The sequence below is a fragment of the Actinomadura sp. NPDC048955 genome, assembly GCF_040649435.1.
Taxonomy (GTDB): Bacteria; Actinomycetota; Actinomycetes; order Streptosporangiales; family Streptosporangiaceae; genus Spirillospora; species Spirillospora luteofluorescens.
The window spans coordinates 122,774-179,577 of the sequence record NZ_JBEZJI010000012.1; the positions used below are offsets into that span (position 1 = coordinate 122,774).

At 71.8% G+C, this 56,804-nt stretch carries 50 protein-coding genes and 1 tRNA gene (1 of these 51 cut by a window edge); 31 read left to right on the top strand and 20 right to left on the bottom strand.

Annotated elements, in window-relative coordinates; all coding sequences use genetic code 11:
• Positions 1-747: 747 nt before the first annotated feature.
• Positions 748-1,836, top strand: a complete 1,089-nt coding sequence (locus tag AB0C84_RS14990; protein ID WP_361065750.1) for a hypothetical protein — start codon at positions 748-750, stop codon at positions 1,834-1,836.
• 1,037 nt (positions 1,837-2,873) lie between these two features.
• On the opposite strand, the gene AB0C84_RS14995 is transcribed toward AB0C84_RS14990, so the two are convergent.
• The 3 genes from AB0C84_RS14995 to AB0C84_RS15005 all read right to left on the bottom strand — a co-directional run bounded on the left by AB0C84_RS14995 (position 2,874) and on the right by AB0C84_RS15005 (position 4,508).
• Positions 2,874-2,947: transfer RNA gene (locus AB0C84_RS14995), tRNA-Pro, on the bottom strand.
• A gap of 38 nt (positions 2,948-2,985) precedes the next feature.
• Positions 2,986-3,612, bottom strand: coding sequence for a methyltransferase domain-containing protein (locus AB0C84_RS15000; RefSeq protein WP_361065753.1), 627 nt, complete (start codon positions 3,610-3,612; stop codon positions 2,986-2,988).
• Positions 3,609-4,508 carry a metallophosphoesterase gene (locus tag AB0C84_RS15005; RefSeq protein ID WP_258941959.1) on the bottom strand — a complete coding sequence of 300 codons (900 nt, stop codon included), beginning with the start codon at positions 4,506-4,508 and terminating at the stop codon, positions 3,609-3,611. The genes AB0C84_RS15000 and AB0C84_RS15005 overlap by 4 nt, the downstream gene beginning before the upstream one ends.
• A gap of 94 nt (positions 4,509-4,602) precedes the next feature.
• Between AB0C84_RS15005 and AB0C84_RS15010 the strand changes: the two genes are divergently transcribed.
• Positions 4,603-5,055, top strand: coding sequence for a GatB/YqeY domain-containing protein (locus tag AB0C84_RS15010; protein WP_179845377.1), 453 nt, complete (start codon positions 4,603-4,605; stop codon positions 5,053-5,055).
• Between the two features lie 33 nt (positions 5,056-5,088).
• On the opposite strand, the gene AB0C84_RS15015 is transcribed toward AB0C84_RS15010, so the two are convergent.
• Positions 5,089-7,386, bottom strand: coding sequence for a transglycosylase domain-containing protein (locus tag AB0C84_RS15015; RefSeq protein ID WP_258941958.1), 2,298 nt, complete (start codon positions 7,384-7,386; stop codon positions 5,089-5,091).
• A 326-nt stretch (positions 7,387-7,712) separates the two neighbouring features.
• On the opposite strand from AB0C84_RS15015, the gene AB0C84_RS15020 reads away from it, so the two are divergent.
• Positions 7,713-8,024 carry a WhiB family transcriptional regulator gene (locus AB0C84_RS15020; protein ID WP_141579858.1) on the top strand — a complete coding sequence of 104 codons (312 nt, stop codon included), beginning with the start codon at positions 7,713-7,715 and terminating at the stop codon, positions 8,022-8,024.
• Positions 8,025-8,192: 168 nt separating this feature from the next.
• On the opposite strand, the gene AB0C84_RS15025 is transcribed toward AB0C84_RS15020, so the two are convergent.
• Entirely contained in the window at positions 8,193-9,350 is a 1,158-nt protein-coding gene (locus AB0C84_RS15025) for an ArsA family ATPase (RefSeq protein ID WP_258941957.1), read from the bottom strand.
• Between the two features lie 88 nt (positions 9,351-9,438).
• On the bottom strand, positions 9,439-10,434 hold the full coding sequence (locus AB0C84_RS15030) for an ArsA-related P-loop ATPase (RefSeq protein WP_361065759.1): 996 nt from the start codon (positions 10,432-10,434) through the stop codon (positions 9,439-9,441).
• A 237-nt stretch (positions 10,435-10,671) separates the two neighbouring features.
• Here AB0C84_RS15030 and AB0C84_RS15035 point away from each other — a divergent pair, with 237 nt between their 5' ends.
• Positions 10,672-11,709: a slipin family protein gene (locus tag AB0C84_RS15035; protein ID WP_361065762.1), complete on the top strand. Its 1,038-nt coding sequence runs from the start codon at positions 10,672-10,674 to the stop codon at positions 11,707-11,709.
• Between the two features lie 10 nt (positions 11,710-11,719).
• Here the strand turns inward: AB0C84_RS15035 and AB0C84_RS15040 are convergent, their stop codons facing one another.
• Positions 11,720-12,958 (bottom strand): MFS transporter, encoded by a 1,239-nt coding sequence (locus tag AB0C84_RS15040; RefSeq protein WP_361065765.1) that lies wholly within the window; start codon positions 12,956-12,958, stop codon positions 11,720-11,722.
• Positions 12,959-13,040: 82 nt separating this feature from the next.
• Here AB0C84_RS15040 and AB0C84_RS15045 point away from each other — a divergent pair, with 82 nt between their 5' ends.
• Positions 13,041-13,559 carry a MarR family transcriptional regulator gene (locus AB0C84_RS15045; RefSeq protein WP_361065768.1) on the top strand — a complete coding sequence of 173 codons (519 nt, stop codon included), beginning with the start codon at positions 13,041-13,043 and terminating at the stop codon, positions 13,557-13,559.
• A gap of 67 nt (positions 13,560-13,626) precedes the next feature.
• On the opposite strand, the gene AB0C84_RS15050 is transcribed toward AB0C84_RS15045, so the two are convergent.
• On the bottom strand, positions 13,627-14,826 hold the full coding sequence (locus tag AB0C84_RS15050; protein WP_361065771.1) for an FAD-dependent monooxygenase: 1,200 nt from the start codon (positions 14,824-14,826) through the stop codon (positions 13,627-13,629).
• Positions 14,827-15,019: 193 nt separating this feature from the next.
• Here AB0C84_RS15050 and AB0C84_RS15055 point away from each other — a divergent pair, with 193 nt between their 5' ends.
• The 4 genes from AB0C84_RS15055 to AB0C84_RS15070 are packed head-to-tail and all read left to right on the top strand — an operon-like array spanning position 15,020 to position 17,524.
• Entirely contained in the window at positions 15,020-15,175 is a 156-nt protein-coding gene (locus AB0C84_RS15055; protein ID WP_089310660.1) for a DUF4177 domain-containing protein, read from the top strand.
• A gap of 55 nt (positions 15,176-15,230) precedes the next feature.
• Complete coding sequence (locus tag AB0C84_RS15060) at positions 15,231-15,692, top strand: RidA family protein (RefSeq protein ID WP_258941950.1); 462 nt, start codon at positions 15,231-15,233, stop codon at positions 15,690-15,692.
• A gap of 48 nt (positions 15,693-15,740) precedes the next feature.
• Positions 15,741-16,595 carry an NUDIX hydrolase gene (locus AB0C84_RS15065; protein WP_361065894.1) on the top strand — a complete coding sequence of 285 codons (855 nt, stop codon included), beginning with the start codon at positions 15,741-15,743 and terminating at the stop codon, positions 16,593-16,595.
• Between the two features lie 5 nt (positions 16,596-16,600).
• On the top strand, positions 16,601-17,524 hold the full coding sequence (locus tag AB0C84_RS15070) for an MBL fold metallo-hydrolase (protein ID WP_361065776.1): 924 nt from the start codon (positions 16,601-16,603) through the stop codon (positions 17,522-17,524).
• 6 nt (positions 17,525-17,530) lie between these two features.
• Here AB0C84_RS15070 and AB0C84_RS15075 read toward each other — a convergent pair whose 3' ends face one another.
• Positions 17,531-18,217, bottom strand: coding sequence for a Crp/Fnr family transcriptional regulator (locus AB0C84_RS15075; protein WP_067483689.1), 687 nt, complete (start codon positions 18,215-18,217; stop codon positions 17,531-17,533).
• A 231-nt stretch (positions 18,218-18,448) separates the two neighbouring features.
• On the opposite strand from AB0C84_RS15075, the gene AB0C84_RS15080 reads away from it, so the two are divergent.
• Complete coding sequence (locus AB0C84_RS15080; protein WP_361065780.1) at positions 18,449-19,123, top strand: TetR/AcrR family transcriptional regulator; 675 nt, start codon at positions 18,449-18,451, stop codon at positions 19,121-19,123.
• Here AB0C84_RS15080 and AB0C84_RS15085 read toward each other — a convergent pair.
• Genes AB0C84_RS15085 through AB0C84_RS15095 form a run of 3 tightly spaced genes read right to left on the bottom strand, consistent with a single transcriptional unit; the run spans position 19,110 to position 21,933 of the window.
• Positions 19,110-20,474 carry an alpha/beta hydrolase family protein gene (locus AB0C84_RS15085; protein ID WP_361065783.1) on the bottom strand — a complete coding sequence of 455 codons (1,365 nt, stop codon included), beginning with the start codon at positions 20,472-20,474 and terminating at the stop codon, positions 19,110-19,112. The two genes, AB0C84_RS15080 and AB0C84_RS15085, sit on opposite strands and share 14 nt — an antisense overlap.
• A gap of 23 nt (positions 20,475-20,497) precedes the next feature.
• Positions 20,498-21,016, bottom strand: coding sequence for a carboxymuconolactone decarboxylase family protein (locus tag AB0C84_RS15090; protein ID WP_361065786.1), 519 nt, complete (start codon positions 21,014-21,016; stop codon positions 20,498-20,500).
• A gap of 35 nt (positions 21,017-21,051) precedes the next feature.
• Complete coding sequence (locus tag AB0C84_RS15095; protein WP_361065789.1) at positions 21,052-21,933, bottom strand: SDR family NAD(P)-dependent oxidoreductase; 882 nt, start codon at positions 21,931-21,933, stop codon at positions 21,052-21,054.
• Between the two features lie 148 nt (positions 21,934-22,081).
• Between AB0C84_RS15095 and AB0C84_RS15100 the strand changes: the two genes are divergently transcribed.
• Complete coding sequence (locus AB0C84_RS15100; RefSeq protein ID WP_361065792.1) at positions 22,082-23,524, top strand: sigma-70 family RNA polymerase sigma factor; 1,443 nt, start codon at positions 22,082-22,084, stop codon at positions 23,522-23,524.
• Between the two features lie 12 nt (positions 23,525-23,536).
• Here AB0C84_RS15100 and AB0C84_RS15105 read toward each other — a convergent pair whose 3' ends face one another.
• Positions 23,537-24,814, bottom strand: coding sequence for a helix-turn-helix domain-containing protein (locus AB0C84_RS15105; RefSeq protein ID WP_361065795.1), 1,278 nt, complete (start codon positions 24,812-24,814; stop codon positions 23,537-23,539).
• A gap of 119 nt (positions 24,815-24,933) precedes the next feature.
• On the opposite strand from AB0C84_RS15105, the gene nth reads away from it, so the two are divergent.
• From nth to AB0C84_RS15120, 3 genes are all read left to right on the top strand, one after another.
• The gene (gene nth, locus AB0C84_RS15110; protein WP_361065798.1) at positions 24,934-25,674 is read left to right on the top strand and encodes an endonuclease III; all 741 of its coding nucleotides are present in this window, start codon (positions 24,934-24,936) and stop codon (positions 25,672-25,674) included.
• A 56-nt stretch (positions 25,675-25,730) separates the two neighbouring features.
• On the top strand, positions 25,731-26,417 hold the full coding sequence (locus AB0C84_RS15115; RefSeq protein WP_258941941.1) for a CoA pyrophosphatase: 687 nt from the start codon (positions 25,731-25,733) through the stop codon (positions 26,415-26,417).
• A gap of 216 nt (positions 26,418-26,633) precedes the next feature.
• Positions 26,634-27,830, top strand: coding sequence for a MarP family serine protease (locus tag AB0C84_RS15120; protein WP_361065802.1), 1,197 nt, complete (start codon positions 26,634-26,636; stop codon positions 27,828-27,830).
• Here the strand turns inward: AB0C84_RS15120 and AB0C84_RS15125 are convergent.
• The 5 genes from AB0C84_RS15125 to acs all read right to left on the bottom strand — a co-directional run bounded on the left by AB0C84_RS15125 (position 27,827) and on the right by acs (position 33,104).
• On the bottom strand, positions 27,827-28,279 hold the full coding sequence (locus tag AB0C84_RS15125) for a DUF309 domain-containing protein (protein WP_361065805.1): 453 nt from the start codon (positions 28,277-28,279) through the stop codon (positions 27,827-27,829). The two genes, AB0C84_RS15120 and AB0C84_RS15125, sit on opposite strands and share 4 nt — an antisense overlap.
• Before the next feature lie 19 nt (positions 28,280-28,298).
• Positions 28,299-29,222 carry an alpha/beta hydrolase gene (locus tag AB0C84_RS15130; protein ID WP_361065808.1) on the bottom strand — a complete coding sequence of 308 codons (924 nt, stop codon included), beginning with the start codon at positions 29,220-29,222 and terminating at the stop codon, positions 28,299-28,301.
• 7 nt (positions 29,223-29,229) lie between these two features.
• On the bottom strand, positions 29,230-29,661 hold the full coding sequence (locus AB0C84_RS15135; protein ID WP_179845396.1) for a phage holin family protein: 432 nt from the start codon (positions 29,659-29,661) through the stop codon (positions 29,230-29,232).
• A gap of 13 nt (positions 29,662-29,674) precedes the next feature.
• Complete coding sequence (gene nhaA, locus AB0C84_RS15140) at positions 29,675-30,898, bottom strand: Na+/H+ antiporter NhaA (RefSeq protein WP_361065813.1); 1,224 nt, start codon at positions 30,896-30,898, stop codon at positions 29,675-29,677.
• A 238-nt stretch (positions 30,899-31,136) separates the two neighbouring features.
• Positions 31,137-33,104: an acetate--CoA ligase gene (acs, locus tag AB0C84_RS15145; RefSeq protein ID WP_258941937.1), complete on the bottom strand. Its 1,968-nt coding sequence runs from the start codon at positions 33,102-33,104 to the stop codon at positions 31,137-31,139.
• A 250-nt stretch (positions 33,105-33,354) separates the two neighbouring features.
• Between acs and AB0C84_RS15150 the strand changes: the two genes are divergently transcribed.
• The 13 genes from AB0C84_RS15150 (at position 33,355) to AB0C84_RS15210 (ending at position 48,187) form a co-directional block, all read left to right on the top strand.
• On the top strand, positions 33,355-34,146 hold the full coding sequence (locus AB0C84_RS15150) for an oxidoreductase (RefSeq protein ID WP_361065818.1): 792 nt from the start codon (positions 33,355-33,357) through the stop codon (positions 34,144-34,146).
• A gap of 31 nt (positions 34,147-34,177) precedes the next feature.
• Positions 34,178-34,795 carry a pentapeptide repeat-containing protein gene (locus AB0C84_RS15155; protein ID WP_361065821.1) on the top strand — a complete coding sequence of 206 codons (618 nt, stop codon included), beginning with the start codon at positions 34,178-34,180 and terminating at the stop codon, positions 34,793-34,795.
• A 924-nt stretch (positions 34,796-35,719) separates the two neighbouring features.
• Positions 35,720-36,793, top strand: a complete 1,074-nt coding sequence (gene ssd, locus AB0C84_RS15160; RefSeq protein ID WP_361065824.1) for a septum site-determining protein Ssd — start codon at positions 35,720-35,722, stop codon at positions 36,791-36,793.
• Complete coding sequence (locus AB0C84_RS15165; RefSeq protein ID WP_361065827.1) at positions 36,790-37,944, top strand: TadA family conjugal transfer-associated ATPase; 1,155 nt, start codon at positions 36,790-36,792, stop codon at positions 37,942-37,944. The genes ssd and AB0C84_RS15165 overlap by 4 nt, the downstream gene beginning before the upstream one ends.
• Positions 37,945-38,115: 171 nt before the next feature.
• Positions 38,116-38,811 (top strand): type II secretion system F family protein, encoded by a 696-nt coding sequence (locus AB0C84_RS15170; protein ID WP_361065830.1) that lies wholly within the window; start codon positions 38,116-38,118, stop codon positions 38,809-38,811.
• A 587-nt stretch (positions 38,812-39,398) separates the two neighbouring features.
• Entirely contained in the window at positions 39,399-39,983 is a 585-nt protein-coding gene (locus tag AB0C84_RS15175) for a type II secretion system F family protein (RefSeq protein ID WP_361065832.1), read from the top strand.
• 86 nt (positions 39,984-40,069) lie between these two features.
• Positions 40,070-40,264: a DUF4244 domain-containing protein gene (locus AB0C84_RS15180; protein WP_179845404.1), complete on the top strand. Its 195-nt coding sequence runs from the start codon at positions 40,070-40,072 to the stop codon at positions 40,262-40,264.
• Positions 40,265-40,275: 11 nt separating this feature from the next.
• Positions 40,276-40,623, top strand: a complete 348-nt coding sequence (locus tag AB0C84_RS15185; RefSeq protein ID WP_361065836.1) for a TadE family type IV pilus minor pilin — start codon at positions 40,276-40,278, stop codon at positions 40,621-40,623.
• A gap of 446 nt (positions 40,624-41,069) precedes the next feature.
• Positions 41,070-41,516, top strand: coding sequence for an Rv3654c family TadE-like protein (locus AB0C84_RS15190; RefSeq protein ID WP_361065840.1), 447 nt, complete (start codon positions 41,070-41,072; stop codon positions 41,514-41,516).
• A gap of 161 nt (positions 41,517-41,677) precedes the next feature.
• A complete protein-coding gene (locus AB0C84_RS15195) occupies positions 41,678-42,937 on the top strand; it encodes a hypothetical protein (RefSeq protein WP_361065843.1) in 1,260 nt (419 codons plus the stop codon).
• Positions 42,938-43,207: 270 nt separating this feature from the next.
• On the top strand, positions 43,208-46,207 hold the full coding sequence (locus AB0C84_RS15200) for an AAA family ATPase (protein WP_361065846.1): 3,000 nt from the start codon (positions 43,208-43,210) through the stop codon (positions 46,205-46,207).
• 17 nt (positions 46,208-46,224) lie between these two features.
• Positions 46,225-47,631, top strand: a complete 1,407-nt coding sequence (locus tag AB0C84_RS15205) for an FAD-binding protein (protein ID WP_361065849.1) — start codon at positions 46,225-46,227, stop codon at positions 47,629-47,631.
• Positions 47,632-47,815: 184 nt separating this feature from the next.
• On the top strand, positions 47,816-48,187 hold the full coding sequence (locus AB0C84_RS15210; RefSeq protein WP_179845410.1) for a hypothetical protein: 372 nt from the start codon (positions 47,816-47,818) through the stop codon (positions 48,185-48,187).
• A gap of 5 nt (positions 48,188-48,192) precedes the next feature.
• On the opposite strand, the gene AB0C84_RS15215 is transcribed toward AB0C84_RS15210, so the two are convergent.
• Positions 48,193-50,502: a DEAD/DEAH box helicase gene (locus tag AB0C84_RS15215; RefSeq protein WP_361065852.1), complete on the bottom strand. Its 2,310-nt coding sequence runs from the start codon at positions 50,500-50,502 to the stop codon at positions 48,193-48,195.
• 250 nt (positions 50,503-50,752) lie between these two features.
• Here AB0C84_RS15215 and AB0C84_RS15220 point away from each other — a divergent pair, with 250 nt between their 5' ends.
• The 4 genes from AB0C84_RS15220 (at position 50,753) to AB0C84_RS15235 (ending at position 56,369) form a co-directional block, all read left to right on the top strand.
• Complete coding sequence (locus AB0C84_RS15220) at positions 50,753-51,106, top strand: STAS domain-containing protein (RefSeq protein ID WP_021597910.1); 354 nt, start codon at positions 50,753-50,755, stop codon at positions 51,104-51,106.
• Positions 51,107-51,122: 16 nt separating this feature from the next.
• Positions 51,123-51,566, top strand: a complete 444-nt coding sequence (locus AB0C84_RS15225) for an ATP-binding protein (protein ID WP_258941924.1) — start codon at positions 51,123-51,125, stop codon at positions 51,564-51,566.
• A 1,553-nt stretch (positions 51,567-53,119) separates the two neighbouring features.
• Complete coding sequence (locus tag AB0C84_RS15230; protein WP_361065855.1) at positions 53,120-55,618, top strand: sodium-translocating pyrophosphatase; 2,499 nt, start codon at positions 53,120-53,122, stop codon at positions 55,616-55,618.
• 283 nt (positions 55,619-55,901) lie between these two features.
• Complete coding sequence (locus tag AB0C84_RS15235; protein ID WP_361065858.1) at positions 55,902-56,369, top strand: histidine phosphatase family protein; 468 nt, start codon at positions 55,902-55,904, stop codon at positions 56,367-56,369.
• A 4-nt stretch (positions 56,370-56,373) separates the two neighbouring features.
• On the opposite strand, the gene AB0C84_RS15240 is transcribed toward AB0C84_RS15235, so the two are convergent.
• On the bottom strand, positions 56,374-56,804 hold the final stretch of the coding sequence (locus AB0C84_RS15240; RefSeq protein WP_361065861.1) for an FUSC family protein. The gene runs 1,819 nt beyond the window's last position; the window shows 431 of its 2,250 coding nt (coding positions 1,820-2,250); the start codon falls outside the window, past its right edge; it ends in the stop codon at positions 56,374-56,376.

Here is a 56,804-nt window from a genome sequence, read left to right on the forward strand (position 1 = left end):
CGCTCGCTGACCTGCTCGCTGACCTGCTCGCTGACCTGCTCGCTGACCTGCTCGCTGACCTGCTCGCTGACCTGCTCGCTGACCTGCTCGCTGACCTGCTCGCTGACCTCCGCGCGACCGACATTCTGGACCCGGTGGCAGCTAGGACACAAGACCATCGGCCGGTCGAGCCACTGAACCGGCCTTCCAGCGCGATGGGTAGGGGGACCATCGCGAGCGTGCCTTGATTCTCATCGGCCTGATCGAGGAAGGGGATGACGCGGTTCCGCTCCTTGCAGGATTTCTGGATGTCCTGCCCTGGGTGGAGCAGTGGCAAGCTGAGGCGGGCTCATGCTACGGGGGGAGCCCTACGGAGATGATCGAGTCCCTATATTGAGGAAGTGATGGCCGTGCGCGGCCTGATTCGGTTGGATGTGCTCGGCTGGCGGCATCCGCCGCCGAAGCATGACGGCCACGACAGAGGTAACCTCTCGCGGTCACTGCACGTTCCCAAGCCACGAGCGCCGAGCAGTCTGGGAGCACATTTCTCGTTCGTCGGCAATGTCCAAGCAGCGGTGCGGGGTCCTCGGGCAAGGCTTCTCGGGATCTCCGCGCTGGGGCCACTCGCTTACGTGGAAAACGAGAATATAAAGTGCGCCCGAACACACTCGTAGCCGATGCTAGTGGAGTCTGAAGCTTTACGACCCTTGCTGGGTGAGCGTATACCACGACATGAGGATGTGATCATCTATGCAAGCGCGACCGAGCATGGCTGAGACGGCTGCCAAGGCGCTGGGAGAAACACGCACCAAGGAACTGGACGCGCTAATCCGTCGCGTTGAGGACCTGCGAATCTTGACGGTGAACGCTGGTACGGTCGATCTCCTACTCGTCCCGCGCACGGGCCGCGACATCGCCCGGTGGAAAGCAATTGCCGCCAAGCGTCGCGAAGACTGGGTATACGTGGCTTCCGACGACGAGGTCGCGATCTTGGCGTTGGATGAACCGTCAGAACCCGGGATGCGGGATGAAGCAGCCGCGGTGATCTACCCCGAACTGCATACACGGCTCGTCAGTTGGTGGCTAGTGCACGCTTGGCGGAGCATCGACCTCCTTGAAGACACCGTGGATAATCTCTGGCGCTGGCGGATCGCCTCTGGAGCGGTAACAGCGCGAGCTGTCGTCGAGGAAGCAGGTGCACTCGTCGACCAGGCGCAGAAGCTCGCCGAGGCATGGCGTATCGCCAAGGCCACGCCAGCGGATGCGCTCAAACGGCCCGGGAGCGTCCGTGATGCCCTTGCGCCCGTCCTACTACATGCCGGCATGGGATCTCGCCTCGCGCACAGCCACGAGAAGCTGCAGGCGACCAACGTCTTGACGCTGGTGAAGAAGCTGGCCAAGGTCTCAGGAGACTCGCGCTTCCACGAATGGTACGACTGGCTGTCTGATGCGGCACACCCGGCGTTCGGGGCCACGATTGCGTACGCATCTCCTCCGATGGCCCACGAGTCAGGTGCTGTCCTCGTTCGGTATTACGCAAGGTCTCCGCTCTCGCTTGAGGGCGATGGCCAGCAACAGTTGATGGAGCCGAAGATCGCTTTTATTGTTGCGGATGCCGTGATCGGAGCCGGCCGTCTGATCACTGACATCCTGGATGGCTCTCTTGCCCTTGTGGACGACGTCGGTTTGACAACTGCGGCGGCAACCCTGACCCGGCGCCCGTACTGGAGAAACTTCTCCCCGGTGCGGGGCAGCCGCCCATGCCCCTGTGGCCGTGGAAAATGGTCGAAGTGCGGCCATCGGTGGGGCGAAGCGGCACCGGGTATAGTCAGCTCACAAGGTAGCCCGGCGCGCTGATAAGTAGGAGGCTAGGCTCCTGAAGACAGCCGCTACACAACCGTCAGTTCTACGTCCATATAAGGGGGCGTACTGGTGGATGCGAGGCAAGAGGTTGTTGAGCGGCGCCTTGAGCGGGCGCAGGAGAGCACCAAGAAGCCGGTCCATTCGTGTTCGGCTATGGCGTTAAGGATGACGCTGCCTCAGGCTAGCCCCCGGCGGTCGATGCCAGCAGCAGCACCGCTGCAAGGTCGTCCTCGTCGAGGGGCAGGCCGGAATGGCCGGTGCCTTCGGACCATCGAGGTCGCCGAGCCTGGGCTGCCACAGTCGCGACGGCCCAGGTGAATCCAGTGACTCAGCTGTGGGCAGCAGGATGTCCGGCGGGTCAAGGCGGATGCACCGCCGATCGGACTCGCGGGTGTGGCCACGCCAGAGCGTCCACGTGCCGTCCGAGTCACTGGCCATGCTCATCAGTTACAAGACCGACCACTCACACGTGCTCGGCAGGATCTTCGATTAGGTCCACGCGTTCACCGGAGTCCGGCCGCCCCATCCAGTAGTCGCTCTGTCGGCGGCCGGCGGCAACCCACACCGCCTAATCGCGTGGTTCGGCGGCATGCCGAGGCGACAGTGGGCTCACCGGAGTCCTTGCCTTGGATCATGCCCAACGCAAAGGGCGGTGATGAGCTAGACCACTTTGTGGCCGCTGACGCAGGATCCGTTGGCGAGCTCCCTGCTGCCCGACGGGCAGTCGGCGTTCACTGGATAGGAGCACAATCTCGGCTCATGCACCTACGTCCATGTTCGCGGGCTGGCAGCCTGGGGCTGTCCGCTGGACGCTGCCCCGAAAGAGGCAGGAGCGGAATGGAACGGGTGGTGCGAGCGGCAGAAGCAATGGTTCAGATGGGTGTCGGCGCGCCTGGGCTGTGGCCGGTTGGTGATGGTGCGTGACCCTGGAGGTCGCGGGGTCACGGCTAGGGTCGGGGTCAGATGGGGGTCAAAAGATCTTGAGGCCGGTCTCCTGTGTGGAGAACCGGCCTCTGACCTGGCGGTTTCTGTCGGGGTGGCGGGATTTGAACCCACGACCTCTTCGTCCCGAACGAAGCGCGCTGCCAAGCTGCGCTACACCCCGGTGATGGCTGCCCGGGAGTCGTACGTTTCTCCCGGCGCCTAGTCCACCTTAGCGGATGCTGGGGAGTGGTGCGTCCCTGATTTTCGGGCTGTGAAGGCGGTCACTGCGCCGGAGGCGGTGAGGGTGATGTTCGTCAGGGGGGCCGTCTCCAGCCAGGTTCGGAGCTCGGTTCTGGTGCCTGGGTTGCCGAAGGCGCCCTGGCGGCGGAACAGGTTGATCAAGGGGTCTCGGCCGGCGGCCCTGACGAGGGTCGTGCCTTGGAGGGTGCCGCCTGGGCGTAGGACTCGGGTGAGTTCGCGTAGGGCCCGCTGGGGGTCTTTCAGGCAGTGCAGGCCGTTGTAGGTGAGGCAGGCGTCGAAGGTGTCGGTGGGGAAGGGGAGGTTGTAGATGTCTGCCTGGACGAGGGTGGTCGTCTTGCGGCGGGCCCTCTTGAGCATGGTTCGGGAGAGGTCGGCTGCTACGTGGCGGGGGTTGTCCCGTATGGCCAGGCCGCCGCCGCAGGGGATGTCCAGGGTTAGGGCCGTGGGGTCCTGGGCGGCGATGAGTTCGTGCAGGTGGGTGATGTCGTAGTTCCAGAGGACGCGGGCTCCCAGGCGGGAGAGGGCGCGGTTCTGGACGGCGAAGTCGTACAGGGTGGCTAGGAGAGGGGCGGTCTTCCAGTTCACCGTCGGGGGACGAGGGTGAGCAGGGAGGCCTCGGGCGGGCAGCAGAAGCGCATGGGGGCCTTCGGGGACGTGCCCAGGCCCGCGGAGACGTGGAGCCAGGAGCCGCGGTGCTTGTGGAGGCCCTTCACGCGGGGGCGGTCGAGGCCGCAGTTGGTGGCGAGGGCGCCGTAGAAGGGGACGCAGACCTGGCCGCCGTGGGTGTGGCCGGCGAGGAGGAGGTCGTAGCCGTCGGCGGTGAAGCGGTCGAGGTTGCGGGGTTCCGGGGAGTGCATGACGCCGAGGTGGACGTCGGCCTGCGGGTCGACGGGGCCGGCGATCTTGTCGTAGCGGTCCCGGTTGATGTGGGAGTCGTCGATGCCGCCGAACTCGACGTCCAGTTCGCCGACCTTGAGGCGGCCGATGCGGTTGTTGAGGTCGAGCCAGCCGGCGGCCTGGAGGGACGAGCCGAGCTCGCGGTAGGGGAGGTCGGGCTCGCGGCGGCGGCGGCCGTAGTCGGACTTGCTCGTGCGCCAGATGTAGCGGAGCGGGTTCTTCAGGACCGGCGAGTACAGGTCGTTGGAGCCGTAGACGAAGACGCCGGGGCGGTCGAGGAGGGGGCCGAGGGCGTCGAGGAAGGGGCCGATCGCGTCGCGGTGGGAGAGGGAGTCGCCGGTGTTGACGACGAGGTCCGGTTCCAGGGCGTCGAGCGAGCGCACCCAGTGGATCAGGCGTGACCGGCCGGGCGTGAGGTGCGCGTCGGAGATGTGCAGGATCTTCACCGGGGGGCGGCCGGGCGGCAGCACGGGTACGTCGAAGCGGCGGAGGCGGAACCAGTTCCGCTCGATCAACGAGGCGTACCCGAAGGTCGCGGCACCAGCGCCCAGCACTCCCAGCGGCACGGCGTGGATCTTTCGCACGGCTCTCCCTTCTCAGGGTTCCATGCTTTCAGACATGGGCGCCGCTCGGTAATCCTGATGAGGCGGAAGGTCGCGGACGGGCATGATGTTGGGCATGACCCTGAAGGAGAAGCTGGAGACCGATCTGTCGTCCGCGATGAAGGCGCGCGACGAGCTGCGGACGCGCACGCTGCGCATGGCGCTCACGGCGGTGAAGAACGAGGAGGTCGCCGGCAAGCAGTCGCGGACGCTTTCCGACGACGACGTCGTGAAGGTGCTCACGCGGGAGGCGAAGAAGCGGCGGGAGGCCGCGACGGCGTTCGGTGACGCGGGGCGCGAGGAGCAGGCGAAGGCGGAGCGGGACGAGGGCGAGGTGCTGGAGGGGTACCTTCCCGCGCAGCTGTCCGACGAGGAGCTGACGGCGCTGGTGGCGGACGCGATCGCCGAGACGGGCGCGTCGGGGCCCCGCGCGATGGGGCAGGTCATGAAGTCGGTGAATCCGAAGGTGGCCGGGCGCGCGGAGGGCGGGCGCGTCGCGGCGGAGGTGAAGCGGCAGCTCGCGGAATGAGAAAGGGCCCGGCGCGTGCCGGGCCCTTTCGCGTCAGTCGCCTGGTGGCGGCCCGCCGTGCTTCTTGCCGCCGCTCACGTAGAGGATGATCGTCGTGCCGGGCGGGACGGAGGTGCCCGCGTCGGGTGAGGTCGACACGACCGTGCCCTTCGGCTGGTCGGAGTCGACGGAGCCGGACGCGACCTGGACCTTCAGGTCGGCGCCCTTGAGCTTGGCGGTGGCGGCGGCGACCGTGAGGCCCTTCACCTGCGGGACGTTCGTGGTGTCGCCGAAGTCGCGGGTCGGGGTCTGGAAGCCGGGCGCGGGCTTGCCCGCCAGGGCGCTGCGCATGGACTGCTGCCACATGCCGCCGGGGATGTCCGCGCCGTAGACGCCGTAGACCTTGTACTGCCAGGGGCCGCGGAAGTCCCAGTAGGCGGTGGCGGCGGCGAGGTTCGGGGTGAACCCGGCGAACACGGCGCAGGTGAACTCTTCACAGGTTCCGGTCTTGCCGGCGGCGGGACGTCCGATGCTGCGTCCGGCCGCGGTGCCCTTGGTGAGGACGCCCTGCAGGATCGAGTTCACCTTGTCGGCGACGTCCTGGTCGAGGGCCTGGTGGCAGTCCTGCTTGGGGAGCTTGAGCTTCTTGCCCTCGGGGTCGACGACCTCGGTGACCGAGAGGGGGGCGCAGTACTTGCCGCGGGCGGCGAAGCCGGCGTAGGCGGCGGCGAGGTGCACCATGTCGATGTCGTTGACGCCGAGGACCTGCGAGGCGATCGGCATCAGGGGGTCGCCGGTGGCCTGCTTCATCCCGAACTTCTCGGCCATCTTGACGGCGTTGCAGACGCCGACGCGCTTCTCCAGGACGGCGTAGAAGGTGTTGACCGAGTGCCAGGTGCCGGTCTTCAGGTTGAAGTTGCCCTTCTCGCTGTCGCCCGCGTTCGACAGGGTCCAGGGGCCGCCGCCGACCATGGCGTTCTTCACCTTCTTGCCGTCGAACGTCCCGGTGTAGCGGCACGGCTGGAACCCGCTGACCGTGGTGGTCTGCGGCGAGTTGATGGTCGTGCTGACCGGGATGCCCTGGTCGATGGCGGCGGCGAGGGTGAAGACCTTGAAGGTCGAGCCCGCCGAGACGCCGCTTCCGCCGCCGTGCGCGGAGTCGGCCGGGAGGTTGATGGTCGTGCGGCCCTTGCCGGCGCCGTACCGCTTGCTCAGTCCGATGGCCCGGACCTTGCCGGTGCCGGGCTCGACCATCGCCTCGGCGCCGACGCGGTTGCCGCCGGGTGCGACGGTTCCGCGCAGGGCCCTGTCGACGGCGCGCTGGTCGTCCATGTCGAGGGTGGTGCGGATGGTGTAGCCGCCGCGGTTCAGCTTGTTGACGACGGTCTGCTGCTGCTTCGGCTTGAGCTGCCAGTACTTGCCGTCCGACAGGATGTTGAGCATGTCGTACTTCACGTACTCGCAGAAGTACGGCGCCTTGCTGGTCTCGCAGCCGCCGACCGGGTCGGTGCGGTTCAGCTGGATCGGCTTGGCGGCCTCCGCGTCGGCCTGCGCCTTGGTGATGTGGCGGAGCTGCGCCATCCGGTAGAGGACGACGTCGCGGCGCTTGCGGGCGTCCTTGGGGTTGCGGATGGGGTCGAAGGCGGTGGGGTTCTGGGTGATGCCGGCGAGGAGGGCGGCCTGGCCGAGCTCCAGCTTGGACGCGGGGATGCTGAAGTACCGCTTGGACGCGGCCTGGACGCCGTAGGCGCCGGCGCTGAAGTAGGCGACGTTCATGTAGCCCTCAAGGATCTGGTCCTTGGTGAGGCGCTGCTCGACGTCGAGCGCGTAGCGGAGTTCGCGCAGCTTGCGCCCGACCGTGGGCGCGGTGACCTCGCGGTACTCCTCCTCGGACTTGGCGCTGTCGACGAGGAGGTTCTTGACGTACTGCTGGGTGAGGGTGGAGCCGCCCTGCGTCTGCTCGGACTCGACGTTGGACGCCATCGCGCGGATGGTGCCCTTGAGGTCGAGCGCGCCGTGCTCGTAGAAGCGCGAGTCCTCGATGTCGATCATCGCCTGCCGCATGATGGGGGCGACCTGGTCGAGCCGGACGGACTCGCGGTACTTGTCGAAGAACGTGGCGACCTGCTTGCCGTTGCCGTCGTACATCACCGTCTTCTCGGACGGCGGTGTCGTCTTGAGCTGGCTGTCCATGTCCTCGAAGTTGTTGGCGGCGTCGCGGGCGGTGAGCCCGGCGCTGCCTACGGCGGGCAACGCGATGAGCGCGACGATGAGGCCCGCCACCACCCCGGCACCTAGCAACCTGAACAGCGTGGACGCGGCCTGGGCCCGATCGTTCTTCGCAACGCGCACGGGGTCTAGGGTACGCGGGACGAGCAGTGCATTAGGGACAGGTCCCCCAGGGTTCGTGCTTTCCGGACCGGCTGATCAGGATCTTCGTCCGTTATGCCCTCATCGTGACAACCTGCGCGGTGTCTGGCGCGTCAACTACAGGTAACTAGTCCGTTCCGGCGGTATGGCCCCGGTGGGCTATATCGAGAATGGGCCCAACGGGGGCTGTTGAAACGTCCCTCGCTTCCGTAAGTTCTTCCCCACGGCTTTCGTTTGGCGGCCTGACGTCCGCGCCCGTCCGGCCAAGGAGCGCAAATCGACACAGACCCTAGGGGAGTGGGGCCAAGATGTGGATCACGGATTGGACCGCCCGCGCCGCCTGCCGTAACGCGGATCCGGACGCTCTGTTCGTGCAGGGTGCGGCGCAGAACCGAGCCAAGCTCATCTGCCGCGGCTGCCCGGTGCGCACGGAGTGTCTCGCCGACGCTCTCGACAACCGGATCGAGTTCGGTGTGTGGGGCGGGATGACCGAGCGGGAGCGTCGAGCCCTGCTGCGGCGGCGGCCGGATGTGCGCTCGTGGCGCGACCTTCTGGAGACCGCGAAGGAAGAGTACGAGCGGTCGGCGGAGGTCGACGAGGAAGAACTCGTCGCCAGCTAGTTCGACGGGCCCCCGGGGCCCGTCCGGCAGCGGTCCAAGGACCGGCACGGTCCAAATAAAGCGTGGCCGGTAGGCCCGTACCACCTTTTGGGTACGGGCCTATCGCCACGCCATAAATGTCTGTTTTCGCTGATCAGAGTGCGGAACGGCCTGACGCCCGGCCGGGCGTCAGGCGGCGGTGGGGGATGCGGCGGGCGCGGCCAGGTCCTCGCCCACCTGGCGCAGGCCGTCGAGGTCGTGGACGTCCTCCGCCTGCGCCGGGACGGCCGTGACCGGCACGGTCGGGTGCGTCGACGCGAAGTGGTCGCGGAGGCGCTCCTCGCGGGCGGCCAGTTGCAGGCGGTCGGTGTGCAGGCGCAGCAGGGCCGCGGTCAGCGTGTGCTCGCCGCGCTCCTCCAGCGTCTCGGCGGCGGCCTGGCTGCGGGCCGCCGACAGCGTGTCCGCGGCAGACTCGTGGACGCGGTTGACCACGAGGCCGGCGAGCGGCATCCGCTCCTCGGCGAGGCGCTCGACGAAGTAGGACGCCTCGCGCAGGGCGTCGGGCTCGGGCGCGGCGACGACGAGGAACGCGGTGCCCGGAGTCTGCAGGAGCTTGAACGTCTTCTCGGCGCGCTCCCGGAACCCGCCGAACATCGTGTCGAAGGCGGCGACGAACGTCTGCACGTCGCGCAGCAGCTGGACGCCGAGGACCTTGTTGATGACGCCGGTGAACACGCCGAACCCGGCGCTGATCACCTTGACGCCGAAGCGGCCGCCGGTCTTGGCCGGGGCGGCGAGGAGCTTCATGAAGCGGCCGTCGAGGAAGCGGCCCATCCGCTCGGGGGCGTCCAGGAAGTCCAGCGCGTTCCGGGACGGCGGGGTGTCGACGATGATCAGGTCCCAGGCGCCGGAGCGGTGCAGCTGCCCGAGCTTCTCCATCGCCATGTACTCCTGCGTCCCCGACAGGCTGGACGACAGCGACTGGTAGAAGGGGTTGGCGAGGATCTGCTTGGCCCGGTCGGGGTCGGCGTGCGCCTCGACGATCTCGTCGAAGGTCCGCTTCATGTCGAGCATCATGGCGTGCAGCTCGCCGTCGCCGTCGATCTCGATCCGGCGCGGGTTGTTGTCGAGCTCCGACAGGCCCATCGACTGCGCGAGGCGGCGCGCCGGGTCGACGGTGAGGACGACGACGTCGCGTCCCCGCTCGGCGGCGCGGACGCCGAGCGCGGCGGCCGTGGTGGTCTTGCCGACGCCGCCCGACCCGCAGCACACGATGATCTTCGTGCGGGGGTCGTCGAGCAGCCGGTCGACGTCGAGCACCGGTGGGGTCTTGCTGGTCTGGCTCATCGGTTCACCTCTGCCGGTCGGTCCTCGCCCGCACGGGGGGTCAGCCTCACCCAGGAGACGCCGCGGTGGGGGGTGGGGGCGGGCGCGGTCATGCCGCGCCCTGGTCGCGGAGGGCGGCGGCCAGGTCGTAGAGGCCCGCCAGGTCCATGCCGTCGGAGAGCAGGGGGAGGGTGTAGCGGGGCCGGTCGACGGAGTCCAGGCGCTCCTTCTCGCGGCGCTGGAGGGCGGTGCGGCGGGCGTGGTCGACGGCCTCCTCGGCGAGGACGGCGGCGATCGACTCGGCGTCATGCTCCAGGCCGGCGGCCTTCACGCCGCGGACGATCTCGTCGGTGTCCAGGGACCCGGCGGCGGCCACGGCGAGGTCGTCCTCGGAGAGGACGGGCTGGTGCTCCATGTTGACGATCACGCCGCCGACGGGGAGCCCGGCCGCGGTGAGGTCGCGGATGCCGTCCATCGTCTCCTGGACGGGCATCTCCTCCAGGAGCGTGACGAAGTGCACGGCGGTCTCGGGGCTGCGGACGACCTTCATCACGGTGTCGGCGTGGTTGCGGACGGGACCGACCTTGGCGAGGCCGGAGACCTCGTCGTTGACGTTCAGGAACTTCGTGATGCGGCCGGTGGGCGGGGCGTCCATCACGACGGCGTCGTAGATGAACGAGCCGTCCTTCTTCTTGCGGCGCACCGACTCGGACGTCTTGCCGGTGAGGATGACGTCGCGCAGGCCGGGGGCGATGGTGGTGACGAAGTCGACGATGCCGAGCTTGGTCATCGCCTTCCCGGCGCGCTTGAGGTTGTAGAACATCTCGAGGTACTCGATGAGTGCCTCTTCGGTGTCGATGGCGAGCGCGTGGACGTCCCCGCCGTCCGGGGCGACGGCGACGCGGCGCTCCTCGTAGGGCAGCGGCGGGCAGTCGAAGAGCTGGGCGATGCCCTGGCGTCCCTCGACCTCGACGAGCAGGACCTTGCGGCCGCCGGCGGCCAGGGCAAGGGCGAGGGCGGCGGCGACGGTCGTCTTGCCCGTGCCGCCCTTGCCGGTGACCACATGGAGGCGTACGCCGTCCCAGTCGGTGTCTCTCGCGCTCACCCGATCGACCATATCGTTCACTCGTCAAACACTTGAGGGGGCGGTCGCCCTCATGCAAGTGATCCCTGACACGGTTCCCCCGCCCGGACGCTGTCATTCGGCCTGCCCGCGCGGTTAGCTTGAAAACGTGAGCCGTGCTATGGACGGTTCCGTCCGGGCCCTGAGCGGTCCGGACGCCCGCCGGAGCTCCGGGGGCGCCTCCCGGGGCCCGGGCCCTCATGCGAAAGAGGTGCCGTGATGGAAGCGGTGGCCCTGATCATCCTGCTCGTCATCGTGGTCGTCGGCCTGATCGCCCTGTCGTCGTCGATCCGGGTCGTGCAGCAGTTCGAGCACGGGATCGTGTTCCGGTTCGGGCAGGTCCAGCGGAACGGGCAGCTGCGGCCCGGCGCGGTGCGCGCGCCGGGCCTGACGGTGATCGTCCCGATCGCCGAGCGCATGCAGAAGGTCAGCCGGCAGACGATCACGATGGGGGTGCCCGGCCAGGACGGGATCACCCAGGACAACGTGAGCGTCCGTGTCGACGCCGTCGTCTACTTCCGGGTGATCGACCCGGTGAAGGCGATCGTGAACGTGCACAACTACGGGTACGCGGTCTCGCAGGTGGCGCAGACGTCGCTGCGGTCGGTGATCGGGCAGGCCGACATGCAGGAGCTGCTCGGCGAGCGCGAGAAGATCAACATGCGGCTGCGGGCGATCATCGACGAGATCACCGAGGGGCCGTGGGGCATCCTGATCGAGCGTGTCGAGATCAAGGACGTCTCGCTGCCGGAGGGCATGAAGCGGTCGATGGCCCGGCAGGCGGAGGCGGAGCGGGAGCGCCGCGCCCGCATCATCACCGCGGACGGCGAGTTCCAGGCGTCCAAGCGCCTCGCCGCCGCCGCGGAGATCATGTCGCAGGACCCGGCGGCCCTCCAGCTGCGCCTGCTGCAGACGGTCGTGGAGGTCTCGGCCGAGAAGAACAGCACGCTGGTCATGCCGCTGCCGGTGGAGATCCTGCGCTTCTTCGAGCGTGCCGCGGGCGGTGCGGCGGGACGGTCCGAGGACGGCGGCGAAAGCAGGCCCGACCTCGGCGAGCGGCTCGCCAAGGCAGAGGAGGAGCTGGCCAAGGCGGCCGAGCAGTCGTCGTCGCTGGAGTCGGCCGAGGAGGTCCCGCCGGTCATCGGTTTGGACGAGCCCAAGCGCCGCGGGTCCGAGGTGTCCGCTCCGCGGGAGGAGCAGCGGCGCGGCATCGGTGGCGGCGCACAGGAGACCCCGGAGGAGCAGCCGCCCCGCTGACCCGCGGGCCTCACCCGGCCTGCGGTTGAGGTGAGGCGGTCGCGGCGTCCGGCGTGGCCTCGGGCATGGTCAGGCGCCGGACGCCCGGCACCGCCGCCGTGCCCAGGCAGGCGGCACCGACGAGGACGGCCGCCGTCCACAGCGGGACGGATGGGCCCCAGATCGAGGCGGCCCACGGCGCGAGCGCGTAGCCGAGGGGCGCCGCGGCCAGCGACAGCAGCCAGTCGTAGGACGTCACGCGGGCCAGCGCCTGCGGCGGGATGGTCAGCTGCACGACGGTCTCCCAGGTGGGGTTGAGAACGCCGAGGCCGGTGAGCGCCAGCCCATACGCCGCGACGAGCAGCGGCGCGGGCGCGGCGACCGCGAACAGGGCGAGGGGCAGCGCCAGCGCGGCCAGGCCCGCGTTCGCGACGAGGACGGGACGGCGCGGCCGGACGCGGGCGGCCAGCAGCGCCCCCGCGACGAGCCCGGCCGCGCCCACCTGGACGGTCGCGATCCAGACGCCCTCGCCGCCGAGCCGCTCGACGGCGAGGGCGGGGCCGAGGGTGAGCAGGACGGCGGAGGTGCCGTTCCAGACGCCGTGCGCGATGAGGCTCGTCCAGTACCAGTCGCGCGAGCGGACCTCCGACCAGCCTTCCGCCAGGTCGGCCCGCAGTGAGCGCCGCGGGACAGGGACGTGCCGGACGCGTACCAGGGCGAGGAGCGCCGCGCTCGCGGCGAACGACGCCGAGTCCAGCAGGAACGTCCAGCCGGGGCCGGCGGTCAGCACGAAGGTGCCGGCGAGGGCGGGCCCGGCGAGGCGGGTGGCGCCGTTGGCGAGGCCCATCAGGGAGTTGGCCTTCTGGAGCCCGGACGGCTCGACGGTCCCGGCGATCAGGGGCGAGATGGTCGGCGCCTGGAAGGCCGAGGCCGCGCCGCCGATCACCTGGGCGGCGGCGAGGTGTCCCAGCCGCGGCTCGCCGCCCAGCAGCTCCAGCGCCGCGAACAGCTGCGCGGCCGCGGCGGCGAGGTCGGTCGTGAGGGCGACGCCGCGCGCGTCGAGGCGGTCGGCGAGCACGCCTCCGAGGGGCAGCAGGAGCAGGCGCGGCACCATGGCGCAGCCGAGCACGAGGGCGAGCGCCGACGTGGAGCCCGTCGCCCGCAGGACGGCGAGCGCCAGCGCGGCGGGGACGGCGGCGTCGCCGGTCAGGGACAGGAGGCGGGCGGCGGCCAGCAGCCGGAAGTCCCGGCCGCGCAGGGGGTGGGTCATGGTCGGACAATGTAGTTCGGTGTCGAACTAATCGCTAACGAATTATTCGCCGATAAATCACCGGGAGGGCTACGATTCCGGCATGGGCGCGAGGGACCGGGTCGACGAGCATGTGGAGCGGTGGGCGCCGATCGTGCCCGACCTCGACCCCGACATCGAGGGCGCCGTGACCCGGATGATCTTCTTCACCAAGCACATCCGGCGGATGAAGGAGGAGCTCCTCGCCGCCTCCGGCCTGCAGCGGCACGAGTTCGACACGCTGCACGCGCTCGCCGGCCGGCACGGCACCGCCGCCCCCTCCCGGCTCGCCGCCGACCTCGCCATGCCGCCGAACTCGATCACCGGGCGGCTGGACGCGCTGGAGCGCCGCGGCTTCGTCCGCCGGTCCCCCTCGGCCACCGACCGCCGCCGCGTCGTCGTCGAGCTCACCCCCGCAGGTCGCTCCGCCTGGCGCGACGCGATGGACGGCCTCGGCGTCGAGGAGACCCGCCTGCTCGGCGCCCTCGACCCCGCCGAGCGCCGCACCCTCTCCGACCTGCTCCGCCGCATCATGCTCCGCGCCGAGCACCCCACCGACCCGCCAGAGGCCCCCAAAGGGTGAGCTCCAGGCGTCCGCGCGTTAACGAGCGGTACGACGGGGGTCCCTGGGCGGGTGCCAGAGAGCCCGGTCATGCGGCGTGAGGCGTTGAGCTCGGCTCCGGGTACTCCTTCAGCTTGATGGCCGTGGCGGCCTGCGTGGTCAGCTTGTTGAGGATCTTGATGAACGGGCCCGCGGTCAGCAGCCGGTAGACCGTCGCGCGGCGGCGCAGCGCGCGCTCGCTCTTCGGGGCGAAGAACGGCCCGGCCCCGCCCGCGACCCGCTGGCACGCGGTGGTGAACTTCTTGATGCCCTTCTCGTAGGCGGCGAACGCGGCGCGGTGGTCGCCGCCCGCCGCGGCCAGTTCGCCCGCGAGGACGTAGGCGCACACGACCGCGAGGCCCGTCCCCATCCCGCCGCAGGTGGCGCCGTAGCCGGCGTCGCCGAGCAGGGCGACCCGCCCCTTCGTCCAGGAGTCCATCCGGACCATGCTGATCGAGTCGCAGTAGAAGTAGGGGGCGTCCCACATGTCGTCCATGAGAGTGCCGGTGTGCCAGCCCATCCCGGCGAACCTCTCGGCCAGCGCGCGCTTCTGGGCGTCCTGGTCGCGGCGGTGCGGCTTCAGGTCGTGGTCGGCGAACACGCACATGACGTTCGCGCCGGTCCCGCCGCGGGTCGGGTACACCGACACGCCGCGCCCCACCTCGCTGTAGAGCTTGCCGGTGCCGACACCGAGCCGGTTCGGCGCCTCGAAGATCGCGACGTGGTAGCCCGAGTCCGAGACGAACCGCCCCTCGTCGCCGAACGCGAGCCGCCGGACGTTCGAGTGCAGCCCGTCGGCGCCGATGACCAGGTCGAACGTGCGCGGGGCTCCGCGCTCGAAGGTGACGTGAACGCCGTCCGCCGTCTCGGTCATGGACGCGATCGAGTCGCCGAAGACGTACCGGGCGGAGTCCCGGGTCAGCTCGTACAGGAGTTCGGCGAGGTCGCCCCGGTGGATCTCGACGTCCCCGCCGGTGAACGAGTCGGGCAGGCTGACCCGCGTCCGTCCCGCGGCGTCGATGAGGTCGAGCGGGCCGGCGTCGGTCCGCCGCAGCCGGATCTCGTCCAGGACGCCCATCTTCTCCAGCACCCGCATGTGCACCTCGCCGCGGAAGTCGACGGCCTGGCCGCCCGGCCGGATCGCCTCCGCCCGCTCCACGACGGTGACGTCGTACCCGTACCGCGCCAGCCAGTAGGCCAGGGACGGGCCCGCGATGCTCGCCCCTGAGATCAGCACGCTCTTGCTCATCGTTCTCTCCGTTCGTCGTTGCCGTCGGACCAGAGATTCGCGAACGGCCCTGACCGGCCCCGCACCGCCGGCTGACCGTCCCCGGCGCGGCCCGTCAGCGCGGCCTCCGGTGACCGGTGGGCGTGTCCAGGGCCGTCCTGTGAACAGCGGGTTCGAGCGGGGTTCGGGTATGGCGATCGCTAGGGTGAGGGCCATGAAGAAGTGGGAGTACGCGACCGTTCCGCTGCTGGTGCACGCGACCAAGCAGATCCTCGACAACTGGGGCCAGGACGGGTGGGAGCTCGTCACCGTCCTGCCGGGGCCGAACCCCGAGAACCTCGTCGCCTACTTCAAGCGCGAAGTCGAGTAGCGGCGACCGCCGGAACAGCCCCGTCGTAACGGACCTCAACGAGGAGGAATGGGCTTTGAGCACGCCTGAAGAGCGGATCCGCGAGCTCGGCATCGAACTGCCGGAGGTCGTCCCGCCGGTCGCGTCCTACGTGCCGACGGCGCGGACGGGGTCGCTCGTCTACACCGCCGGCCAGATCCCCCTGGTCAAGGGGGAGCTGGGCGCCACCGGGAAGGTGGGCGCGGAGGTCAGCGCCGAGGAGGCGGCCCGGCAGGCGCGGATCTGCGCGCTGAACGCGATCGCGGCGCTGAAGGCGGAGGTCGGCGAGCTGTCGCGGATCGTACGGATCGTGAAGGTCGTCGGTTTCGTCGCCAGCGCTCCGGACTTCCACGGCCAGCCCCAGGTGATCAACGGGGCGAGCGACCTGCTGGCCGAGGTGTTCGGGGACGCGGGAAAGCACGCGCGCAGCGCCGTCGGCGTCGCCGTCCTGCCGCGGGACGTCCCGGTCGAGGTGGAGCTGATCGCCGAGGTGGCGTGAGGCGCCGGGCTTGACGGAACGCCATTCGGTATGTCCGAATGGCTCGCCATGGGGAACACCAACGGACTCAAGCTGCCCGAATCGTTCCGGGGGCAGGTCGAGGACATCCTGGAAGGCCGGACCGAGCCTGTGGCCGCCAAGCACGCGGCGACGGTGGTCGTGCTGCGCGACCACGACGAGCACGGGTTGCAGGCGTTCATGCTGCGCCGCGTCCGGTCGATGGCGTTCGCGCCCGGCGCCTACGTGTTCCCCGGCGGCTCGGTCGACCCACGTGACGGGGAGGCGGCGCTGGCGTGGTCCGGGCCGTCTCCCGCCGAGTGGGGCAAAGCGTTCGGCGCCGACGAGACGCTGGCCCGCGAGCTGGTCTGCGCGGCGGTCAGGGAGACGTTCGAGGAGACGCTCGTGCTGCTCGCCGGTCCGACCGGGGAGACGGTGGTGGACGACACGCGCGGCGACGACTGGGAGGCCGACCGGCAGGCGCTGCTGGACCGCTCGCAGTCGTTCGGGGGGTTCCTCGACCGGCGCGGTCTCGTGCTGCGCTCGGACCTGCTGCGCCCGTGGGCGCACTGGATCACCCCCAAGATCGAGCGCAAGCGCTACGACACCCGGTTCTTCGTGGCCGCGATGCCGGCGGGGCAGCGGGCCAGGGACGTCAGCACCGAGGCCGACCAGGTCGCCTGGGTGAGCCCGGCGGAGGCGGCCGAGCGGGCCGCGTGCGGCGAGTGGATGATGCTGCCGCCGACGATCGCGACGCTGGCCGAACTCGCCGAGTTCGCGACGGTGGCCGACGTCCTGGCCGCGCCGCGCGAGATCGTCGTGCACGAGCCGGTCGCGGAGATCATCGACGGCGACGCCTACCTCGTCCTGCCCGAGGGCGTCGCGCGGCACTACCCGCAGGGCTGACGGACGTGCGCCGCCGGGTGCCGCTCAGCCAGGCCGTCCTGTGGCGGCTGGCGGGCACCTCCGCGCTGCGGCGGCTGGAGCGTCTCGGCTGGAACCCGGCCCGCCACCCCGATCGCGCCTCGGGCAGGATGGGGGACATGACGGAGATCGACGGGATGGGTACCGAGCGGGCGACCTGTGTGCTCGCCCCGAACCCGTCCGCCATGACCCTGGACGGCACCAACACCTGGATCATCGCCGAGCCCGGTGCCGCCGAGGCCGTCGTCGTCGACCCCGGGCCGAAGGACGGCGAGCACCTGCGGCGCGTCCTGGAGACGGTGGAGGCGCAGGGGCGGCGGGTCGGTCTCGTCCTGCTCACCCACGGGCACCCGGACCACTCCGCGGGCGCCGGGAAGTTCGCGAGGATGGCGGGCGGCGGGGTCGCGGTGCGGGCGCTGGACCCCCGGCACCGGCTCGGCGACGAGGGCCTCGCGGAGGGCGACGTCGTCACCACGGGCGGCCTGGAGCTGCGGATCATGGAGACGCCGGGGCACAGCGACGACTCGCTGACGTTCTGGCTTCCGGCCGACGGCGCCGTGCTCACCGGCGACACCGTCCTCGGGTACGGGACGACCGTGCTGGAGGGGAGCCTCGGCGACTACCTCGGCTCGCTCGACCGGCTCCGCCGGTTCTCCGCCGACCGGGACGCCGCAACGATCCTCCCCGGTCACGGGCCCAAGCTGGACGACCCCATCGCCGTCCTCGACCACTACATCGACCACCGCCGCGAGCGCCTCGCCCAGGTCGAGGCCGCGGTCGCCGCGGGCGCCCGCACCGCCCGGGAGGTCGTCGAGCGCGTCTACGCCGACGTGGACAAGGCCCTGTGGCCCGCGGCCGAGTGGTCGGTCCAGTCCCAGCTCGACTACCTCGCCGAGCGCGGGACCGGCTGACTCCCCCTACTTCGAGCGCTTGCGGAGCCGCTCGATGTCGAGGATCACCACGGCGCGGGCCTCGATGCGCAGCCAGTTGCGCTGGGCGAAGTCGGCGAGGGCCTTGTTGACCGTCTCGCGGGACGCGCCGACGAGCTGCGCCAGCTCCTCCTGGGTGAGGTCGTGGTGGACGTGCAGGCCCGCCTCCGACGGCTGGCCGAAGCGCTCCGCGAGGTCGAGCAGCGCCTTGGCGACGCGTCCGGGCACGTCGGTGAAGACCAGGTCGGCCATCACGTCGTTGGTCTTGCGGAGCCGCTGCGCGAGCGCGCGGAGCAGTTGCACGGCGACCTCGGGGTGGCCGGTGAGCCAGGGCCGCAGGTCGTCGTGGCCGAGCCCGGCGAGCCGGCACTCGGTGACCGCGATGGCGCTCGCGGTGCGGGGGCGCGGGTCGAACAGCGACAGCTCGCCGAACATCTCGCTCGGGCCGAGCACGCTCAGCAGGTTCTCGCGCCCGTCCGGCGCCGTGCGGGTCAGCTTGATCTTTCCTTCGAGGACGACGTAGAGCCGGTCCCCGGTCTCGCCCTCGTTGAACAGCGTCTGTCCGCGGGCGAGACGCACCTCGGTCACGTTGGCGCGCAGCGCCTTGGCACCCTGCTCGTCGAGAGCCTCGAAGAGCGGGGCTCTGCTCAGAACGTCCACGTCGCGATCGGTCACGCTATTCCTCCTCGAACACCTACTTGCCTAGTGTGACGTACGTCCCACCGCGTACGTGAAGGCAGGGTCACGGCGCGCCGAAACGCGGGACCAGGGGTGATCCGTCCCGGGGGGCGGCCGCGGTCCCGTTCGCCCAGTGTACGGACCGCCGGGTGAATGCCGTCACACCGGTCTCATCGCCCGTTACGGGATGGCCCGGGCAGGGTAGCGCCCGTGCCCTAACCTGAGCGGATGCAGACGTCCGAGCCCGGGCCCACACCGCGCCGCCTCCCCAGGGGGCGCCACGCGCTGTCGCGTGCGGAGGTCGAGCGGGTGCATCGCGACCGTTTGTGCGGCGCCATGGCCCAGGCGATGGCGGAGAAGGGGTTCGTCGGGACGTCGGTGGAGGACGTCCTGAAACGGGCCAGGGTGTCACGGCAGAGCTTCTACGCGCTGTTCACGTCCAAGCTCGACTGCTTCATGGCCGCCTTCGACCAGGCGGGCCTGCTGCTGTACCTCCAGTTGGAGGAGGCGATGCAGGGCGAGGGCGGCGCCCCCGGGCAGGGGCCGGCGCAGGGCGAGGGCGACGCGGGCGAACGGTTCGAGCGCGTCATGACCGCCTACCTGGAGGCGCTGGCGGCCGAACCGGCGTACGCGCGGCTGTTCCTGGTGGAGGTGTTCGCGGCGGGTCCGGAGGCGGTCCGGCGGCGTACGCGCGTCCAGCGCGACCTGGCGGCGAGCCTCGCCGACCTCATGGGCGTGACGGGCGACGCCGGCCGGTTCGCGTGCGAGGTGATCGTGGCGGCGGTGAGCTCGATGGTGACTCCGGCCATCGCGGCGGGCGACATGGAGGCGCTGCGCGCGATCAGGGCCCCGGTCATCGAGCACGTGCGGCTGCTGCTGCGCTCGGGGGTCATGGACGGCTGATCGCGACCAGCGTGGTCGTGGTGCCGCGTGCGGGCGGCAGCGTGAAGGTGAGCCGCCCGGACGGGCCGGCCGCGGTCCTGATGGCCGTGCGCGCCCTCCCGCGCGTCACAGCGATGACGACGCGTGTGCCGGGACGGTAGGACGCGGGGGTCGTGACGGTGGCGGTACCGGCGGCGCGCAGGGTGAACCCGGTGGCGGAGGCGTCCGTCAGCGCGCTGAACCGCCGCGCCTTCGACGGCTTGAGCGAGACCGTCCAGCCCCACTGCGTCCAGGCCGGGTCAGCCGACAGGTAGGAGACCTTCGCGGGCGGGCGCGGCGGGGCGGCGAAGGTCCGCATCAGCGGGCCGATGTGCCGCCGCAGGTCGCGGGCCCAGTACGGGAACGTGTGGGTGCCGAGCACGTGGTCGTCGTAGTGGCTGGGGATCTTCAGCGCGTCCAGCCGCCGGTGGAAGCTGACGGTGGAGGCGTGCGTGAGGGCCTCGATTCCCATCGCTGCCGGGTCGGGGACGGGCGGGTCGAGCGGGCCCGGGACGCCGGTGGCGGTGTGGAGCGCGAGCCGCATCCCGCGCAGGTTGGGCGCGAGGGTCGCCGGGTCGTGGCCGCGCCAGTTGATCGCGTTCCCGAGCCGGGAACCGAAGATCGCGTCGGGGTGCACGCCGTCGCCGACGGCCGCGACGTAGGACACGACGCCGGTCGCGCCGACGGAGACGATCGGGTCGTGAGCGATGTCGGGCGCGCCTGAGAACGAGGCGGCGGACACGAACAGCTCGGGATGGCGGGCGGCGTAGCTCATCGCCCCGAAGCCGCCCTGCGACAGGCCCGCGATGGCCCGGCCCTCCCGCGCCGGCACGGTGCGCAGGTTCCGGTCGATCCAGGGGATGAGCTGGTTGACGTGGAAGGTCTCCCACCTGGAGGGCCCGAGCCGGGTGCGCGGGTCGGCCCAGTCGGTGTACCAGCCGCCGCCGTTGCCGTCGAAGCCCCCGTCCGGCATGACGGTGATCAGCGGCCGTCCGGCGGTGGTCCGCTCGGCGTCGCCGCGGTCGACCCAGTCGGAGGCGCGCCCGGACGTCCCGTGGAACAGGTACAGGACGGGGAACCGGGCGCGGGGACCGCGGTCGTAGCCGGTCGGCAGCAGGACGCGCACGTCGACGGCCCGCCCCAGTGCGGCCGTGCTGACGCGCAGCGCGTACTGGCGGTCGTCGACGCGCCGCACGTTCACGACGTGGACGCCGCCGGAGTCGGTGAAGCGGACCGCCCGTCCGGCCGGCCCGCCGGCCGCGTGGGCCGGGGCGGCGAGTCCCGCGGAGGTCGTGGCGAGGGTCAGGGTGATCGCGAGGGCTCGGGTGCGCATGGGGGACTCCTCGGACGTGCCGGTCAGCGGCCTCCGGCGGGGCGGCGGGGCCGGTCGGGCTGGACGCGCAGCGTCGTGATCACGGTCGCGAGCATCTCGTAGTGGGCGGCGAGCATGGTCAGCTCGACGCACTCGGCCTCGGTGAGGTGGGTGCGCAGCCGCGTCCAGGTCTCGTCGTCCAGGTCCTGCTCGGCGTGGAGGCGGTCGGCGGCGGTGAGGATCGCGCGCTCGCGCGGCGTCCACCCGTCAGCGTCCGGGCCCGCCTTGAGGCGTTCCACGTCCGGCTCGCGCACGCCCGCGCGGCGCGCGAGCCGGACGTGGTGGCCGAACTCGTAGCGGCAGTCGCGCAGGTGGGCGACGCGCAGGATCACCAGTTCGGTGTCGCGGCGCGGCAGGGTGCCGCCGGGCATGAGGTGTCCGGCGAACCACAGCCAGCCGCGGAACAGCCCGCGGCGCCGCGCCAGGGTCAGGAACAGGTTCGGCGGCCCGGTCCCGGCGGCCCGGCCCGCGGCGCGGCAGGCGAGCCAGTTGACCAACCCCACCTCGCGGATCCCTCCGGGAGTGGCGCGGGGCGCCGTCACCGCTCGGGATCCGGCTGCGGCGTGGTCAGTTCGACCGGCTCGTTCCTGGCGACCTCCAGGATGTCGCGCAGCCCGCGCTGGACGGCGCGGTCGGCGACCGGCTGCACGGCCATCCGGGCCGGCAGGACGACGCCCACCCACCAGGGGGCGACGATCCGCCGGGACCGGCGGGCGATCCCGCGTTCGAGCGCGCCGATCCCCACCTCCAGCGGCGTGACGCCGAAGATCATGCTGCTCCGGGGGGTCGCCTCCATCATGGCGGACGCGGCCTCGGTGCCGAATCCGCGGCGCGTCATGTCGGTGTCGAGCTCGGCGAAGTACGCGACGCCGGCCTTGGCGCCCCACGGGCGCAGTTCGGCCCGCAGCGTGTTGCCCAGCGCCTCCACCGCGGCCTTGGACGCGCTGTAGGCGCCCAGGAGGGGCGCGTTGACGGCCGCGGCCAGGGAGGACACGGCCAGAGCGTAACCGCGCTCATGGCTGACGTGGGGCCCGGCAGCGCGAAGCGTGTTGTAGACGCCCAGCACGTTGACCCGCAGGCTCTGCTCCATGACGGACGGGTCGCCGCCCAGGACCGGCATCTGCGCGGCCACGCCCGCGTTGGCGACGACCACGTCCAGGCCGCCCAGCTCCTGGACGGCGCTGCCGACGACGTCCTCGACCGTGCCGCGGTCGGTGACGTCGCACGTCCACCAGGGCGCCGTTCCGCAGGCGGCGGCGACGTCGGAGAGGAGTTCGGGCTCCAGCCCGGCGAGCGCCACGCGCGCGCCGCGTTCGTGCAGCCGGGCGGCGAGCGCCGCACCGATGCCCCGAGCGGCGCCGGTGATCAGCACGCGCCGTCCGGCGAGGGTCGCCGTCCACCGGGAGGAGTCCAGTTTCATGCGGTGACCCTAACATTGGGGAACAGGCTTGTCTTTTTAAGATTGCCCACAAATCCCCGTAATCCGGGCGCGGGTGCGGTGTCTACTCCTTCGGTGAGCAAGCGACCTCCGAAGGTTGTGGTGAGATGCGGGCCTTGGGTTGGATGGCGTGGTGGTAGCGGGCGTGGGGACGCGGCCGGACGCCGACCTTCTGGCGGCCGCCGCGGAGGGCGACGAGGAGGCCTCGGACGAGCTGTTCCGGCGGCACCACACGGCGGTCCTGCGGTACGCGCGCGGGCTGGTCCGCGACCAGCACCTCGCCGAGGACCTGACGAGCGAGGCGTTCACCCGCACGTTCGCGGCGATGCGCCAGGGCGGCGGCCCCCGCGACGCCTGCCGGCCCTACCTGTACACGGTCGTGCGCAACACGGCCACCGACTGGGCGCGCGGCGCCCGCCGCACCGTCGTGACCGACGAGGTCGCCGAGTGGGCGTCGGACTCCGAGGACGAGCCACCGGACGTCGACGAACTGGACGCGCTCGTCCGCGCCTTCCGGTCGCTGCCCGAACGGTGGCAGACCGTCCTCTGGTACACGGTCATCGAGGACGAGCCCGTCGGGCAGGTCGCGGAGCTGCTCGGCATGGAGAAGGGCGCGGTCTCCCAGCTCGCGTTCCGCGCGCGGGAGGGGCTGCGGCAGGCGTTCCTCGTCGCCGGCTCGGGGGGACGTCCGGAATGCGCGGAGTTCACCGCCCAGCTCGCCGCGAGCGTCCGCCGTCCCGGCCGCCGGCGCAGCCGTGCCCTGCGACAGCACCTGGAGTCCTGCGAGGAGTGCCGGCGGGCCGCCAGGGAGATGGCCGATCTCAACGGGCGGCTGCGGCGCGCCCTGCCGATCGGCGCCGTCCTGCTGGGGGCGCCGTCGGCGTCGCTCGGCTCGCTCGGGCCCCTCGCCCCGGCGGCGTCCCTGCCCGGCTGGGCCCTCCCGGCCGCGGTGGCCGGCGGCGTCGCCACCGGCATCGCGATCATCCTGTTCAGCACGGTCGGCGGCGGCCCGGGCGAGGACCCGCGCGCCGCACCGCCTCCCGCCACGCCCACCCCGGCGAGCTCGGCCCCGGCGGACGTCGCCCAGCCCGACTACACCGTCGGCACGCGCACCCCCGGAAGCGCCGGCAGGGGCCCAGGACGCGGCGGTGCCGCGTCCGGCGCAGGCCCGTTCCGCGTGCGGAACACGACTCTGCAATCGTGCCTGGCGCCCAGCGGCACGTCGGTCGTTCAGCGCTCCTGCACCGACAAGGCGACCGGGTGGAAGCGCAAGAACACCGGCGGCGGTTTCACCCTGGCGAGCAGCTCCACCGGACGCTGCCTGAGCCGGGGTGCGCCCGCCGCGGGCGTCCCATGGGAGGGCGGGAGCGAATACTCGGTGGTCATGGCGCCCTGCGGCGGCTCGAACCAGATCTGGAGGCTGGTGCGGTTCGCGCCGTCGGTGTACCGGCTCGCCAACGGCGACGGCTACTACCTCCAGGCGAGCTGGTCGGGCCTGAAGCCGGTGACGCTGAAACCGTCCTCCTACGCGGGCATGGCCGCCCAGGGCTGGGCCGTCGAAGCCTCCGGATGACTCCATCAGAGGTCATCCGTAGCTCAGGCCGCCGCGCGCGGCGGCCGGCTCGGCGACGGGCTCAGCGGCGGCCTCGGCGTTGAGGGCGAGCCACGCGCGCAGCGCCATGTGGAGCTCCAGCCGGTCCGACGCCGCGTGCACGGCGTCCCCGAACAGGTCGTCGAGCTGCCGCAGCCGGTACCGGACGGTCTGCGGGTGCAGGTGCAGGTGGCCGGACACCTCCGTGGCGTTGAACCCGTGCTCCAGGCAGGCCAGCAGCGTCTCGGCGAGCCGGTAGCGCGTCGCCGGACGCGCGCTCAGCAGCGGCGCGAGCCGGCGGGCGATCACCTTCTCGACCAGGGCCCGCTCCCGCATCATCACCAGGATCGGCATGTGCCGCTCGGCCGGGATGGGCGCCGCGCCGCCGATCAGGCCCTGGCAGGCCAGCGCCAGGGTCTCCCGCGCCAGCCGCAGCGACGTCCCGACGTCGCCGGCCCCGACCGCCGGGCCGATCGCGGCCGTCCAGCCGTGCAGCTGCCGCTCCAGCATCCGGGCGCGGCCGGGGCCCTCCGGATCCGGGACGATCAGGCAGGGCTCCCCCAGGTGCAGGCCCGGCAGGACGTCCGGGGGCAGCGCCGGGTGCCGCGCGTCGGGGCCGTGCTCGCGCATCGCGACGGCCGCTAACGTGCGGGGCAGCGGCCAGTCCGCCTCGCGCGCGGCCTCCTTCAGCTCCGCCGGGGAGGCGCCGTTCAGCAGCAGGTCGAGCAGGTGCCGCCGGTGGTCCCGCAGGGCGCCCGCGGCCCGCGCGGCGGCGTCGGCGTGACCCTCGGCGACGATCGCCGCCAGCTGGTTCAGATACTCGAGCGCCGCGTTGGCGATGGCCGCGACGTCCGCCGGGCTCGTCCGGTACCCCATCCGCTCGGCGCGGTCGGTGAGCCGCTCGACCGCCAGCCCCGTCCCGATCCGCGTCGCCGCCTGCCAGGAGTCGAGCGTCCGCCCCTCGCTGGCCTCGCCGACCCCGATCTGCCGCCAGAACTCCACGACGTCCGCAGACGGGGCGGCGGGGTCGGCCATCAGCTCCAGGAAGTGCCCGATGGCGCACTCCACGCCCAGCTGCACCGCCTTGGCGTAGCGGGGATCGTGCGGCCGGACGAACTCCGGCAGCCGCCCCTCGATCCGGCGCACCGCCTCCGCGGCGATAACGGGAACGTGCTCGCGAAGATCACCCGCGATCCGGCGGGCGCCCTCGAACGACAGGTCGAGCTCGATCCGCCGCACCGGAAGCCGGACCACCTGGCTGAGGTCGGACATGAGATCTCCTTCGGGGAACGTCGTGCCCGGAGAGACGGCCCGCCCCCGTCCCGATTACGCGGGTCGGCGCGACTTTCTCGTCCGGCCGGACGAGGCCGCGAGGCTCTAGGCTGGCCGGTATGGCGACGGAGGCGTCCGCGAAGGCGCGGGCTCGTAAGTGGAAGGACGAGACGCGGCTGGGGCTGGTGCGGCGGGCGCGCCGGATGAACCGGATCCTGGCCGAGACCTACCCGGACGCGCACTGCGAGCTGAACTTCGGCACCCCGTTCCAACTCCTGGTCGCGACCGTGCTGTCGGCGCAGACCACCGACATGCGGGTGAACCTGACCACGCCCGCGCTGTTCGCCAAGTACCCCACCCCTGAAGACCTGGCCGCCGCGGACCCCGAGGACGTCGAGGCGATCCTGAAGCCCACCGGGTTCTTCCGCGCCAAGACCAAGTCGGTCATGGGCCTGTCGGCCGCGCTGCGCGACCAGTTCGACGGCGAGGTCCCTGGGCGCCTCGACGACCTCGTCAAGCTGCCCGGTGTCGGGCGCAAGACGGCCAACGTCGTCCTGGGCAACGCGTTCGACGTCCCGGGCATCACCGTCGACACCCACTTCGGCCGCCTGGCCAGGCGCTTCCGCTGGACGGCCGAAGACGACCCCGTGAAGGTGGAAGAGGAGATCGGCGCGCTCATCCCGCGCAAGGACTGGACGATGCTGTCCCACAGGCTGATCTGGCACGGCCGCCGGATCTGCCACGCGCGCCGTCCCGCCTGCGGGGCGTGCCCCCTGGCGCGGCTGTGCCCGTCCTTCGGCGAGGGACCGGTGGACGAGGAGACGGCGCGCAAGCTCGTCAAGCCCGGACCGTTCTCGTGAGCGGTTCCCCCGGCCGTCCCGGGAAGGAACGCGGCCGTTCCGGAGTTGGGACCCACGTGACCGACGCCGCCCCCGACTGCCCCGCCTGGCTCGACCGCTTCCGCACGGAGGCGCCGAGGCTGCCCGTCCCGCCCGTGTTCCGGCCCGCCCCCGCCGCCCGCGCCGCCGCCGTCCTGATCCTGTTCGGGGACGGACCGGGCGGCCCGGACGTCCTGCTCACCGAGCGCGCCGCCACCCTCAACAAGCACGCCGGGCAGCCCGCCTTCCCCGGCGGCCGCATCGACCCCGAGGACACCGGCCCGGTCGCGGCGGCCCTGCGCGAGGCGTGGGAGGAGGCCGGCGTCGAGCCGTCCGGCGTGGACGTGCTGTGCACGCTGCCGGAGCTGTACCTGTCGCACAGCGAGCACCGGGTCACGCCCGTCGCGGGCTGGTGGCGCGAGCCGTCGGAGGTCGCGCCCGGCCACCCCGGGGAGGTCGCGACGGTCGCGCGGGTCCCGATCAGCGAGCTGGTCGACCCGGGGAACCGGGTGATGGTCAAGCACCCGTCCGGGATCAGGGTCGGCCCCGCGTTCCACGTCCGGGACATGCTCGTCTGGGGGTTCACGGCGGCGCTGCTGACCCAGGTGCTGAGCGCGGGCGGCTGGGACCGGCCGTGGGACACCTCCCGCGTCGAGGACCTGCCCGAGGACGTCGTGAACCTCGCCGCGCGCGACCGGGGAGTGGACGTCGCCACGCGCGACTGAGCGGGTGAACCTCGCCGCACGCCGCTGAGACGTGTCGTTGTTTCCCACGAAATCGCCCTGCTCGTCCGGCGGTGCCCGTGCGCAGGTCAGACGGCCGTTCGCGGTGCGTGCGGCCGTCGTCACGATCGCGCGTCACTCCTCGCGGCTATCCGGCGCGTCTCAAACTGGTCCATCGAGGGGACGTGAAGCAGCGGCGCGGACCTATACGGTGAAGCGGTGCTGCACGACCACATTCTCGATCTGATCCTGCTCGTGCTCGTCGTGCTGTTCGGAGTCTCGGGCTATCGGCAGGGCTTCATCGTGAGCCTGCTGAGCTTCGCCGGCTTCGTCGGCGGCGGCGTCATCGGGGTCCTGATCGCGCCGCCGATCGCCGAGGCCGCGGTGGACGGCGCCGCGCAGCAGGCGCTGCTCGCCATCGTGGTCGCGTTCCTGTCCGCCACCCTCGGGCAGCTCGTCGCCTCGTCCGTCGGCGCCGTCCTGCGCAACCGGGTGACCGGGATGAACGCCCGCACCGCCGACGCGGTCGGCGGCACGTTCGTCAGCGCGCTGTCGCTGCTGGTCGTCGCCTGGTTCTTCGGCAGCCTGGTCGCCAACTCCGAGTTCAAGCCCGTCCGCACGCAGGTCAAGGGCTCCTCGATCATCAACGGCATCAACGACGTGATGCCCTCGCAGGCGCAGACGTGGTTCGCCTCGTTCCAGGGGTTCGTCAAGAGCAGCGAGTTCCCGCAGGTCTTCAACGGCCTCGGCGGCGAGTCGGTGGTGCAGGTGCCGCCGCCGGACGAGTCCGTCCTGAACACCCGGGGCCTGAAGGCCGCCAAGAACAGCATCGTGAAGGTGGTCAGCACGGCGCCGCAGTGCTCGCGCCGCATCGAGGGCACCGGCTTCGTGTTCGCGCCGCAGCACATCATGACCAACGCGCACGTCGTCGCCGGCGCGCGCGGCTCCTCGGTGGTGGCGACGCTCAACGGCGACACCAACCGCGGGCGGGTCGTGCTGTACGACCCGAAGCGCGACGTCGCCGTCCTCTACGTGCCGGGGCTGAAGGCGCCGGCGCTGGAGTTCGCCAAGGAGGCCCGCGTCCGCGACAACGCGATCATCGCCGGGTTCCCGAAGCAGCAGCCGTTCACGCCAGGGGCGGCCCGGATCCGCGCCAGGCAGACCGCGCGCGGGCCCGACATCTACCACTCCGGCCAGGTCAGCCGCGAGATCTACGCCATCCGCGGCAAGGTCGAGCCGGGCAACTCCGGCGGTCCGCTGCTGTCCACCGACGGCCGCGTCTACGGCGTCATCTTCGCCGCGGCCCTGGACACGCCGTCCACCGGCTACGCGCTCACCGCGGAGGAGGTCGCGCCTGACGCGCGCGCGGGCGCCAACGCCACGAAGCCGGTGACGACGCAGAACTGCTCTGATTAACCGGCGGTGAGGCGGAGCGGGATGGGGCCGTCCTGAGGCTCCTTGGCCAGAGTTCGTGCCTGCTGCACGATTCCCTGGACGTCGATGCCGTACGGAGGGGCGTCCTGGTACGGAACCATCCGGTCGGCTGCGCGGCTGAGCAGAGCCTCGGCGCCGCGGGCGTTTCCACGGCGAAGGTGGGTTACTCCTACGGCGACCTGTGCGAGGCCTCGCCAGAGCTCCCGTTCGGGCTCCGGGGCGGCCTTCCAGACCGCTTCCAGCACCTCGTGGGCGTGGAACGGGCGGTCGGCGTCCAGGAGGTTCTGCGCCTCGGCCAGGGCTTCTGCCGGTGGCATGTCGAGGTCGTCGGGCATCGTGGGTATGCCGGTCGTGCCGTGCGGCAGTGGACGTCCGTAGGCGTCCCGTGGGCGTGCGTTGCGTGGGCGTCCCGACTCGTCCCGATCCCGCATGCCTCTAAGGTACGCGGGTTCAGCGGCCGGACCCCGGGTCGGTCAGCCAGTCGAGGAGTTGGGCGTCGAACTCTTGCGGACGCTCCTGGTGGGGAAAATGCCCTGCGCCCTCTATGAGCGCCCAACGGTACGGGGCCTTCACGTAGCGTCCGGAGCCCTGCGCACTGGCCGGAAGGGTGCACGTGTCGAGCGCGCCATGCACTTGGAGCGTGGCGGCGTGAATGGGGGTCCGCATGCGGTGCGCGTAGCGGATGCCGTCTGGGCGGGCCTGGGAGCGGATGAGCCAGCGGTGGTACTCCAACGCGCTGTGGGCGACCCCCGGAATCTGCACGGCCTTCCGTACGAGCCGCTCAGTGCGCTCGTCCGGCCAGTCCGGCCCCGACCAGTCGTGCAGGAGCTTCCCGACCAGCGCCGCGTCGTCGCGGACCAGTCGCCGTTCGGGCCACAGCGGGACCTGGAAGCCGAACGTGTGGCGCGCCGCCCAGCCCTGGCCGCGCGGGTCGCCGGCGACGGACTGCCTCAGCCGCAGCGGATGCGGGGCGCCCACCACCGCCAGCCGCTGGACGATCTTCGGGTGGTAGACGGCCATCGTCCAGGCGAGCAGCCCGCCCCAGTCGTGCCCGACGACGGTCGCGTTCGCCTCGCCGAGCGCGCGGACGAGCCCGGCGGCGTCCCCAGCCAGCGTGACCAGGTCGTATCCGCGCGGCGGCTTGTCACTGCCGCCGTAGCCGCGCAGGTCGACGGCCGCCGCCCGGTAGCCCGCGGCCGGCAGCGAGACGAGCTGGTGGTGCCACGACCACCAGAACTCGGGGAACCCGTGCAGCAGCAGGACGAGCGGCCCCTCGCCGGCCTCGGCGACGTGGAAGCGCGTCCCGCCGGCGCTGACCTGCCGGTGCGTCCACGGCCCGCCGACCTCGATCAGCGACGCGTCGTGCCCGGACACGGGCCGGTCAGCCCGTCAGCTCGGGCTTGCCGGAGTCGCCGCGGTGGCGCAGCGCGGTGAAGTCGTCCTTCAGTGTCCTGCGGGTCCGCTTCGCTCCCTCGATCTTGCGGATGCGGAAGTACCCGATGGCCAGCAGGACCAGGGCGAGGAGCAGGTACACCCCGGCCACGATGAGGAACGCCGCCCAGTGCCAGATGCCGGCGGCCACCAGCCCGTAGGCGAACGCGATCGACAGCAGGATGACGATCAGCCCGCCGATCAGCGCGGCGATCGTGAACATCACGCTGCCCAGCGCGGCCTTCTTGGCGTCCGCCTTCAGTTCCAGCTTGGCCAGGTCCATCTCGGCCCTGATCAGGTCGGAGACGCTGCTCGACGCCAGGGCGACCAGCTCGCCGAGGGACTTGTCCTCGACGCGCTCGCCCGGTTGTGCCTCGGACATATGGCTTTTCTCCTTAGTCCGGGCGCGCGCGCAGACGCACCCTTCTCCGGAAGACGACGGCCGCGGCCGCCGAGGCGAGAACGCTCGCGATCAGGACCGCAGTCGTCACTCTCTCGAATTGTGACGGGTCGGTATAGGCCAAACCGCCGATCAGCAGCGAAACGGTGAAACCCACCCCGGCCAGGAGCGCGACTCCCGCGATCTCGTGCCAGTGCAGATCCTCCCCGAGGGTGGCAAGACCGAGCCGCACGGCCGTCCACGCCCCGCCGAGGACTCCCACGAACTTACCGATCACGAGTCCGGCGATCACGCCGAGGGCCACCCGGTCGGTGAACACCGCGCCGAGCTGCGCCGCGCCGAGGCCCACGCCGGCCGACACGAAGGCGAACACCGGCACGGCCACGCCCGCCGAGAAGGGCCGCAGCGCGTGGTCGGCGCGCTCGGCGTTCGTCGGGCGCCCGTCAGGCGTCTCCTTCGGGCTGGTGAGCATCCCCAGCGCGACGCCGGCGACGGTCGCGTGGATCCCGCTGCGCTGCAGGCAGTACCAGGCGAGGACGGCGACGGGCACGTACACCCATGGCGAACGCACGCCCCGGTGCTGGAGAAGCCCGTACACCGCGATCAGCGCCACGCTGACCAGCAGTGGCACCCAGTGCAGGGCGCTCGTGTAGAAGAGCGCGATGATGGTGATGGCTATCAGGTCGTCCACCACTGCCAGAGTCAGCAGGAACGCGCGCAGGGACGCCGGGCATGAGGTGAACGTCACGGCGAGCACCGCCAGCGCGAACGCGATGTCCGTCGCCGTCGGCACCGCCCACCCGACGGACGCGCCCGGAGCGCCCGCGCTCACCGCCAGGAAGATCAGCGCCGGCACCGCCACGCCCGCCGCGGCGGCGATCACCGGCAGCGCCGCGTCCCGCGGATTGCGCAGCTCGCCGTGCGTCAGTTCCTCGCGCAGCTCCAGCCCCGCGATGAAGAAGAACACGGCGAGCAGCCCGCTGGACGCCCAGTGCTGCACGTCCATGTGCGCAAGGTGCAGCCAGTGCGGGCTGATCTCGAACGTCTGGAGGCTCTTGTAGGCGCCTTTCCACGGCGTGTTGGCCCACACCAGTGCCGCGACCGCCGCGAGCAGCATCACCACGCCGCCGATCGTCTCGGTGCGGAGCGCACTGGCGACCTGGGTGCCGTAGCGGACGGTGGGACGGAACGGCCACGTCGCTGCAACGCGACGTTTCATGGGCGGGCGCGCCATAGAGAGAACCCCTGGGAAAGCGGCGGACGTCTGGACAAGGCCACGGCCCGCACAGTCACTACGGGACGTCCCTTTGCCGACCAGACTTCCCGGCGCACCAGGGGACATTTTACCTGGTTCGCTCGGTGGGGCGGCCCGGCGCCCCCGGCCCGGGCACGGAAACGGCCCGCGCCGGGCGGTGCGCCGGGCGCGGGCCGTCGCGAACCCTGGGGTGCTCTCCGGGTCAGTCGTCCGACTTGGCGCTGGGCAGCTTGTCGGAGATGAGGTCCATCACCGTGCTGTCCGCCAGGGTCGTGACGTCGCCGATGCTGCGGTTCTCCGCGACGTCCCGCAGCAGCCGTCGCATGATCTTGCCGGAGCGGGTCTTCGGCAGCTCCGGAACGATCATGATCTGGCGGGGCTTGGCGATCGGGCCGAGGGTCTTGGCGACGTGGTCGCGCAGCTCCCGCAGGAAGTCCTCGCCCTCGACGCCCTCGCCGGCGTCGCCGCGCGGGATCACGAACGCCACGATGGCCTGCCCGGTGACCGGGTCCGTCGCGCCCACCACCGCCGACTCGGCGACCTTCGGGTGCGAGACCAGCGCCGACTCCACCTCCGTCGTGGAGATGTTGTGCCCGGAGACGAGCATGACGTCGTCCACGCGGCCGAGCAGCCACATGTCGCCGTCCGCGTCCTTCTTGGCGCCGTCACCGGCGAAGTACAGGCCCTCGAAACGCGACCAGTACGTCTTCACGTACCGCTCGTCGTCGCCCCAGATCGTGCGGAGCATGCTCGGCCACGGCTCCCGGACCACCATGAACCCGCCGCCGCCGTCCGGCACCGATCGGCCCTGGTCGTCCACGACGTCCGCGGCGATGCCGGGCAGCGGGCGCATCGCCGCGCCCGGCTTGCCCTCCGTGACCCCCGGCAGCGGGCTGATCATGATGGCGCCGGTCTCGGTCTGCCACCACGTGTCGACCACGGGGGTCCGGTCGGCGCCGATGTTCTTGCGGTACCAGACGTAGGCCTCGGGGTTGATCGGCTCGCCGACCGACCCCAGGACGCGCAGGGACGACAGGTCGTACTGGGCCGGGATGTCGTCGCCCCACTTCATGAACGTGCGGATCGCCGTGGGCGCGGTGTAGAAGATGGACACCTTGTACTTCTGGATGATGTCCCACCAGCGGCCCTTGTTCGGGGTGTCGGGCGTCCCCTCGTAGATGACGCTGGTCGAGCCGTTGGCGAGCGGCCCGTACACGATGTAGGAGTGGCCCGTCACCCACCCGATGTCGGCCGAGCACCAGTAGACGTCCGTCTCCGGCTTCAGGTCGAACACCGCCCAGTGCGTGTAGGCGCACTGGGTCAGATATCCACCGCTGGTGTGCAGGATGCCCTTCGGCTTACCCGTGGTGCCCGACGTGTACAGGATGTACAGCGGGTGCTCGGAGTCCATGGGCTCGGCGGTGTGCTCGTCGCTCTGCCGCTCGACGACGTCGTGCCACCACAGGTCGCGCTCGTTCTCGGCGACCTGCTCGCCGGTGCGGCGCACCACGAGCACGTGCTCGATCGTCGGCGTCTGCGCGACGGCCTCGTCCACGATGCCCTTGAGGTCGGACGGCTTGCCGCGCCGGAAACCGCCGTCCGCGGTGATGACGACCTTGGCCTGCGCGTCGTCGATGCGCGTCCGGAGGGCCTCCGCGGAGAAGCCGCCGAACACCACCGAATGGGTCGCGCCGATGCGGGCGCAGGCCAGCATCGAGATCGGCAGCTCGGGGATCATCGGCAGGTAGATCGCGACCCGGTCGCCCTTGCGGACGCCCAGTTCGAGCAGGGCGTTGGCGGCCCTGTTCACCTCGCCCTGGAGGTCGGCATAGGTGAGGGTGCGGGAATCGCCCGGCTCGCCCTCCCAGTGGAACGCCACCGTGTCGCCGCGTCCGGCCTCCACATGGCGGTCGACGCAGTTGTAGGCGACGTTCAGCTCGCCGCCTACGAACCACTTCGCGAACGGCGGATTGCTCCAGTCCAGGACGTCGTCCCAGCGCTTCGTCCAGGCGAGCCGGTCCGCCTGCTCCGCCCAGAAGCCCAGGCGGTCCTCGGCGGCGCGCTCGTAGGCGTCGGCCTTGACGTTCGCCGAAGCGGCGAGGTCCGCGGGCGGGGGGAAACGGCGCGTCTCCTGCAGAAGGTTCGACAGTGTTTCTTGGCTCTGGCTCAACGCGAACTCCTTGCTAGCTGAAGCGGGGGTCGCCCGGTATCCCCACTTCACCAGGTAGGTCCCGGTCCCCACAAGGCCGCGATCCCGGTGTCAGGGGGGACGGACGCGATCGGCGCTCACGGCTCCGGATCCTGCTTTGTGATGCCCGACACAACGGGCCTTCCCACGTCCAGCCCCGGGGAACCGTTTCCGTTCCACGGCCTGGTGGCCCGCTGCGTGAGCGCTCTGGACGACGGCATAAAGTCAGGCCGTGACCGATGCTCTAGCTGATGTTGCGAACCTTCCCGGCGTCGCCGACTCCGTCGACGAGGCGCGCAAGGCCGTGGACCGGCTGCTCGGCCACCGCGTCCTGCGGCGGCGCAGTGCCGAGGTGTCCACGGAGTCGGCGCTGCGAGGCGCCCGGGCCTCCGCCGTCCTCGACGGCGCCTCGGTCACGCTGGACGAGCTGCGCACCACCGACCATCCGTCCGACCCCCTCGTGCAGGGGGCACTGCGTGTGTCGGCCGAGCTCGGGACGCTGACAGAGGTCTGGCGCAAGGCGCCGCGGCAGGCATTGGCGCGCTTGCACGTCCTCGCTGCGGCGGACGCGGTCGACAGCGCCGATCTCGGACGTCCCCGCTCTGGCGACAGTGTCGTGAAAGACGTTCTCGGACTGGGGGAGCCGCCTTCGCCGTCCGAGGTGGCGGCTCGCCTGGACGCGCTCAGCGGGCTGCTGACCGAACCCACCAAGGCGCCGGCACTCGTGGTCTCATCGATCGTGCACGGCGAACTTCTGGCCCTGCGTCCGTTCGGCTGGGGAGACGGGATCGTCGCCCGTGCCGCACAGCGGCTCACCCTCGTCGCCCGCGGGCTCGACCCCAAATCGCTGGTCGCGCCTGAGGTCGGCCACCTCGAACTCGCCGACGAGTACGCCGAGGCCCTCCGCGCCTACACGTCCGGTACGTCGGAGGGCGTCGCGCGGTGGATCGTCCACTGCTCCTCGGCCATCGCCGCCGCCGCACGGGATTCGCAGGCCATCTGCGAAGCGTTCATGCGCGGCTGAGAATGTCACCTGGTGGGGCCATGCTGGTCTCATGGCGGATCGCATGCACGGACGCCCTGCTGCGCCGACGGAGACAACGATCTCGTCGGCGAACTGGGATTCGCGTGACCTGACCGGGGAGCGGCACGACAGCGTCCTCTTCGTGGACGTGGACATGACCGAGGCCAGTGGCACCGGCGCCTTCTTCACCGACTGCACGTTCCGGGGTGTGCGGTTCAACGCGTCCAGCCACACCGACGGGGCCTTCCTGAACTGCACGTTCGTCCGGTGCGGTTTCTTCGACGCCGCCTTCACGGGCTGCAAGTTCGTGGGCAGCCTGTTCGACGGCTGCACCTACGACCTGATGAAGGTCAAGGGCGGCGACTGGTCGTTCACCGGCCTGCCCGGCGCCGACCTGCGACGCGCCACGTTCGCGGACGTCCGCATGCGCGAAGCGGACCTCACCGGCGCCCGCTGCGCCGGAGGTGAGCTGCGCGGGGTCGACCTCTCGGGGGCGTCCCTGCACAAGGCCGACTTCTCCGGCTGCGACCTGCGCGGCACCGACCTGTCGTCGCTGGACCCGTTCACCGTCGAGTTGAGGCGCGCGGTGATCGATCCGTACCAGGCGGTCGTCCTCGCTACGGCGCTGGGGCTGGACGTTCGCGAATAGGCCTGCGCGGGCCTAGCGGGGGTGCCGTACAACGCGAACGGCGTCCCTGGGCGGGACGCCGCCGCTGGACACGTCACACCGGGTTACCAAGCGTGCACCTCATATCCGTCGGATCGGGTCAAGCCCGTCTCGACGCGCCTCCCGCGGCTGGTCGCGCGTGGGTACCCGGCTGCCGTGCCCGGACACTCGGTCCGTATGACCTGTCTACGCCCTCTTTGTCCAGATGACAAGCCCCATTCGGAAAACGGTCCGCGTCCCGCCGGGCCGGCGCACAAGGGGGACTCCGGTGGCCGCCGGCGCCGGGGAGACGTATTCCGGACTTCCGCAAAACGGTGTTCGGATCGCGAAATTGATCACTCAGGGTGACCATTTCCCTTTGGTCGTCGATCATGCGAAGGCACAGGAAAGATCTTTAGTTCTCCGGTACGCTCCCACTCCCGTCCCGTTGCACTTCGCGTGCGCCGGAACGGGGGCCCAGTCGAGGCCGGGCGGCGCCCTGCGCCGGCCGCTCCGGCGGATCGTTGTCGCCAGGTGCGAAAAATCGCCACGTGCCGGGCGAGTTTGCGGCTCGACGGAACTCTCGACGATCGGGCAGCATATGTTGTATCCGCCTAGACTCGAGCCCGTGAGTTTGCTTCTTCCATAGAGCGGACTTACGCGCGGCTTAGCCCGAACTCCCTGAGACCTTTCTGGGAAAGCGGGCCGGCTCTACCCCCCCGGAGCCGGACCGCCCGGCGACCCCCGCTCTCCCCCCCCGGCGGGGGTCGCCCTGTCGTGAGGCGGCCGGGCGGTGGCCCCCGGGATCCATCCCGCGCCACCGCCCGCCCGCCGCACGGGCGAAGTTATCCACAGTTCGCGGAACCCTCTCGCCGCCTCCTGCGCCCGCCGCAAGGTGGATGTCTCCGAACGTCGAAGGAGCATCCGATGAACCTCGCGGCACTGATCGTCACCGGCGACCCCGCGCTCGCCGACGGCCTCCTGCGCCTCGCCGCCGCCGCGGACGCCCACGCCGAGGTCGCCTACGGCGCCGATGAGGCGAGATCCGCCTGGACCTGGCCCTCCCTCATCCTCGTGGGCGCCGACATCGCCGAGGACGTCGCCGCCGCCGGCCTCCAGCGCCGCCCCGGCGTCGTCCTCGTCACCGGCGGCCCCGCCCCCGACGCCTACCGCCTGGCCGTGGAGGCCGGCGCCCAGGACGTCGTCGCCCTCCCCGACCACGAGGACTGGCTGATCGACGCCTTCGCCGCCGCCTGCGAACCCGAGGGCGGCTGGGCCACCGCCCTCTGCGTCGTCGGCGCCCGCGGCGGCGCCGGGGCCAGCGTCCTCGCGACCGCGCTCGGCCTCGGCGCGGCGGGCCAGGGCCTGCGCACCCTCCTGGTCGACGCCGACCCGTTCGGCGGCGGCGTCGACCTCCTCCTCGGGCTGGAGGCGCACGAGGGCGTCCGCTGGCACGACCTCGCCGAGCGCCGCGGCCGCCTCAGCACCGCGACCCTCCGCGAAACGCTGCCCGGCACGGGCGACCTGTCCGTCCTCTCCTGGCGGCGAGGCGAGCCCGTCCCCGTCTCCGAAGAGGCCGTCCGCTCCCTTCTCGACGCCGCCGCCCGCGGCTTCGACCTGGTCGTCGTGGACGTCCCCCGCCATCCCGGCGACATCGGCCGCGAGGCCCTGCGCGCCGCCGCCGTCACGTTCCTGCTCGTCCCGGCCGAGGTCCGCGCCACCGTGGCGGCCGACGGCCTCGCCACCGCCCTCCGCCGCGACACCGCCGACCTGCGCCTCGTCGTCCAGGGCCCCGCCCCGGGCGGCATCACCCCCGACGCGGTGGCGGGCGTCCTCGGCCTTCCGCTCGCCGGCTCCTTCGACCGCGACCGCCGCCTCCCCACCGCCATCGACTCCGGCGACCTCGAACGCGCCTGCCGTCGCGGCCCCCTGGCCGACTTCTGCGCCACCGTCCTGGCCGACCTCGCCCTCCAGCCCTACGCCTACCGGGAGGCGGCGTGACCGGCCTGTCCAGCGCCGTCCGCGACCGGCTCGCCAACACGGGCGGCGAAGCCACCACCGGCCGCGTCGCCGCCGCGCTCCGCGCCGAGGAACGCCTGCTGGGCGACCGCGAAGTCCTCGCGCTGGCCGACGAGTTACGCGCCGAGTTCGTCGGAGCCGGCCCCCTGGAGCCGCTGCTGCGCTCGCCCGACGTCACCGACGTCCTGGTGAACGGCCCCGACGAGGTCTGGATCGACACCGGCTCCGGCCTGGTCCGCACCGCGGTGCGCTTCCCCGACGAGGCGACCCTCCGCCGCCTGGCCCAGCGCCTCACCGCCGCCGCCGGCCGCCGCCTCGACGACGCCTCCCCCTACGCCGACGCCCGCCTCCCCGGCGGCGTCCGCCTGCACGCCGTCCTCCCACCCGTCGCCGCGACCGGCACCTGCCTGTCCCTGCGCCTGCCCCGCCGCCGCGCCTTCACGCTCGACGAACTGGTCACGGCCCACACCGTCCCGCCCGAGGGCGCCGACCTGCTGGCCGCCCTGATCGAGTCCCGGGCGGCCTTCCTGATCAGCGGCGGCACCGGCACGGGAAAGACGACCCTGCTGAGCAGCCTGCTGTCATTGGCGAACCCGTCCGAGCGCCTCCTCCTGGTAGAAGACTCGGCCGAACTGAAGCCCACGCACCCCCACGTCGTGAGGCTGGAGGCCCGTCCGCCCAACACCGAGGGCGCCGGAGGCGTGACCCTGAACGACCTGGTCCGCCAAGCCCTCCGCATGCGCCCCGACCGTCTGGTGGTGGGCGAGGTGAGGGGCCGCGAGGTAGTGGTTCTCCTGCAAGCGCTGAACACGGGCCACGAGGGAGGCTGCGGCACCCTCCACGCCAACACCGCGGCCGACGTCCCCGCCCGTCTCGAAGCCCTGGCCTGCGCGGCGGGCCTCACCCGAGAGGCCGTCCACAGCCAGCTGGCGGCCGCACTGGACGTCATCGTCCACCTGGTCCGCGACCCGGGCGGAGGCCGCCGCCGAGTAGCCGAGATCTGCCTCCTACAGCGAGCCCCGAACGGCCTGGTCGGCGTAGTCCCCGCCGTCTCCTTCACCGCCACCGGCGAGACCATCCCCGCCGAGGGCGCGAACGCCCTGACCACCCGCCTGAAAGCCACCCAGCGATGACCGTCCTAGCAACCCTCCGCCAAGGGCCATCTGGACCGCCCGACACCGGCCCCAGAAACCCAGCCCGCCCAGGAGGCCCCTCATGCCAAACGCCGCATCCGTCCGCTGCATAGCGGTTGCCGCATGGACCCATCCGACAGCCGGGCCTGCGCCCCACCGACGAGGTGCCCGGTGTTGATCCTCTTAGCCGTCCTCTGCGCGGCCGCCGCCGTGTGGACCTACTTGGCGCCCACCCCGGCAGCCCACCGCCTCGACCGCTTGAGCGCGCCCCCACCAGGCGACCCGCTGCGTCCGCTACGCACCAGACTGGCCGCCTTCAAAGAACGCCGGACGCGGCCGCAGCGGCGCCGCAGCTCGATCATCGAACTCTGCGACGCCATGGCCGCCGAACTGTCCGCCGGCCGGACCCCCGACGAAGCCTTCACAGCAGCCGCCGCCGTCCTCGACCCGCACGTCTCCGAAGAACTGCTCAGCCTGCCCCGCCCGCCCCCCGACCACCTGGACGACCTGGCCACGCAGCCGGGCGCCGAAGGTCTCCGCCTCCTGACAGCCTGCTGGCGCGTCGGCTCCGAACGGGGCGGCACCCTGGCCACCGTCCTGGACGGCCTGGCAAGCGCCCTCCGCGACGAGGAAGCCCAACGCCAGGACGTATCCGTCCAACTCGCGGGCCCCCGGGCCACCGCCCGCCTCCTGGCCGCCCTCCCCCTCCTGGGTCTGGCCATGGCCGCCGCCTTGGGCGCCCACCCCATCCCGTTCCTCTGCACGACCATCCCCGGCCTCGCTTGCCTGATCACAGGCACAACCCTCAACATCACCGGCCTCTACTGGACCCGCCACCTAGCCAAATCCGCCGAATCCCCCCACTAGCCATCCGCGGCATGAAGGACAGATCGACCTAGTCCAGGCAGGAAACGCGATGCCGCCCCGTCGTGCAGGACACCGCCAGAGTCCAGGCGCGGGTGGTGGGTCCTGCTGTGGCGGTGAGCGGCAGGTCGGCCTGGTCCGTGTCGGGAACGCGATGGCGGGCGTGCAGGGCGCCGCCAGAGAGCGGGCCTGGGCGGGGGCTTCGCTTTGGCGGTGAGGACGGGGCGGCTTGGCCCATGGCGCAGGGGCAGGGGCTTGCGTTGGCGGTGAGGGGCAGCGCGCTTTCGGAGCTGGGGGTGTGGGCGCGGTCGTCGGCGCGACGAGAAACGGGTGAAGTGATGATGACCCTCATGGCTGTGCTGTGCGCGGCGGTATCGGGGTTTCTCCTGCCACGGGAGATCGACACCTCCACGCGGAGGCTGATCGGTCGGTTCGGAGGGCCTCCACCGAGGCACGCGGCGACCAAGCGGCGTTTCGCATGGGCGGCGGGTCGCGCCCGCCCACAGGGGAGATCCGTCCAGGCCTCAGGGACGAAGGATTTGGACGGGTCTTCCGAGGCGTCGGGGCGTCGCGACGTCATCCTTCGGCGGGTGACCGCGGGCGTGGCGGGTGCGTTGTGCGTGGTGATGCTGGGTGGCCTGGCCGGTGGAGTGACCGGCCTTCTGGTCGCCGCCGCCGTCTGGCTGTCGTTCAGCCGCGTCGGCAGCGGGGAGCGGCGGCGCAGACAGGCGCGACTCATTGCTGACCTTCCCGTCGCGGTCGATCTACTCGCGGCCTGCCTGCGAGGCGGCGCGCCCTGGCATGAGGCTGTCGAAGCGGTCGCGAGCGCGGTGGGAGGCCCGCTCGGCGAGGAGTTGCGGGCGGTTTCCGTCCAGATCCGGCTAGGAGCCGACCCGGCGGACGCTTGGCTGGCCTTGGCGGAGGAGCCGATGCTCGCCCCCTTGGCGCGCGCTGCTGTGCGGGGGGCGTCGACAGGCGCGGCGCTTGCCCCGTCCCTCAGCCGCCTCGCCCGCGACCAGCGCCGCGGGGCCCGTTCGGCCGCCGCCGCCAGGGCACGAGCGGCGGGCATCCGGGCGCTCGCCCCGCTCGGCCTGTGCTTCCTCCCCGCCTTCGTCCTCCTCGGCGTCGTCCCGGCCATCGCCGGGATCGCCTCGACGATCCTCCTCCCCTGGTGAGCGGGTTATCCACAGAACGCGGTTCGCCCGCCACCCGGCCTCCCAGCACAGCAGCCTGGATACGACCACGAGCGAAAGGAGCCCTGATGAGGGCATGGAAGACGGTGGTGCGGCGATGGTCCGGAGCGTGCAAGGACCGCGGGATGTCCACGGCCGAATACGCGGTCGGCACCATCGCCGCGGCGGCCTTCGCCGGCCTCCTGTTCAAGATCGTGACCAGCCCGCAGGTGAAGACGATGCTCTTACGGATCATCGAGAAGGCCCTCAACCTGGCCGGGTGAGGGATCGCGGGATGGCCACGGCGGAGATCGCCGTGGCCCTCCCCTCCCTGGTGCTGATCACCGCGATCGCCCTGTGGGGTGTGAGGGCGGCGTCCGTGCAGCTCGCCTGTACGGACGCCGCCCGGAGCGGCGCCCGGGCGGCGTCCAGAGGCGAGTCGCTCACCGCGGTTCGCGAACTGGTGAAGCGGGGTGTTCCGAAGGGGGCGGCCGTACAGGTTCATCGCGACGGGGCAGTTGTCCGCGTCGACGTCGCGGCCCCCGTGGCCCCCGCCGCCGCGATCGGCTTGCCCGCCATCACCGTCCACGCCCACACGGCCGCCGAGACAGAACCCGGCGTCCCACCCACCACCACCCCGTGACCCCATACCGCCCACCACCTCGTAGCTCCACCCCCGCAAGCCACCCCACGGCCCCAACCCGTCCCCCCCCGGGCGGCCTCGGACGGCCCCTGGTGGTGCCGCCTGGCGGTCCCGGTGGTCCCTTGCGGTCCCGGTGGCCCCCGGGTGGCCTCGGTGGCGCGCCAGCCGTGGCGCGCGCGCCCGCACGCCCAGCGTGACGATCCGTCGGTGTTTTGCGTAGCGGGAGGTGGTGTGGGCCGCGTGGGTGCCGCCGCGTCACTGCCGAGCCCGACCCGTCCCCACCGCTGCGAAGGAGGAGCGGATGGCGTTGGGGGCGGGGAGCAGTGGGCGTGGTGGCGTTGCGTAGCAGGGGTGGGAGTTGAGCTGCGGCGCTTCTTGGGGTGGGGGTTTTTCGAGGTGGCGGTGTTTGTGAGTGGGAGTCCCAGGGGCGGAGTTTGGGGGAGCGGATGAGGTTCTGGGCGGGGTGCGGTGGGGGCTTGGGGCGGTGGGGGAGCGGGTTGGGCGGGGATCGGGGGGCGGGGACGGTTTTTGTGGTGGGGTTCGCGGTCGTTGTCTGGGTGGTGGGGGTCTCGGCGGTCCTGGTCGGCGGGGTTCGGGGGGCGCGGCATCGGGGGGAGGCGGCGGCGGACATGGCGGCGCTGGCGGGGGCGGCGCGGGTGGCCGATGGACGTGGGGTCGCCTGTGCGAGGGCCAGGGAGATCGCGGTCGGGTCGGGTGCGCGGGTGGTGCGATGCCGGGTGCGGGGCGAGGTCGTCGACGTCTCGGTGGCCGTCGACGTCACGATGCCGATGGGGCTGAAGGGACGGCGGATCGTTTCCCGGGCGAGGGCTGGCCCCGCGGGGCGGGACGGCGTACCCTGGCGCCACATGTCTCGTTGCACTGAGTGTCAATAGAGGCGGAGAGGGGTGCAGGGAATGACACGCGTTCCTCTTTGTCATCCCTCTGTGACTTTTTGCTACCCGGTGGTACGTTACGCTGCCGTAAGCCCGTAGTTATCGCCAGGCGCGGTGCGTCCGGCGGAAGACCGGCGCGAGCTGTCGAAGGGATTGAGGCCGTGACCATCATTCGCAGGATCGGTGCGATCGCGCTCGCGGCACCCCTTGCGATGAGCTTCCCGGTACTCGCCGCCCTGCCCGCGCAGGCGGCCTCGACCAGCGTCATCGCCCCGGCGAACGGCGCCGTGATCAGCAGCGGGTCCCAGGTGACGGCGAAGGCGCACTTCGACTTCGCGATCACGATGCAGCTGCGGGTGGACGGTCCCGGGATCGGCGACACGTTCCTCCAGGAGAAGGGCCTCTCCGGCGATATGTCCGGAACCTTCTCGATCAGTCGGAATGGTCGCTACAAGGTCTACCTGCTCGGCAAGCAGACGAACCACGTCTACGACTCCAACACCTTCACGGTGCGCATCGCGCCGGCGGCCCCCACCGGCGTGTCCGCCAGCGCGTCCGGCGGGAAGCTCGCCGTGAAGTGGAACCGCGGCCTCGAAGACGACCTCACCGGCTACACGCTCGCCGGTTCGGGCGTGAAGTCCAAGTCCGGCTCGCTGAACTCCCTCTGCTCCGGGACGAGTTGCTCCACCACCCTGTCGCTGACACGGTCCAGCGGCGCCGCCTCCGTGGGCATCAAGGCGGTCCGGTCCACCGGCACGGGTGGATCGATCTACTCGGGCGTCGCTTCGGCGACCACCTCGCTCGGAGGCGGGACCGGTTCCACGCCCGGCGGCTCGGTGCCGTCCCTGCCGTCCGGCGGCTCCGGAGTCCCCAGCGCCGGGACGCCGCTGACGCCGTTCAACAACGAGTCGCCGGTCACGCTCCCGTCCGTCCAGCCGGACGGCGCGACGCCCGGGCTCACCTACCCCGCGCCGCAGATCGCCACCGACTCGCCGAAGGCCCAGAACGTCGCGGCGACCGACCGGCTCCAGTGGGGCAAGAGCGTCGGCATCGCGCTGGTCCTGCTGATCGTCGCCGCGCACCTCGGGACCTGGACGCGCCGCCTGCGCGTCGCCGGGGCGGGCACGAGCAGCAACGGAATGGCGGCGCGTATCGCGCGCGGCGGCACCGGCCGCAAGCGGGTGAGCAAGTCGCGCCAGCAGATCGCGCGCGCCGAGGCCCTCGCCAAGACCGCCCCCGTAGCGGCCGCCAGGGCGAAGGGTCGCTCGCCCAAGCGCGCGAGCGGCACGGCCGTCCTCGACTCGAAGCCGAAGGCCGGGCGCCGTCCCGCGACCCTCGGCAAGCCCTCCGGCGGAGTGAGCGTCCGCCTCGCCGACGACGCCGCGAAGACGAAGCCCAAGCGCGGCCGCCGCCGCAAGTGACCCCCTGCCCCACCCACGGCCGGGCGACTGTTTCCGGTCCGTGCGTCGTGATGGGGTGCTGGCGTGCGGAGGCTCGTTGCATGTCGTTGCGCCAGGTCAGGGCTGTGGCGGGTGGTGTTGGGGCGACGTACCGTGGGGTTTATGCGTGAGCGGGGGCGCCGCCACATCTCAGGGCGGTCGGTGCTGCCGGGGGTGACATCTGGGTGCCTCCGGGCGCCGCCGGGGGCGGGCTGAGCGATGGCCGGTCTGCGGGCTCGGTTGCTCGGGGGCGTGGAGTTGCGGCTCGACGGTGAGCCGCTCCCGCCGCTGGAGTCCGCGAGAGTGGAGTCGCTGCTCGCCTATCTGCTGCTCCACCGGGACGCGCCGCAGTTGCGGCAGCGGCTGGCGTTCCTGCTGTGGCCGGACTCCACGGACGCCCAGGCGCGCACCAATCTGCGCAAAGTCCTGCACAATCTGCGCCGGTGCCTTCCGGAGACCGATCGCTTCATCGATATCGGCGCTCGCACACTGCGGTGGCGCGAGGACGCACCGTTGTGGCTGGACGTCGAGCAGTTCGAGCAGGCGCTCGCCGACGGACGGCTTGAGGACGCGGTGCGCGTCTACGGCGGTGAGCTGCTGGAGGGCGACTACGACGAGTGGATCGCGGACGAGCGCGAGCGTCTCGCGAAGCTGCACATGGAGGCGCTCGGGGAGCTGGCGCGCAGGCATGAGCGGGACCGGAACTGGCCCGCGGCCATCCGCTGCGCCGAGCGGCTGGTCGGGTGCGATCCGCTGCGGGAGGAGGGCCATCGCCTGCTGATCCGGCTTTCCGGTGAGGGCGGCGACAGGGTCCGGGCGCTGCGCACCTACCACGTGTGCGCCGCGACGCTGGAGCGGGAGCTCGGTGTCGAGCCGTCCCCGGAGACGCGGGCGATGTACGAGGAGCTCCTGGCGGAGACGGCCCCTGTCATGGGCGGCCGGCATGCGACGTCGCCGTTCGTCGGGCGCGAGGAGGAACGCGACCGGCTGGCGGGCGCGTGGCGGGCGGCCGCACGTGGCGGCGCCCGGTTCGTGCTGGTCAGCGGGGAGGCGGGCGCCGGCAAGACCCGGTTGGTGGACGAGTTGCGCGTCCGCGTGAACGCGGTAGCCGTCGAGGCGCGGGCCTACCCGGCGGAGGGGACGATCGCCTACGGGGTGGTGGCGGCGTGGCTGCGTTCGCGTCCGGTGTCCGCGCGGTTGCCGAGGCTGGACCGCGCGGAGTTGACCGAGCTCTCCAGGCTGCTGCCCGAGCTGGGAGGCGACGCGGCGCCGCCCGAGCCGGTCTCCGAGGCGGAGCTGGGGCGGCGGCTGCCGCGCGCCATCGGCCGTGCGCTGCTCAACGCGGGCGCGCCCCTGCTGCTGGTCGTGGACGACGCGCAGTGGGCGGACGCGCAGTCCCTGCGACTGATCCACTACCTGGTCCGGGCGGCGCCGTCCGCGCGGCTGCTCGTCGCCGCAACCGCCCGCCGCGAGGACCTCGACGCCGGTCATCCCCTCGGCGCGCTGATCGGGTCGCTCCAGGAGCTCGGCCGCTTCACCGAGATCGGGCTCGGCCGGCTCGGCCCGGCGGAGACGGCGCGGCTGGCCGAGCGCGCCGCGGGAGGCCCGCTGGACGCCGCGGACCTCGACCGCCTCTACGGCTACAGCGAGGGCAACCCGCTGTTCGTGGTGGAGGCGATGCGGGCGGACGCGCCGGCGGACACCGCGAAGGTGCAGGCGGTGATCGCTGGACGGCTGGAGCGGTTGTCGCCGCCGGCCGCGGAGCTGGCGGGCGTCGCCGCGGCGGTGGGCCGCGCCTTTCCCGCGGACGTCCCGGCCCGGGTGAGCGGCTTCGACGAGCGGACGTTCGTCGCCGCGCTGGACGAGTTGTGGCGCCGCGGGATCGTCCGCGCGCACGGCCCCGGCGCCTACGACTTCAGCCACGGCCGGATCCGGGACGCCGCCTACGCCGCGCTGGGCCCGCCCCGCCAGCGCCGGGTCCACCTCGCGGTCGCGCGCGTGCTGGAGGAGTGCGGCGGTGAGGCGGCGGCGCTCGCCTCGCACTACGAGAGGGCCGGCGCGGTCGCCGACGCCGTCCGATGGCACGAGCGGGCGGCCGGGGAAGCGCAGTGGCTGCACGCGCACGCCGACGCGGCCAGGGAGTTGGAGCGGGCGCTGGCCCTGTCGGAGGGCCTGCCGTCGGGGCCCGGCACTGCCAGGACGCAGTTGCGGTTGCTGACGGCGTTGCCTGCGCCGCTCGTGGCGTGCGAGGGGTACGGGTCGGCGCGGATGGCGCGGGTGCACGCGCGGGCGCTCCGGCTCGCCGACCGGCTCGGCGCCGAGCCGGAGCCGCCTCTGGTGTGGTCGCTCGCGCTGGCGGCCCTCACGCGCGGCGAGTGGGCGGCGGCGAACGGCTTCGGCGCGCGGCTGCGGGACCGCGCCGAGAGCGACGGTGATCAGGTCCTGGGGGCCGAGGCCGACTTCGTCCACGGGATCGCGGCCTACTGGTCGGGCGACCTGGAGCGGGCCCGCCGCCACTTCACGGCGGCGGTGCGGCGATTCGGGTCCGCGCGGCGCGGCGCGCACGTGCTGCGCTTCGGGCAGGACACGGAGCTGATCGTCCGGCTGCGGCTGGCGCACGCGCTGTGGCTGCTCGGCCGCGGCGCCGAGGCCGACCGCGAGCGCGACGCGGCGCTGGCGGTCGCGCAGGGGTCCACCCACGCCTACAGCCGGGCGGTCACCTGGCTGTGGGCGGCGGTCGACGCCGTGGACCGCGGGGACGACGCGCAGTTCCGCCGCCACGTGAGCGGCCTGGAGGCGGACCTGGTCGAGGACGCTCCGCGCCAGGTCCGCGTCCCCATGGAGCTGTTCGGCGGCTACCTCGACCTCCTCGCCGGACGGACGGGGCCGGGACTGGCGCGCCTGCGGCACTGCCGCGACCAGGTCGTTCATGGGGAGGCGCCCGCGCCGGGCCTGCCGGGCGTCGCGACGCGGTTGCTGCTGGAGGGGTACTCCCTGGCGGCGGAGCCGGCGGGCGGGCTGGGCCTCGCGGACGAGGCGCTCGGCATGGGACGCGGCGCGCGGCTGTGGGAGGCCGAGATCCGGCGGCTGCGCGCGACGTTTCTCGCCGCGCTCGGCGCACCGGACGGGGAGGTGGACGCGGAGCTGCGGCGGGCCCTCGCGGCGGCGCGCCGCCAGGGGCAGCGGGCGTTCGAGGAGCGGGTGCGCGGAACGCTCGCGGAACGCGGCCTTCGCCAGGATCGTGCCATCTGACGTCCGGAGGAGGAGTGATGGCCACGATCGACCCGGTGGGCGCGCTGCGCGGCGCGTTCTCCGGCACGGTTCTGCTGCCCGGCGAGCCCGGTTACGAGGAGGGGCGCCGCGTCTTCAACGCGATGATCGACCGCCGTCCGGCGGCGATCGCCCGGTGCGCCGACGCGGCCGACGTCGCGGCGGCCGTCGGCGCCGCCCGCGAGAACGATCTCATCGTGGCGGTCCGCTGCGGCGGCCACAGCATCGCGGGGCTCGGCACCTGCGACGACGGCATGCTGATCGACCTGAGCGGGCTCAGGACGACCAGCGTGGACCTCGCGGCGGGGACGGCGACGGCGGGCGGCGGCGTCCTGTGGGGCGAGTACGACGCGGCGACCCAGGAGTTCGGGATGCACAGCCCCGGCGGGCGCGTGACCACCACCGGCATCGGCGGGTTCACGACCGGCGGCGGCTACGGCTGGACGTCGTCCAAGTACGGGCTGGCCTGCGACAGCCTCGTCTCGGCCGAGGTGGTGCTCGCCGACGGGAGCATCGTGCGGGCCAGCGAGAGGGAGAACCCCGAGCTGTTCTGGGGGATCCGGGGCGGCGGCGGCAACTTCGGCGTCGTCACCGAGTTCGAGTTCCGCCTTGACGCCCTGGGCCCGACCGTCTTCGCCGGGCTGACCCTCTTCCCGATGGAGCGCGCCCTGGAGACCATGCGGGGTTGGCGCGACTGGGCGGACACCGCGCCCGACGAGGTGTCCACCGCGTGCGCCGTCATGACCGCGCCGCCGGAACCGTTCGTCCCGCCGGACCTGCAGGGCAAGCCGGTGTTCGGCGTGCTCGCGATGTACGTCGGCGCCCCTGAGCTCGGCGAGGAGGCGATGCGGCCGCTCCGCGACCTCCGGCCGGTCGTCGACCTCCTCGCGCCGATGCCCTACCTCGACTTCCAGGCCATCATCGACCCGATCACCCCGCCCGGCTTCCGGGGCTACTGGCGCGGCGAGTACATGCGCGAACTGGGCGACGACGCCGTCGACACGTTCCTCTCCCACGCCGGCGGGATGGCCGGACGCGGCGCCCCGATGTCCCAGATGGTCGTCTTCCGCATCGGCCAGGGCGTCGCGAGGGTGCCGGACGAGGCGACGGCGTTCTCCCACCGCGACGCCCGCTACCTGTTCCACCCGATCTCGGTGTGGTCGGACCCGTCCGACGACGAAACGAGGATCGCCGAGACCCGCGCGTTCGCGTCGGCCATGCGGCCGTTCGGCACGGGAGCGTCCTACCTCAACTTCACGGCGGAGGGGAACCGCGTCAGGGACGCCTACGGAGAGGAGAAGTACGCGCGGCTGGTCGCGCTCAAGGACTCCTACGACCCGACCAACCTGTTCCGCCTCAACCAGAACATCCGTCCGACGCACCCGGCGGAACCCGCGCTCGCGTGACGCGGGCCGCCCCGTTCACCGGGCCTCCTGAGGGACGGGTGAGGTCGGAGGGGCTGGCGAGCGCTCTGGGCACGGTCTAGGCTGCCTTGCCAGTCGGATCGTCCGGCTTGTCCGGCAATGCGGTCCGTCGTCCGAGACCTCGGCCCCGCCGCACAGGGGGCCCGATGGAGAGGAGACCCTCCGCATGATCTTCCTGGGACTGCTGGTCGCGCTCGCCGCCGGCGCGGTCGGCGTCGCCGTCGTGCTGGACAACCCGGGCGCGGCACGGTTGACCCTGTTCGGCGACGAGGTCCCCGGGGTCACCTCGCAGTGGCAGGTCTTCATGGCCGGCGCCGTGGTCGCCATCCTGTTCATGGCCGGGATGATGGTCGCGTCCCTGGGGTTCCGGCGCGCGATGAACATGCGGCGCGAGCTGCGGGACCTGCGAGACGAGCACGAGGAGTCCCTGCAGACGCTGGAGATGGAACGGCGCAAGCTGCAGCAGGCGCTGGCCCAGGCCCGGCGCGGGATGGACGACCCGGCCTCCGTCCCCGCCCAGCGCGTCGCGCCCAACTGACCGTGCTACTCCGGAACCTCGTGCAGGAGAACGGCCAGAAGGTCGAGTGCGCCGCGCTTGTCCAAGGGGTCGTTGCCGTTACCGCACTTGGGTGACTGGATGCAGGACGGGCAGCCCGAATCGCACTCGCAGGACGCGATGGCGTCGCGGGTAGCGCGTAGCCAGGACGCGGCGTCGCCGTAGCCACGTTCGGCGAATCCCGCGCCGCCTTCATGGCCGTCGTAGACGAAGACCGTGAGCAGCCCGGTATCGGGGTGGACGGCCGTAGAGACGCCGCCGATGTCCCAGCGGTCGCACGTGGCGAACAAGGGGAGCAGGCCGATCGAGGCATGTTCGGCGGCGTGGGCGGCGCCCGCCAGGTCGAGGTCGTCCAAACGCGAGATTTGGGCTTCGGAGAGCGTCCAATACACGGCGCGCGTACGGAGGGTCCGTGGCGGCAGGTCCAGAGGCTTCTCGCCGAGCATCTCCCCCGTCTGCAAGCGGCGCATCTGGTACGCGACGACTTGTCGGGTGACTTCGACGGTTCCGAAGCTGAGCGTGGCCTCGCCCCAGGAGACCGAGCGGAGCCGCTCCACGATGCTGATGTCGGTGACGTCGCGGGCGGTGGTCGAGTAGTCGGGGTCCGCCGCCTCGACGAGCGCGACGGAATCGTCCAGGTCGAGGGTCTGGACGATGAACGACTCGCCCTGGTGGATGTAGACGGCCCCCTCGTGGACGGTGGTATGCGCGGACGGCTCGTCCACGGTGCCGAGGAGCCGTCCGGTGGACGCCTCGACGACCTGGACGGGGGCGCCGCCCGCGCCCCGGATGTCGGCCAGGTCGCAGGCCCTGTCGCGGCGCGTCCAGTACCAGCCGGCGGGGCGGCGGCGCAGGAAACCGCGCCGCACCAGGTCCGGCAGCAGGTCGGCGGTCGCGGGCCCGAAGAGCGGCAGGTCGTCCTCGGTGAGCGGCATCTCGGACGCCGCCGCGCACAGGTGCGGTTCGAGGACGTAGGGGTTGTCGGGGTCGAGCACGGTGGCCTCGACCGGCGTCCCGAAGATCGCCTCGGGGTGGTGGACGAGGAACGTGTCGAGCGGGTCGTCGCGGGCCACCAGGACCGACAGCGCCGCCTGCCCGGAACGTCCGGCACGTCCGGCCTGCTGCCAGAGAGACGCGCGGGTGCCCGGCCATCCGCAGACCAGGACGGCGTCGAGCCCGGAGACGTCCACACCGAGCTCCAGAGCGTTCGTGCTCGCCAAGCCGACTATCGAGCGCGAGCGCAGGGCGGCCTCCAGAGCGCGCCGTTCCTCGGGCAGATAACCCGCACGGTAGGCGGCGACCTGCTCGGCCAAGCCGGGGGCTACATCGTGCAGAGCGCGTTTGGCGCTGAGTGCCACCGACTCCGCGCCGCGCCTGGACCGGACGAAGGCAAGCGTCTGGACGCCCTCGACGACAAGGTCTGCCAAGAGGTCGCCGGCTTCGGCGGTCGCCGTACGTCGAACGGGTGCGCCCTGCTCGCCGCGCAGGTCCGTCAGTGGCGGCTCCCAGAGGGCGAACGTGGCGGGCCCGCGCGGAGAGGCATCGTCGTCCACGGCCACCACATCAAGGCCGGTAAGACGGGACGCCGCCGCGGCGGGCTCCGACGCGGTGGCCGAAGCGAGGATGAACGTGGGGGACGCGTGGTACCGCTCGCACACCCGGCGCAGGCGCCGCAGAACCTGCGCGACATGCGACCCGAATACGCCGCGATAACCGTGGGCCTCGTCGATGACGACATAGCGGAGGCGACGCAGAAAGGACGACCACCGGGCATGCCCGGGAAGGAGCGACCTGTGCAGCATGTCCGGGTTGGTCAGCACGTAGTTGGCGTGCTGCCGGACCCACGTCCGCTCGTCCTGCGGCGTGTCCCCGTCATAGGTCGCTGCGCGCACCCGCGTGAGGCGCAGAGAGCGCAGAGCGCGGAGCTGGTCGGCGGCCAGAGCCTTGGTCGGGGAGAGATAGAGGACCGTCCCCTCCTGGCGAGGGTTCTCCTCACCCGCGTAGATCGCCTCCACGCAGGGCAGCAGGTAGGCCAGCGACTTGCCGGACGCCGTCCCTGTGGCGATGATCACAGAGCGTCCGGCGCGGGCATGCTCCGCCGCCGCGGACTGGTGCTCCCACGGTGAGGGGATGCCGACGGCGGCCAGCCGCTCCACCAGCAGCGGAGTCGACCAGGAAGGCCACGCCGCCCGGCGTCCTTCACGTGCCGGAACGCTTTCCACATGGGTGATGCGCTCGCGCCGTGCCGGGTCGGCGAGCAGCCGGTCCAGGGGAGTTGAGGATCTTTGGGCGCCCATCAGGTTTTCAGTGTGCCAGCCGGGGCAAAACTACGGGAACGCCCCGGCGCCGAAGGGCCTGTTCCCCCTGCTCTGACCCTGAGATCAGCAGGTCAGACGGGATGGCGCGAACTTTCGCCCGTGTGGGCGATTACGTGCGTACACGGCGCCGGAGCGTGGTTGAATCACGGCGAAGTCCCGGCGGTCGGCGCCCTGCCCAAGGGGCTCGGACGCCGGCATCGGATAGTGCTGCACGGCGCGTGGAGGATCTGTGGATCTGAAGGTTAACGACTACACCACCGACGATGGCCTCACCGTCATCAACGTGGAGGGCGAGATCGACGTCTACACGGCGCCGAAGCTTCGCGAGAAGCTCATCGACCTGGTCAACAAGGGCAAGTTCCACCTGCTCGTGGACATGGAGAAGGTGGAGTTCCTCGACTCGACCGGCCTCGGCGTCCTCGTCGGCGGACTGAAGCGGGTGCGCGCCCACGACGGCTCGCTGGAACTCGTGTGCACCCAGGAGCGCATCCTCAAGATCTTCCGGATCACGGGGTTGACCAAGGTCTTCGGCATCCACGACTCGATCGCCGAGGCCGAGGAGAAGCGCAAGGGCGCCAAGTAGGCGGCCCGCGGCTGAAATGTCGACCGTTGAACTGTCCTTCAGCGCGCTGCCCGTCCACGTCCGGACCGCCCGGCTGATCGTGACCGCCGTCGCCCGCCGCAGCGGCGTCGCCGAACCCCTGCTGGACGAGGTCCGGCTCGCGGTCGCCGAGGCATGCTCCCGGGCCGTGGAGGCGCACCGCCGGCACTGCCCGGACGAACCCGTCCGCCTCGAACTACGCGGCGAGAAAGGCCGCTTCGAGGTGATCGTCAGCGACACCGTCCCCGGCGACCTCTCCCCGGAGGGGCTCCCGGCAACCGCCGCGGACGAGGAAGAGGACGAGTACGGCCTCGGCGAGGGCACCGCCGAACTCGGCCTGGCCGTCATCGCCGGGCTCGCCGACGACGTGGAGATCGCCAACACGCCCAAGGGGGTCCAGATACGGATGAGCTGGCCGGCAGAAGCCGAAGCGAGTATTTGATGGCAGTGTCTTGCTCTTTCGGGCCTAGGCGGCCCAAAAGAGCAAGACACTGCGGGCGATCGCTGGCATCGCTTCGACTCGCCTTGCGGCTCACTGCGCGATCAGGTTCTCGCTTCGCTTGAACCTGCCTTCGGACGCGATCGCAACGTGTTTACGGCAGTGCTCTCCTCCTTCGGGCCCGGGGGCCCTCCATCGTCGAGGACTGCGGGCGATCGCTGGCATCGCTCCGTCTCGCCTTGGCGGCTCGCTGCGCGATCAGGTTCTCGCAGGCTCGAACCTGCCTTCGGACGCGATCGCAACCCATTGAGGTTGTTGCGTGGTTGCTGCGTCGGTTGAGGTCGGCGCATTAGACGGTTTCCGTCGTTGTGTCCAGTACTTCCTTCTCCGGGCGCTGCGCGCCCTCCCCATCGGTTTGGTGCGGCCATCGTTTCAGTGCACCCGTGGGGTCAGTGCGGCCATTGGTCCGGGGTGCTCATCGGTTCGGTGCGTCCGTGAGGACGGTGGGGTTGTTGGTCCGGTTGCTTATCGGTTCGGTGGTGGGCGAGTGCTGGCATCGATCCGGCTCAGGTGACGGTTTGTCGCATGCGCACGTTGCTCTTTCACTTGGATCTGCCTCCGACCGTCCTTCCGACTGGATGGCAGGCTCATAGCGTGTCCCTCTAGAGGGGTGTGGCCCGGTGGCTGGTCCGCCGGGACTGTCGATCGGCACCCTGCCGTCCGGTGGGGTCGGGCGGTGGGTCAGCTCGACAGGTCCGGGCGCCGCATCGTGCGCCGCGTGGTTGTTCGGGGGGAACGCGCCGGGTGTGTCCGGTCGGCCGTGGCGACCGGTTTCTGGGCGCGGTGCGCGAGCCGTGTGGGGCAGGACGCCGTTCTGGTTGGTCGCGGGCCTGGGCTTGTTGCGGGAGCACGGCTGCCCCCTTGTGCGGCCTCATCGGGCGCGCTCGTGTGCCCGTCCGGTAGGTCCGCGGCGGAGCACGCCTCCTGGGGTGCTGGTGGCTTGGTCTGGGCCTGCTGAGCGCGCTGGTGGCCTGTCGGGCGTGGTTGCCCCTTGGTGCCTCTGCTGCGGCTTCGTTGGGCTGACGGTCGGGCTGGGGGCGTGGTGACCGTGTGTGAGGACGGTTGGGGGCGCCGTGGGGCTCGTGGGGCCGGTGGTGTGAGATTCTCTTGTGATCACCGGGGATTCGACCCGATTTGGGTCTAGACATATTCCGTGTTAATGCCTAGCTTGAATGCGGACGCCGGTGGTCGTGCCGATGTGCCGGTCATGGCCTGTGCTCGTCAAGGTATCGGCGGGGTCATGAAAGCCTGGCCCGGTCTGACCTGGGACGATGCCGTCTGATCAGGCCAATGGGTCAATTTCTGGCGTATCGCGTGTTTCATTTCGGCGACATCTTCATGAAGGGCGTCGCGGCCTTAACATTCGACTTACGCGTGCGTAGACTCCCGGCACCCGCGTTGCCGTGCGAGGCGTTCGAAATCGTGACTCGTGGGGTACGCGGTAAAGATCGCTTTTATGTCGGTCGCGATCGCAACGCCCCTGTCGAGGAGGACGGATGCCCGGGTTTTCCCTGTCAGACCCGGCCAGCGCTGAAGTGGATCTCGGCGGCGGCGACCTTTCCCTGGTCGTCGTCGTCGCCGTGGTCGCACTGCTCGCACTGGCCGTCGCCGCGGGTCTCGTACGCGACGTCCTGGCCGCCGGCCAGGGCACCGCCAAGATGCAAGAGATCGCGCGCGCCGTTCAGGTGGGCGCGGGCGCCTACCTGAAACGCCAGTTCCGCACGGTCGCGATCTTCGTGGTCCTGATCCCGCTCCTCCTGCTGCTCCTGCCCGCCGACTCCACCGGCGAGCGGATCGGCCGGTCCGTCTTCTTCGTCATCGGCGCGATCTTCTCCGCCGTCACCGGGTTCACCGGCATGTGGCTGGCCGTCCGGGGCAACGTCCGGGTCGCCGCGGCCGCCCGCGAGGAGGGCGGCGAGAAGACCGCGATGCGGATCGCCTTCCGCACCGGCGGCGTCGCCGGCATGTTCACCGTGGGCCTCGGCCTGTTCGGCGCCGCCGTCGTGGTCCTGGCCTACCAGGGCGACGCGCCGAAGGTGCTGGAGGGCTTCGGCTTCGGCGCCGCGCTGCTCGCCATGTTCATGCGGGTCGGCGGCGGCATCTTCACCAAGGCCGCCGACGTCGGCGCCGACCTGGTCGGCAAGGTCGAGCAGGGCATCCCCGAGGACGACCCGCGCAACGCGGCGACGATCGCCGACAACGTGGGCGACAACGTCGGCGACTGCGCCGGCATGGCCGCCGACCTGTTCGAGTCGTACGCGGTCATGCTCGTCGCGGCGCTGATCCTCGGCACCGCGGCGTTCGGCAACCAGGGCCTGGTGTTCCCGCTGATCGTGCCGATGATCGGCGTGATCACCGCGGTGATCGGCATCTTCGCGGTGGCGCCCCGGGCCGGGGACCGCTCCGGGATGACCGCGATCAACCGGGGCTTCTTCATCTCCGCGGGGATCTCGGCCGTCCTCGTGGCGGTCGCCGCGTTCGTGTACCTGCCCTCGTCCTTCGCGGAGCTGGACGGCGTCCGCGACAAGGCCATCGCCGGCCTGGACGCCGACCCGCGCTGGGTGGCGCTCGGCTCCGTCCTGATCGGCATCGTGCTCGCCAGCGCGATCCAGCTGCTCACCGGCTACTTCACCGAGACCAACCGCAAGCCGGTCAAGGAGGTCACCGACAGCGCCCGGACGGGGCCCGCCACCGTCATCCTGTCGGGCATCTCGCTCGGCCTGGAGTCCGCCGTCTACACCGCGCTGGTGATCGGCGCCGCCGTGTACGGGGCGTTCCTGCTCGGCTTCGGCAACACCACCGTCGCGCTGTTCGCGGTGGCGATGGCCGGCACCGGGCTGCTCACCACCGTCGGCGTGATCGTCTCGATGGACACCTTCGGGCCCGTCTCCGACAACGCCCAGGGCATCGCCGAGATGTCCGGGGACGTCCAGGGCGAGGCCGCCTCGGTGCTGGAGCGGCTGGACGCGGTCGGCAACACCACCAAGGCCATCACCAAGGGCATCGCGATCGCGACGGCGGTGCTCGCGGCGACGGCGCTGTTCGGCTCGTTCCGCACGACGGTGATCGAGGCGCTCGCCGGCGCCTCGAAGGGCGCCAAGGACGCGATCGGCGCCGACTTCCTGAACTTCAACCTGTCGATCGCGAGCCCGAACGTGCTGATCGGGCTCATCGTCGGCGCGGCCGTGGTGTTCATGTTCTCCGGTCTGGCGATCATGGCGGTGGGCCGCGCGGCCGGCCGGGTCGTGGTCGAGGTGCGCGAGCAGTTCCGCACCAAGCCCGGGATCATGGACTACACCGAGAAGCCCGACTACGACCGGGTCGTGGACATCTGCACCCGGGACGCGCAGCGCGAGCTCGCCACCCCGGGCCTGCTGGCCATCATGACGCCGATCGCGGTCGGCTTCGCGCTCGGGTACGCGCCCCTCGGGGCCTTCCTCGGCGGCGCCATCGCGGCGGGCGTGCTGATGGCGGTGTTCCTCGCGAACGCCGGCGGCGCCTGGGACAACGCCAAGAAGGTCGTCGAGGAGGGCTACCTCGGCGGCAAGGGCAGCGAGGCGCACGAGGCCACGATCATCGGCGACACGGTCGGCGACCCCTTCAAGGACACCGCCGGCCCCGCGATCAACCCGCTGATCAAGGTGATGAACCTGGTCGCGCTGCTGATCGCGGACGCGGTGGTGACCTACGCGGGCAACACCCCGCTGCGCGTCGGCGTCACGGTGCTGTCGGTCGGGGTCGTCGTCGCGGCGATCGTGATCTCCAAGCGGCGCGCCGACCCGATCGGGGACTCGTCCGCCGACCCCGCCGTCGAGGGCGGCAGGCCGGGGCCGGACGCCGCCAAGAGCGGCGAGGCCGCTGGCGCGCTCGACGGAGGTGCTCCGAAGGAGGCCGCGGTGGGCGCCGAAGGCGCGGGGGGTCGTCCCTCCTCCAGCAGCGCCGTGGAGGCCGAGGCCGAGCCGGACGCCGAGGAGTCGTCCGCGGGCAAGTCCTGACCGGCTGAACGGGAGGGGCCGGTGGCGACGCGCCACCGGCCCCTTCCGCGTCCCCGGGGGGCCCGTCCGACCATCCCGGGCCCGGTCGTACGCTGTACGGGAGGGCCGGGACGTCCCGCCCTCGACCCAGCGGATCGATCTCGGGAGGCGGCCGTGGCGAGCGGCGGCGGCAAGCGGACGATGTCGGGGCCCAAGGGCTTCGCGATCGTGATCGGCGGAATGTTCGGCATCATGGCCGTGCTGTGGACCCTGGCGGCCCTCGCGGCCCCCTAATGTGACGGCCATGCCCACGCTCATCGTGCTCCGCCACGCCAAGGCCGAAGCCGGCCTCGGCATACCCGACATCGATCGCAAGCTCACCGATCGCGGGCGCCGCGACGCGACCGCGGCCGGTGACTGGCTGCGCGCGAACGGTCTCGCCCCCGAGCGGGTCCTGTGCTCGCCCGCCGCGCGGACCCGGGAGACCCTCGCCCGCCTGGCGCTGGACGCGGAGACCGCCTTCGAGCCCGGCATCTACGACAACGACCCCGACGGGCTCCGCACCCTCGTCTCCGAGACGCCGGGCGCCGGCACCCTTCTGCTGGTCGGGCACAACCCGTCCGTGCACCACCTCGTGCACGACCTGACGGGCCAGGCCCCCGACTCCTTCCCGACCTGCGCCCTCGCCGTGATCGACTTCCCGCCGGGCGACTGGGCGGACGTCCGGACCGGCCTCGGGACGCTGCGCACCGTCCACACGCCCAAGGACTGACGGCTCACGGGCGCGGCTCGGCGGCCTCCAGGGACGACGCGATGACCTGGTTCACGTCCCGGCGCAGCTCCCCGATCGTGTAGCGGGTCCCGGAGACCTGCAGCAGGGCGTGCCGGAGCGGGGTGAGCTCGTCGGGGCCGATTCCCTCCTTGATCTCGGCGCGGCGCCGCCGGGTCAGCGTGGACAGGTAGGAGTCGAGTTCGGCGAGCTCCTCGGCGAGCTCCTCCACGGGCGTGCCGGCCTCCGGGTCGCGCTCCCCCGGCTCCTCCAGCAGGTCGCCCGCCTCCTCCAGCTGGTCGGCGAGGCGGTCGAGGATCTCGGGGATCGGCCCGGTGTCCACGGCCCGCTCCCGGGACATCTTCGCGACCGCGATGAGGTGGTCGCGGGCGCGGTGCGCGGCGGCCACGGCCCTGCGCAGCCGGTCGATCAGGTCGA

What these genes read in the sequence shown, in the direction of transcription:
- AB0C84_RS15125 (WP_361065805.1), bottom strand. Translation starts at nt 28,279, where the DNA reads ATGCGGGATCGGGACGAGTCGGGACGCCCACGCAACGCACGCCCACGG.
- AB0C84_RS15205 (WP_361065849.1), top strand. Translation starts at nt 46,225, where the DNA reads ATGGCCACGATCGACCCGGTGGGCGCGCTGCGCGGCGCGTTCTCCGGC.
- AB0C84_RS15085 (WP_361065783.1), bottom strand. Translation starts at nt 20,474, where the DNA reads ATGCGCACCCGAGCCCTCGCGATCACCCTGACCCTCGCCACGACCTCC.
- nhaA (WP_361065813.1), bottom strand. Translation starts at nt 30,898, where the DNA reads ATGAAACGTCGCGTTGCAGCGACGTGGCCGTTCCGTCCCACCGTCCGC.
- AB0C84_RS15095 (WP_361065789.1), bottom strand. Translation starts at nt 21,933, where the DNA reads ATGAAACTGGACTCCTCCCGGTGGACGGCGACCCTCGCCGGACGGCGC.
- AB0C84_RS15050 (WP_361065771.1), bottom strand. Translation starts at nt 14,826, where the DNA reads ATGAGCAAGAGCGTGCTGATCTCAGGGGCGAGCATCGCGGGCCCGTCC.
- AB0C84_RS15055 (WP_089310660.1), top strand. Translation starts at nt 15,020, where the DNA reads ATGAAGAAGTGGGAGTACGCGACCGTTCCGCTGCTGGTGCACGCGACC.
- AB0C84_RS15215 (WP_361065852.1), bottom strand. Translation starts at nt 50,502, where the DNA reads ATGGGCGCCCAAAGATCCTCAACTCCCCTGGACCGGCTGCTCGCCGAC.
- AB0C84_RS15025 (WP_258941957.1), bottom strand. Translation starts at nt 9,350, where the DNA reads ATGAGCCAGACCAGCAAGACCCCACCGGTGCTCGACGTCGACCGGCTG.
- AB0C84_RS15020 (WP_141579858.1), top strand. Translation starts at nt 7,713, where the DNA reads ATGTGGATCACGGATTGGACCGCCCGCGCCGCCTGCCGTAACGCGGAT.
- AB0C84_RS15235 (WP_361065858.1), top strand. Translation starts at nt 55,902, where the DNA reads ATGCCCACGCTCATCGTGCTCCGCCACGCCAAGGCCGAAGCCGGCCTC.
- AB0C84_RS15080 (WP_361065780.1), top strand. Translation starts at nt 18,449, where the DNA reads ATGCAGACGTCCGAGCCCGGGCCCACACCGCGCCGCCTCCCCAGGGGG.
- AB0C84_RS15035 (WP_361065762.1), top strand. Translation starts at nt 10,672, where the DNA reads ATGGAAGCGGTGGCCCTGATCATCCTGCTCGTCATCGTGGTCGTCGGC.
- AB0C84_RS15180 (WP_179845404.1), top strand. Translation starts at nt 40,070, where the DNA reads ATGAGGGCATGGAAGACGGTGGTGCGGCGATGGTCCGGAGCGTGCAAG.
- AB0C84_RS15210 (WP_179845410.1), top strand. Translation starts at nt 47,816, where the DNA reads ATGATCTTCCTGGGACTGCTGGTCGCGCTCGCCGCCGGCGCGGTCGGC.
- AB0C84_RS15065 (WP_361065894.1), top strand. Translation starts at nt 15,741, where the DNA reads ATGGGGAACACCAACGGACTCAAGCTGCCCGAATCGTTCCGGGGGCAG.
- AB0C84_RS15045 (WP_361065768.1), top strand. Translation starts at nt 13,041, where the DNA reads ATGGGCGCGAGGGACCGGGTCGACGAGCATGTGGAGCGGTGGGCGCCG.
- AB0C84_RS15135 (WP_179845396.1), bottom strand. Translation starts at nt 29,661, where the DNA reads ATGTCCGAGGCACAACCGGGCGAGCGCGTCGAGGACAAGTCCCTCGGC.
- ssd (WP_361065824.1), top strand. Translation starts at nt 35,720, where the DNA reads ATGAACCTCGCGGCACTGATCGTCACCGGCGACCCCGCGCTCGCCGAC.
- AB0C84_RS15010 (WP_179845377.1), top strand. Translation starts at nt 4,603, where the DNA reads ATGACCCTGAAGGAGAAGCTGGAGACCGATCTGTCGTCCGCGATGAAG.
- AB0C84_RS15155 (WP_361065821.1), top strand. Translation starts at nt 34,178, where the DNA reads ATGGCGGATCGCATGCACGGACGCCCTGCTGCGCCGACGGAGACAACG.
- nth (WP_361065798.1), top strand. Translation starts at nt 24,934, where the DNA reads ATGGCGACGGAGGCGTCCGCGAAGGCGCGGGCTCGTAAGTGGAAGGAC.
- AB0C84_RS15040 (WP_361065765.1), bottom strand. Translation starts at nt 12,958, where the DNA reads ATGACCCACCCCCTGCGCGGCCGGGACTTCCGGCTGCTGGCCGCCGCC.
- AB0C84_RS15105 (WP_361065795.1), bottom strand. Translation starts at nt 24,814, where the DNA reads ATGTCCGACCTCAGCCAGGTGGTCCGGCTTCCGGTGCGGCGGATCGAG.
- AB0C84_RS15225 (WP_258941924.1), top strand. Translation starts at nt 51,123, where the DNA reads ATGTCGACCGTTGAACTGTCCTTCAGCGCGCTGCCCGTCCACGTCCGG.
- AB0C84_RS14990 (WP_361065750.1), top strand. Translation starts at nt 748, where the DNA reads ATGGCTGAGACGGCTGCCAAGGCGCTGGGAGAAACACGCACCAAGGAA.
- AB0C84_RS15230 (WP_361065855.1), top strand. Translation starts at nt 53,120, where the DNA reads ATGCCCGGGTTTTCCCTGTCAGACCCGGCCAGCGCTGAAGTGGATCTC.
- AB0C84_RS15190 (WP_361065840.1), top strand. Translation starts at nt 41,070, where the DNA reads ATGAGGTTCTGGGCGGGGTGCGGTGGGGGCTTGGGGCGGTGGGGGAGC.
- AB0C84_RS15185 (WP_361065836.1), top strand. Translation starts at nt 40,276, where the DNA reads ATGGCCACGGCGGAGATCGCCGTGGCCCTCCCCTCCCTGGTGCTGATC.